Here is a 55,654-nt window from a genome sequence, read left to right on the forward strand (position 1 = left end):
CTCGGCAACGGCGAGGGATTCGAGGACCTGTCGTTCCGACTGAGGCGTCGCGAGGTGGTCGTTCGGGTGCTCCAGGCGATACTGTTCCCGTTCGGCGTCGGCGCCATCGCGTACGGTGCAGCCTGGGGAGTCGGTCTCGTCGAGTTTGCTGCTCCGGCAGGAACGTCGGACCCGCTGTCGGCATTCGCTGGTGACCTGCTCTTTGCCGCGACGATCGGAGCAGTCGTCGGTGTTATCTCGGCAGCAGGCGAGGAGATCGGATGGCGGGGATATATGACCTCTCGGCTGATTACTGCCGGGGTACCAGCCCCGATTTTGACGGGGGGCGTTCTGTGGGGCTGCTGGCACGTCCCCGCGATTCTGACTGGACAGTACGCTGCGGGACGCTCCCGGATCCTCTCGGCGGTACTGTTTGTCGTCGTGGCCGTGTCACTGACGGTGCTCTGGTCGGCGTGGACGCTGGAAACTGGAAGTATCTGGCCGGCGATACTGGGTCACTCCGCGTGGAATGCCGTCATTCAGGGGCCGTTCGACGCGTTTTCGAGCGGTGCGCTGGCGACGACTTGGGTCGGCGAGTCCGGACTGCTCGTCGTCGCTGCGACGATCATCGTCGTTGTCGTATTCACCTCCGATCGAGTTACCAATCGACTCGGATCCTTGTCGAGTCCCTCTCACTGAGCCCATCGATTCCGTGTAGCAGCACGTGGGGACTATGGTTCCGACTCTCGGGAGTGTACTCACGAGCGTCGAATCCGGGTCACAGTGAGACGCGTCCGTCGTGACCAGTTGCCGAGCGACCGAGGAGACCGGGGTCAGTCGATCGCGGGACCCGTCGTCTGTGGCCGAAAGTCCGTCGGCCGTGCGTCCCTGGCCCACCGCCGGTAGAGCAGAAGGGCGACGATGGCCAGCGGATAGACCAGCAGCGAGAGATCGGTCATCGGCTCCCCGGTCTCGCCGACCACGAAGACGGGATTGAGGTCAAACGTGCCGTGGAGGAGCCCGACGAACACGATATTTCGGCTGAGTTCGTAGAGCGTTCCGAGGACGACCGTATAAATCGTTATCGCCAGAAGTGACAGGAGTATCTCTGGACCCACGATTCCTCTGACGACAACCATCTGCGGGATGTGCCAGAGCGCGAAGAGCGCGGAGGCACCCAGGATACCGACCGCCATGCGGACGCGGTCGGTTCCGCCACCGAGCATGGCGACGACCTTGTTCTGGAGGTAGCCCCGGAAGGCGAACTCCTCGGCGATGCCGACGAATATCCACAGCGTGACTGCCATCCCGACGACTTGGCTGGCTGGAGCACCCACCGGGAGACCGTTCGTCGGACTCGCGGGCAACCCCAGCGCCACAGCATCGCCGCGGAACACCAGGAGCGCGTACGAAGCCACGTTGATGACGAGCCAGATGGCGACAACCAGGACGACGCCCGAAACCATGCGTTCACGATCGAGTCCGATGTCCGCTGCAGAAACCCCTTCCCAGCGGAGCACTCCCCATGCAAACACCGCGACACTCGTGATCGCCGTTGCGGTAAAGAGCCTGCTCCAGAACGGTGTCCGTGGCAACCGCGGATCGGCCAGGAGGAACATCACAGGCACGGCAAGTGTGGAAACGAGAAAGAAGACGAGAACGGGCTTGAGTGAGGGTGAAAACGACAGTTGTGTCGCCGTCGATGGCTCGTTCCAGGCGCTGTTCGGGGGCTCTGTCGGCGAGTTATCCAGGGAGGTCATGTCTGTAGATAGTGTAGCTTCGCTACTAAATCGCGGCTACAAGTCCCGACTTCTGAGAACACGATACGGAGCGGTACCATTCAGCAGGCCGCGTCTACATGAACATCGGGTCCGCACTCTCGGATAGTTCCTTTAGAGATCGGCAAGCAGTGGTATCGAGAAGTCGTTGTATGCCCGCAATTTCAGAGGAACGGTGCGATACCACTGTATACGCCGACCAAGATGATCGCGTCGTAGAGTCCGTGAATGAGTATCGGGATCAGCAGATTCTCTGTGTACTCGTAGACGGCCCCGATGATGGCTCCGATGACCACGATGAGCCCGAGATTGAACAGGACACCGGGCGCGAGGAGACTCACGTTTCCGAGGAGGTAGTTGGGTATGTGCACCGCGGCAAACAGGAGTGACGCGAGGGCGATTGCCCCTCTGGGCCCGAAAGCGCGACGCAATCGGCCCTGAATCGCACCACGGTAAAAGAGTTCTTCGCCCGGACCGACGAAGACGATCGCGACGACCGCCATCGCGAGGAACACCCACGGCTCTGCAGCCCCGGCTTGAGCGAGCGCGTCAGGTGGGTTCTCGAGTTCTGTCGCTGAATAGACGAGTGCCTGTAGTCCATATACGACAAACATCATGACGAGCCCGCCAGCCAGCCACTGGACGCCGTTCTTCGAGGGCTTACGGAACGGAATCCCGTCGAGCCGGCGAGTCAGATATACTGCTCCGATACCGATCAGTGCAAGTTGATTGAAGACCACGATTACGACGAGCGCCGTCGGATCAGCGAGCGTGAGTCCGACCGCAGACAGAATTGCTACCCCGATAACACCAGTAAGCAGCGATTGCCCTACGATGGCAACGAGCAGGAGTCCGAGTGCGACGAGCACAGCGAGAAGTCGCGGGTCGAACCGTTGGAATCGACTTCCTCTGTGTGATTCGGTGGTGCCTTCAGTTGACATATATGAATATACGTTATAATATCAATAAAATACCAGGAACATTCTCAGCGACTGGGAACGGGGTGCCTACACGGCCCCTTCGGATAGACACTGACTCGACTGGAGAACAAATCGCGGTCCCCCTTGTTCAGTGAGACTGCTGGTGCGCCTCGGACCGTGGCCAGCACGATGAAGACGAACGAGACTGCCAAGAAGACTGGAACGGAGTGTTACTCGCCGACGAGGTAGACGATGGCAGAGCTGCGGGGTGGTACACATAGCAGAACGGGAGATGGACATATTCGACCGTCGGCTTGATTGGTAGTCGATCGCGTAGCGCCGGAATCCCCTGTCCACAGCGGAACTGCAACGTCGATAGCACGACGTCGCCCTCACACGACGAAAACGAGAAACACTGCCAGTAAGACCGGCACGACGTGTCTCCTCCCGAGAACGTAGACAATACCCATCGCCAGCGGAAGGACCACCACTTCGAGCGTGGGATGCATCAGATAGTGGAGTGCGCCCCAGGTGAGCGCGAGGCCGATGCCTCCCCACGGCAGGTACGTTCGACCGAACCACTGGTCGCCAGCTCGCTGAAACAGCCCGATCATGAACACCACGATCGACGCCTCGAACAGGTAGTACAGACCCTGTAGCAGGAACACGACCGACCCATCGACCGGCCCATACAGCCCGACGAAGAAGGCGTGTTCCCCCAGCGCTTGCGGTCCGAGCGACTCGTTGGCGATCGTAGCCATCACGATATTGTCGACCACGTGGAGCGCGACGGCAGCGAGACTCGCGACGAGAACGCGCCCCTGCTTACGCCACGTGAACATCTGTCGGAAGAGTCCGCGCTCGCGACTCCAGTAGTACATCCCTCCGACAGCGAGCGCCCACACCCCGGCGACGAGCACCCGGTTGAGAGCCATCACCGTAGCGTCCACGGGGTATCCATTCGAATCGAGCGTTCCTCCGAGGAGTGCGTCTATGGAAACCAGTGCCACGACGTCCCACAGAAGCACGACCTGCAAGAGAATCCCGGCTCCGAGAAGCTTCCACCCGGCGATATCGGATACTCTCCGGAGGGTCTCGCCACTCGTGGATGACGGAGCCGTTGTCGAATCCATCGAGCCCATACGTAGATCCCGGTATCGCTGTATCATCGATGTGTCTCACGTTCCCGCCCAACGAGAACGGTGGGCCGAAGTAATGTCGATGTAGGTACCAATTGGGACTGTGAACGTCGATGGAAAACAGGTCGAGAGGTATTGATCAACCGGAAACCCCAATCACGGAGGGTCCCGGTCGTCGCTGGGAAGCCACACGGGTCGTGTTGAGCGTCATGTACCTGCTGGGGGCACTCGCGCACGTCGCACTCGGAGTTCTGGCCCCCGAGATATACGCTCGGTTCGCCGATCAAGCGTTCGTAGGTGTCTATACGGACGTCTGGACTGGACTCGTCGTACCGAACCTGTGGATCATGCAACCGCTGGTCACCGTCTTCGAATTCGGGCTCGCGGTTGCCCTTCTCTGGCGAGGGCGTGCTGTGCTGGCTGCTCATGCTGCCGGTGCCGTGTTTCAGGCGGGATTGGTCCTGTCCGGGCCGTGGGGTCCGGTCAACGCCGTCCTCACCCTGGTCCACGTGGCGGGACTCAGATCCTCGTATCCGGAGACGATCGTCACAGTCGCCAGTCGGCGCCTCCAGGAGGTGGCCTGATGCGCTCGCTTCGAGCCGCGGGTCGAACACTCGTCCTGCTCGGTGCACTCGGTGCCTCCGTCGCGGTCGGTCGGCACGCCCACCGACGATACGAGTCGGACATGCGACGAGCGTACGCCGCCATCGAGGCGTCGGCAACCGAGACAGTCGAGACGTCGATCGGGACGGTCGAATACTGTACGCGGGGTGACGGCGTCCCGGTACTGGTCTCGCACGGCATCGTCGGCGGGTTCGACCAGGCAATCCAGACGGGCGAGGGCCTGCTTGAGACAGACGCCCGACTCATCGGGGTCTCCCGGTTCGGGTATCTGGGCTCGGAGCTACCCGAGCAGGCCACGCCCGAGAATCAGGCACGGGCATACGTCGAGGTGCTCGACGACCTCGGTATCGACGACGTCGTCGTGATCGGGACGTCGGCTGGCGGCGCACCGGCGATCAGGTTCGCGCTGGACTACCCCGACCAGACCCGTGGGCTGGTGTTGATCGGGTCGACTGCGCCGAACGAACGTCCGCTGGTCGGACCGACCGGCCCACCGCACGCCATCCTGAATGATCCCGTGTTTTGGCTTCTCGTGAACCACGCACCGCGGGCCTTCCACGCGCTGTTCGGCATCGACAGGGACGACTACCGGTCCGCGTCGCCCGAGGGACGCCACCGAGTCGACGCATTACTCGACACGCTGGTCCCCGTCGAGCCGCGAAAACCGGGCATCGTCAACGACGCACGCGTGACCAACACCGCGATGGTCGAACACCACGACGAGTACACCCTCGAAACCCTCGACGTGCCGACACTGGTCATCCACGCCGAGGACGACCCGCTCGCATCGTTCGAGAACGTCGAGCGAATGGTCGACCGGATTCCAGACGCCGAGTTCCTGCCGTACAGAACCGGCGGTCACCTCGTCTTCGGCCACGGGGACGTGATCAGGCGAGCTGTCACCGACTTCGTGACATCAACATAGCAGCGACGGTCCTTGAACCAGATAGATCGGACGTCAGCTCGACGGGTGGTTCTTGGAAAGCGCGAAGCACAGATACCATTGTATTGTAGACAGTTCGAGACGAACGAGAGATGAGTGCGCCCGATGGTACTGGAGCGACTGAGGCGGCTGTCCCGACGTTACGTCGCGACCTCGGTCTGTTCGAGGTGGCCGTCTACGGCATCGGACTTATTCTCGGCGCCGGCATCTACGCGGTTCTCGGCGAAGCCGCGGGCGTGGCGGGCGAAGCGTTACCCCTCTCCTTTGTCGTCGCCGCCGTCGTCGCCTCGTTCACCGGGCTGAGCTATGCAGAACTCGCCTCGCGGTTCCCGAAGGGATAAGGCGACTACGTTTACGTCCGGGAAGCGTTCGAGAGCAAGCGGCTCGCGGAGCTGGCCGCGTTCCTGCGCGTGTTCGTGGGCGCCGTCTCGGCGGCCGCCGTGGCACTCGCCTTTGCCGGCTACCTCGGGACGTTCGTCCAGGGCCCGACCGTCCCGGTGGCCGTGGGACTGGTCGTCCTCGCCACCCTAGTCAATTTCTGGGGGATCGACGTCTCCGCGAAGCTCAACCTGCTGTTCACCGTCGCGGAGGTCGCGGGACTCGCGATCGTGATTTGGTTCGGCCGGACGACGTGGGGGACCGTGGCGGTCTTCGAGGCACCGTTCGGCGTCCCCGGCGTCGTCGAAGGTGCGTTTCTTGCCTTTTTCGCGTATCTCGGCTTCGGCTCCATCGTCAACGTGGCCGAGGAGACCGAGAATCCGACGCGGACCGTCCCGCGAGCGATCCTGCTCGCCATCGGGATCACGACGGTGTTCTATATCCTCGTAGCGCTATCCGCGGTCGGCGTGGTCGACTGGCAGGTGCTGGGTGACTCGGCCTCGCCACTGTCCCTGGTCGCACGGGCCGCCGGGGGAGATGCGGCAGCCGCGCTCGTCGGAGCGATCGCCCTCACCTCGACCGCCAACACGGTCCTGATACTGCTCGTGTCGACGTCACGGCTTGTGTACGGCGTCTCGAAATCGGAGTACAGATCCTTCCCCACGATCTTCGCACGGGTTCACACGGATCGCCGGACGCCGTACCTCGCTATCGCTCTCACCGGTGGCATCACGATACCGTTCGCGCTGCTCCGGGATCTCGGACAGGTGGCCGGCCTCGCGAACGGCGGCCTGCTCGTCGTGTTCGTGCTCATCAACGGCGCGCTCCTGAAACTGCGGTTCGACGCACCGGACACTCGCGGCGGGTTCACAGCCCCATTGACGGTTGGACGCCTCTCGATAACTGCTCTCGCCGGACTTTGCTCCTCGCTCGGACTGCTGGTATTCTACGTGTCCAGTTTCGTGTAACATCCCCAGTGACCGGCAGTACGAGTGCCAGGAGGAGCCGGGGGACAGACTATATATCGTTCCCACCGACCGAGAACGTTCGCTTTGATTAACGATTTCGGAGCGCGTACTATGATGCGTGAACAGCAATGTCTTCCGCCACCACTTCTCCGATCGGCCGCTGGCGAGTTGATCTCACGGGAATCAGGGAAACGTCGTGGCCCGTCATCGCCGCAATCATCCTCCTTGCAGCCGGGTATCCGGTTTTGATCTGGTCCAACCGCGAGTTCGTCCTCACTGTTTCCCAACCGATCGTAGACGCGACCGGCGGTCTTGTGCAGCCCACGTTACTCGTGTACCTACCGGTTTTACTGGTCGTGATCGGCGGAGTGATGCTCTGGGCCGGCCGTCTCCGGCTCCGTGACCTGAGCCTTCGCCGCGATGATCTCCGGACGGGCGTGGTCGTGACGGTCGGCGTGTGGCTACTCATGCAGGTGGTCGGCGTTGCCGTCCTCCTCTGGACTGGTGAGCCGGTCCAGCTCAACGAAACCTGGTTGGCGGGCGGCGCGCTGGCGGCGATCGGCGCACTCGTCGCCCAGCTGTTCGGCAACGCGCTCTACGAGGAAGTGGTCTTCCGGGCGTTCCTTCTGAACCAGTTTCGTCACACGATCCAACGTCGACTCACCACCGCCGCGCGGTGGTCGGTCCTCCTCGCGCTCGTCGCCTCACAGGTGGTGTTCGCGCTCATCCACGTGCCAAATCGGCTCGTGGGGGAGGGACTCGCGCTCGGGCAACTCGGCCCGACGCTCCTCCTGCTGTTCGTCTGGGGGACCCTGCTTGCAGTCGTCTACTACCGGACGGGGAACCTGTTCGTGGCGATCGGTGTCCACGCGTTTATGAACACGCCGACAATGCTCGTCGGGCCGCCCGACGTGGGCATCCTCACGGCGATTGTACTCGGAATCCTGATCGCCGCGCTCTGGCCACGACTCGAACGATTCACTGATGGAACCCGCTCGGACGATGTCGACGACTCGTACCAGCAACCAAGCAATTGAGGTCTGTCATTACGTTTGGCAGGAAGCGAGGAGCGGGCTGCCGATCGTATCCATGATTCCGGCCGCGAAGTTCGACTCCGGACTCGGTGCGCACCTGTTCTCGGCACCAATCGCGAAACCTATGTACGACACTTACTCGCGCACTTCGGATCGTTTCATCAGGGTTTTCGCCAGCCGCCCGGCTCACTGAGTCGGGGTATTGGCATCTTCGTTCGGCATCATTCGAAGTCGGTGCAATCGTGGCCAACCGAGCAGCAGGATCAGTACACAGAGCCCGACCACGACACGGGCGATCGGCTGTGTGAGGAACAGCGACGTGGGGTCGTTCGACAGGACGTGGACACCCATCGCAACGAAGAGATTCCCCGTTCGGAGGTACACGAGTGCGAAGATACTCCCGAGTACGAACGTGATCAAGAGGTCCTGCCACAGGGGGAGGCCCAGTTGGGTACCGGCGACGAGTCGAGCGGGTATGTGTACGAGTGCGAACAGGAGTTGTGAACCGACCACCGCAAGACCGAGGCTCGCCCGACGGTCGTCAATGAGTCGTCGGGCGAGAAGATACCCTTGGGTGAGAAAGAGCCCGCGATAGATTGTCTCTTCCATTGGTGCCGTCCCGAATACCTCTGCGAGCAGATTGCTCAGCATACCTCTCGATCCGATCGCTTGCCACAGCGGCGAGAAGGTAACCGGTCCGGTGATCCCGGAGACGACGACCCCGACGAGCTGGACGACGACCCAGAGGACGCCAGTCACGATGATACCCTCCCGGAGATCATCCCGGTCAAGCCCGACGTGAACTGGATGAAGACCACCGACCAGCCACACGAGACCGCCAATAATCACCCCCAACTGGAAGAGCCCCACGAGCAACTGGGACGTGACTAGCCCACCGGTCGCTCGCATGATCGGTCCAAAAACCGGCGTTTGATTCGGGGGGACTGAGAAGACGGTATAGTTGAAGAATGCAGTGAGCGAGACCTTGACGATGATGACCAGGACGAGAAGCCACAGTGCTATCCGTGGCGTCTCGTCAAGACGGAGTGCGACCCAGTTTATGCGGGGGGCTCTGTTCGTAGCGCTCGATGAATTCGAAGCGTCCTCATCGGAAGGGCTGTCTTCTCGTGCGGTCATTTCTGTAAATCTAGGGCCTACTTGGAATGGGGTGCGGTCGCCGGTGGTCGCTGCTTCCGGAACACGGATCGCACCAAGACGACCACGGCGAGTACTCCCAGTGTAGGATACATAACTGCTTGCGAAATTCGGCCAAACGTCGTCATCGTCTCGATATCGACGAGTCCGAAACGCATTCCCATGAAGAGAGGAGCGTGAACGAGCGCGGCGAGGGCCAGTAGACTCCCAGTCAGCGTTCTGTCAGTACTCATAAGTCGGAGTACTCCGAGGACGACCGTGCCAACTACCAATAGCGTCGCCACCCATGTGAGAAATGAATAGACAAGGGCAATATTGCTGTCCCAGGACGGGAGGCCGAAGTACCACCGCATTACGAGAATGGTCGCGACGAACAGGGCTGTGACTCCAGCAAGCGTCCGGTCAGTGTTGATTGTCGTTCGGAAATTCATAGTCATTCACAGGTGAACAGACGGTCACTAATCTAATATTTGTTAAGCGTGGTTCTCAGCCCGTGAGAAGCTCAAAACGGCAGTGCCCTCATGATAGAAATTCTCTGTACAATCGCTTAATGTCGAGTCTAACGGTTAAGCACCGGTTCTTTGTAACCTCGTGACACCAACAGACCTCAAAGCACGCGGATCTGTGATCCCCCATCGCGGCGGGATTGAAGGCCATCGCGTGGCTAACTAATCCGCCACGACCCACTCGTCAGAGAGAATTTATCACCTCTAATCAGGTAGAGGGCGGATCAGTCGGTCCGCTTCTCCACACAGGGTGCCTCAGAATCGCCGTGACCGACCTTGCGTTCGGCTTCGTGCTGGGCGGCACGCTGATGACGGCCATCTTCGTAGTTCAGGTGGCACTCGGCTAGATCACGATACGCGGCGTTTTCGTTGTCGGTGGCGTCCCGCAGTGGACGTTTCCGTACTGGTTCCTACTCTCGGTGGGCTCCTACCTTGTCGGATCCGTGATCGAGGAACTGCTTCACCGGGGCTTCCTGCTGACGAACTTCGCTGAGGGGTTCCAGGTCGGACCGGTTGACGCTCGCGGCGCCGTAGTGATAGGAATTGCACTGACGAGCGGCGTGTTCCTCGGCCTCGGGTACGTCCTGACGGGGGAACTCGCGCTCCCGATCGGTGTCCACGTCGCGTGGAACTTCTTCGAGGGGAACCTCTACGGATTCCCGATCAGCGGGTCGACGACGACGAGCATCCTCGCCATCGACCAGCACGGTCCGGACATCGTGACTGGCGGTGCGTTCGGCCCCGAGGCCGGTCTCCTCGGCGTGGGTGCTATTCTCCTCGGTATCCTCGCGACTGTCGCTTGGGTGCGATATCACCGGGGGAGCTCAGGAATTCATCCGGCGGTCACGAACCGTGACGCCCTGTGAAATAGTCCTCTGGAATCTGTGTATCTCTCTTCCTATTGATTGACCCCAAAGAGGTACGACTCACTTATTGGAGATGTCGTTCCCAGCAACTGATAATGCAATCAACTCCGGAATCTCGTCGAGATGTCTTTCGACGGATTGCCCAACGACCACACGCTAACTGGCCAGTGTATGATGCGACGCCATTGTATGAGCGAGATTCGCCTGACGGTCTGGCGTCAGATATTCGGACAGTCTCCCAGGCTTGGTTCAAACACGATGCTCATGACTCCGTTGAGGAATTCGCCTATGCACTCCCGCTGGCGTATTTCAGACTCGATGCGCACGACCGCTATGCACGCTCGACACGCTACGAGATGGACACCCTCTTTCGGATGTTCGTCCTGAAGGAACTCCACGGGTGGGAGCACGAGACAGCACTCCTCGAGTACCTCGAAAGCCATCCCGAACTGTGTGAGCGTCTTGGGCTGGACAGAGTACCTGACCAGTCGACGCTCTGGCGCAGTTGGCACATGCGCTTCACCGATGATCTTCGTAAGACGGCCCAGAAAGCGGCCCGAACAATTCTCATCAAAGCGCAGAACGCGGGTGTCACTGTCCCCCGCGAACCGGAACAATCCCTCCCACGTCGTGACGATGACACAGACGAATCAGACCCAGATAACGAACTTATCCTCGACAAAGCTGGCACGATCACCAATCACGTCAGTCGATTCGTCTTCCCAGCCTTCTCGCTGAATCGTGGAGAAGGCTGTGAGATTCACGAGAACGCTTTCTGGGGCTTACAGACCTATCTCGGGCTTCGTGAGAACTTGGCCGCCAACGAGGGTGCTCGCAGTTTCGTCCACGAGACGACACGGGAGCGGACACCACTCGGACACGCACATCGTGACCACATCCGCGAACTCTCCATCGAGCAGATTCGCGAGATGTACCGCCAGGCGGTTCAGCAACTCTTAGACGAAATTGCAGAGACAGCGGAATTCTTCCGGGCAGGTATCGTCGCCATCGATATCACTGAGGCCAACCCCTTCACAGGCAATAGGGCGGGCCACGAGGAGGAGATCATCGGAACAAAAGAAAACAGCGACGAGTACGCCTACCAGTGGGCGACAGTCCAGCTGGTCGGTAACGCCGTTCCACTTGTTCTCGATGCTCGTCCCGTACAGAAAGGCGAATCACGGAAGGAAATTGTCGAGGACTTGCTTGATTCGGCTGAGGACCTCGTTCACGTCGATAACGTGCTGATGGATCGGGAGTTCGATAGCCAGCACGTCTTGGAGATGATCAGCCAGCGTGGGCTCTCCTACGTCGTTCCGAAGCGGATGCAGACGAGTGAGAGAGCTCAGGCCAAGCGGTTGCTCCAGCGCGACCAAGACCGCTACGAGACCGACCGGAAGCTCCACCTCGGCAAGAACGAGTGGCACGAGACGACGCTAATCTACCGTCGGAGAGAGGACTCCGAGCATGACGATCACCGGCAGTATTCGGTGTTCATGACGAATTGCGGGAGTGGGCACCTTACTGAGTACGGGTATCGGTGGGAAATCGAGAGCGGGTACAAGTCGATTAAGCGGTTCATGGCTGCGACGACCTCAAAAGATTTCGGGCTCAGGTTCTTCTACTTCGCGTTCGCCTGTCTGTTGTACTCGATTTGGCGAGCTGTGGACCTGCTCGTGCAGGTCGAATTGACTGGTGAGTATGAACACTCGCCGATCGTGACGGCCGATAATACGCTGACGCTGCTGAAGAAGGAAACCGGAATTGGGTAGAGAGACACTCTGTCTGGGTTAGCGAGGCATCTGAGTGGCTACACTATCCGGGGCCTTGGAAATAGCCCGAATTAATTTCTATCTCAACAAGAATGCCCGTTTGGAGAGGGACCTGAAGCAATTTCTGTTCATTGATTCGGATGAAACCACGCATCACAGTCCCGCTATACCCGTCGTAGTCTCAACTTCACGGGACCGAGATTTTGTATAGCGATATACGATATACAATTTCCTGTAGTGCGGAATTCCGACGGTAAGAGACTCTAGACTCCCGAATTCTCCCGAAGGTTCGAATACAGAAAGTGGTCCTGATTATGCCAATAATCACGACCACTTTTAAGTACCCCGGCGCTGTCGGTGAAGCACGAATGCTGCAACCGCCTCACGACGGCGCTTCCCCCGGGGTAGAGGCACCGAGACCGGGCCCGCAGGACGGTGGAGGGCCGGTGAATGCCTGACCGAGCGCCTTCGACGCCGCTCGACGATAGCTTCGAGCGCTACCTCCAAGACAAGGGGAAAGGCCGCGGCGGCGACGGTGGGAACTATCGACGTAACGCTGCACGCGAGCTCGGACGGTTCGCCGAGTGGGCCGCCGGCGACCGCGGCGCCGACGACTGGACCGGGATCGTCCCCGACGACGTCGACCGCGAGCCGACCTTCGACGATCTCGACGAACGCGTGTTCCGGGAGTACGCCCGACATCTCGGTGGAGATCGGGGACTCAAGCAGAACACAGTACAAACCTATTACCGCTATATCTCTGCCTGGTGTGGCTGGTGCGTCAACGAGGGATATCTCGAGGCGCATTACGCGCAGCGGGCCAGTGCGATGGCGCCGCTGCCGGAGGACGACGGCCGCAAGCCCGGCGACCAGCAGGCCTGGACGTCTGAACAGCGCCACGCCCTCACCCGCCACGTCGACGAACGGGCCCGCGACGCCGTCGAGGCGTACACGATACTTCCGGAGGATACTGACCCCCTCGACAAGCAGCGAAGACGCTACGCGGCGCTGAAGGCGGCTCGTGACCGGGCGCTGGTGTTCGTCCTCGCGTACACCGCCGTCCGCGTCGGCGAACTCCTCCGGGACCCGAATGACCCGCGCCGACGCGGTGTTCGCTGGGAGGACATCTCCCTTGACGACGGGAGTATGGACGTCTACCGGAAGAAACAGCAGTGGGACGCCGCCAGTCTTCCCGACCCGGTGATCTCGCCGCTCCGGAGCTATCGCCAGCTGATGGATCCGCCGACGGAGCGCTGGCCGGTGTTTCCGACGTTCGACCAACGGACGCTCGCAGAGCTCGTCCGGGAAAACCTCGCCGAACGAGGGGAACGCCCAGAAGCAATCATTGAACGCCGTGCGGAGTACGCTCGCGACCTGCTGCTGGCGCTCGATGAGGATATTCGGCCGCCCTCGATTACGACGGACGGCACACGATCGATTCTCCAACGGCTCTCAGAAGCTGCAGAGATAGACATCGACCATCCGAAACACGATTACCTTGCTCCACACGGCGGCCGGCGTGGAATGGGTGAAGTTCTCGTTCGAGCATTCGGATACACGGTTGCCGCCCGATATCTCGATAATTCTGAGGAGATGGTTCGTGAGCGGTACTCGCATATCGAGGCTGGTGAGTTAGGTGATGTCGCTACTGAGGCCCTTGAGGAGATCGATAGTGTACCGCAGTAACTTATTTCGAGTGAGAGGGGTAGACCGTCGCGTTCACACCGCGTCGACGGTGAACAGCGAGTCGTCGCTGAGGACGACCTGTACCCGGCGGTGCCAGGCGTCAGCGAAAGCCTCTCGTTGCTGGTCAGTTGCCGATTCGTCGAGAATCCCTTGGAGGTTCCCGATTGCGGGTCCACCGTCAGGAACGTCGCTGACGTGGTAGGTCACTTCGACGGTCTCGTCCGTGTCGGTTCGCCGGAACCGGAACGTCGGGTCCGCCGTGTCCGGGTCGAACGCGTCGAAGCGCAGGAGGTCGCGGCGGCCGCCATAGCCGCCGGCGAGCCCGCTGAATCCGTCATCGCCGGTCGCGCCAGTCACGTACGAGATGATGCGGCTCATCACGCCGTACGCGGCATCGTCCTGCGGGCCGGCCGTCTGGACCTCGATTTCGCTCCGGACTGGATAGTCGTCGGGATACAGGGCGTCGAGCCCGAGCTGGACGATCCGATAGGCACCCGAGGCTGTCGGACAGGAGTGTCCGGCTTCTTTCACCGCGTCCCGGTAGGTGACGACGAACGGCTCGCCCGGTTCGAGGACGCCGAGGGCCTCCGCGACGGGGTCGCGGATTTCGATCGGGTCGGCGTCGTAGTCGACCTGCCAATTGGTTCTCGTCTGGGTCGTGTCAGTCGCAGTCGAATTCGATGTCATGAGTTGTGGTTGTGATCGTGTCTCGTGGTCAGTAGCGGAGCAGTCGCATCCCGTTGAGGATGACGAGGAGGACGCTGGCCTCGTGGACCAGCATTCCCGACGCGAGGGTGACGTAGCTGGTGAGCACGCCCGCGAGGAGGACGGTCACGGTCAGCACCGCGAGCCCGACGTTCTCGAGGACGTTCCAGCGCGTCGCCTTGCTGAGTTTGACCGCGTACGGGATGCGTTCGAGGTCGTCGGCCATCAACGCCATGTCAGCCGTTTCGATAGCGGTGTCCGTTCCCGCAGCACCCATCGCGATGCCGACATCGGCAGTGGCCAGCGATGGCGCGTCGTTGATGCCGTCGCCGACCATCGCGACGACGTGGCCGTCGGCCTGGTAGCCCTCGATGACGGACTGCTTGTCCTCGGGGAGGAGTTCGGCACGGTACTCGTCGATACCGACCTCCTCGGCAACGGCAGCGGCCGTCCGCTCGTTGTCGCCGGTGAGCATCACCGTCTCGATGCCAGCGTCTTGGAGCGCCGCGACGACCCCAGGAGCGGCCTCCCGGAGCTCGTCCCGCATCGCAATCGCGCCGATGATGTCCCCGTCCCGAACGACGTGGACGACTGTCTCGCCGCGCCCCTCACGCTCGCGGACGTAGTCGGCGACCCGATCGGGGACATCGACGTCGCGGTCGTCCAGCAGCGCGCGGTTGCCGACGACGACTTCCTGGCCATCGGCATGGGCGATGACGCCCTTGCCGGCGACCACGTCGAAGTCGTCGGGATCGGGGACCGACCTGCGCCCCACGTCCGTATCGTCCGCTTGGGCGACCGTCGCTCCACCGTCCGTCGCAGCCGTCTGGCGTTCGCGGGCCATGTCGACGATGGCGTCCGCGAGGTGGTGTTCGCTCTTCTTCTCGGCGGTCGCTGCGAGCGAGAGGACGTCGGCGGCGGCGACGCCGAACCCCTCGATACCGGAGACGGTGGTCTCGCCCTTCGTGAGCGTCCCCGTCTTGTCGAAGGCGACGAGATCGATCTTGCCGGCGCGTTCGAGGTGTTCGCCGCCCTTCATCAGCACGCCCGACCGGGCGGCGTTACCGATGGCCGAGACGATGCTGACCGGTGGCCCGATGACCAGCGCGCCCGGACAGCCGATGACCAGCAGCGTCAGCGACAGGATCGCGTTCTGCGTGACCGCGTACGCGCCGATAGCCAGGGCAATGACGGCCGGCGTGTAGTACTTCGCGAACCGGTCGATGAGACTCTCCGTGGGCGACTGAGCCTCCTGGGCCTCCTCGACGCGACGGATGATCCGTTCGAGAGTCGTATCCGATCCCGCTCCCGTCGTCCGGATTTCTAGCGCGCCCTCCTGGTTGACCGTCCCGGCGTACACCTCGTCGCTGTCGGCCTTGTGGACGGGCGCGCTCTCGCCGGTGACCGGCGCCTGGTTGACTGCGCTCTCGCCGTCGACGACGGTTCCGTCGACCGGGATCTTCCCGCCCGGCTTTACGACGACGACTTCGCCCTCTTCGACATCGCGGGCGGAGACCTTTTGGAGTGTCCCGTCGCGACGGACGGTCGCCGTGTCGGGCGTCATCTCCAGTAGCTCCTGAAGTGCCGTCCGGGTCTTCCGCATCGTCCGGCCTTCGAGGTAGCTGCCAAGGCTGAACAGGAAGACGACGGCGGCGGCTTCCCAGTACTCCCCGATGACGATAGCACCGATGGCGGCCAGCGTCACCAGCGTCTTGATGCCGAGCGTCCGGTTGGTGACCTCGTGGTAAGCGGTCTTGGCGATGTCGTAGCCACCCACGACCGTCGCGAGGACGAGGATGGCGGCGCTTGCCATCTCGAAACTCGTGAGGTAGCCGAGACTCCAGCCACCGCCGTACAGCAGGCCGCTTGTCGCCGTGACGATGGCCTTCCGGTGGTTCCGGTAGTACTGCGTGATCGATTGTTTGTTCATAGTGTTAGGCGGGCTGGGGAGTGTACCCCTGGTTTTCGATGGTCTCTGCGAAGGCGTCGGGGTCAGCGACGCTGTCGTCGTACTCGATCTCGACGCGGCCGGTCGCGTAGTGGACTTCGACGTGCTGGACGCCGTCGACGTTCGACAGGGCGCGTTCGACGGTACTCGCGCAGGTCGGGCAGTCGAAGTCGAGGACGCGGAATTGGGTTGTGTCGCTCATTACAGTTTGAGATAGTGCCCGTACCTCAATAAGTATTTTTTATATGATATGTTTGAATTCGGATACGAGTCGTTGGAACAGTCAAACGGGTCGTCTAGGGCTTTCGCTATCGCGGGTCCATCCTGTACTGGATACCTCGACAGACACCTACCCGACTCCTGCCCCGCTACCTTTTCCCGCGTGCTCGCGCTCAGTCCTCGTATGAGTGATTCCGATACCGACCACCGTCTCGACGACATCGCGGTGCGAGACACTCGGATTTCGGACGCCATCGACGAGCCGATGCGGGCGATGGTCCTCGACATTCTGTCCGAGGAAGCCCTAACTGCGACCGAGGTCCACGAACGCCTCGACGATCGCGGCATCGACCGGACGGAGAACACGGTCCGCCATCACATCAACGAGCTCCGGGATGCGGGCCTCGTCGACGTCGTTCGCTTCGAGGAGGGGCGTGGTGGGACGACGAAGTACTACCACGCGAACACGATCGTCCTCTCGTACTCACTACCAGATTCGGCCGACGCCGCCGTCGAGGAGATGATCGACGCTGCCCAGCCCCAGATCACGGACGCGCTCACTACGCTCACCGACGAGTACGACGACGCTATTGAGGAGATCGTCGAGGATATGCAGCCCTGCGAGCACTGCCAGACCCAGAAGTACGAGACGTACGTTCTTCTGACCGTCCTGCGACGTGCGTTCGTTCGCGCCCACAGAAATTCCTGAGGGGGAACCACCCCTACGCTGGCAGGGTCTTAGAAGGAGAACCGATCACGCGCGGATTGCATCGCGAGGCGAGTCAGGAGTCGCGCAGGGCCACGCTTTGGGAGGTCCCGTACAGTCTCGATGCTGGTCGGCGGTTCACTACCACCAATGTCTAACTCCCAGCCTGTCTCGTCCATGAAGCGTTCGACAGCCTGATTTACTCGCTGTCGCACGTCGTCCGAGTCCATTGTCTCGGGCACACCATTCCGGAGGACGACGTCGCCGTCAACGATCACTGTCTCGACGTCGGCCGGGACCGCGTTGTTCACGACGTGTGCGGGAACGTTGGTCAGTGGCGTGAACTTCGGTTTGTCGACGTCGAGGAGGATAATATCCGCGCGCTTTCCCGCTTCGATACTGCCGATCTCGTCGCCCATCCCCAGCGCGCGTGCGCCCTCGATAGTGAGCATTCGTATCAGTTCCATCGAGTCGAACTGCCCGGCTGAACGCTTGAGATTTGCCGCCAGCCGAGCTTGCCGCGCTTCACCGAACATGCTGTACGAGTCGTGCCAGTAGTGGTCGTCAATCCCTACTCCGACGTCGACGCCGGCGGCTCGAAGCTCGGGAACGGGCGTCCACTGCGTCTCCCCGTCCGGATTCCAGTAACAGAAGACGGACGGGCAGTGCGCAACAGCCGCGTCCGCCTCGGCGGTTCGCTGGATGTCCTCTTCGTCGCCGAGGCGGAAGTGAGCAGCGACCAGTCGGTCGTCCAGGAGTCCAACGTCGTCGAGCAATCCTACCGAGTCCTCGCCACCGTTCGCTCGTGCCATCGTGTTACTCTCCTCGAGTTCGAGCAAGTGCGTGTGGACGAGCAGGTCCGGATACTCTGCGGCGAGGGATGCGGTCCGTTCCCACAGCTGCCGGGTACACGACCAGTCGTCGTGCGGGCAGATCGTCGCCCTGATTCGGCCGTCGTACGTGTCGTGGTACGTTTCGACGAACTCGCGAGCACGGGAGAACTGCTGATCGACTGGTTGGTCCCAGAAGAGGTCCGAGATCGCCGGGCCGAAAAATCCGCGGAGCCCTGCTTCCCCGAACGCCTCTGCACCTGCGGCAGGCCGTGCGTCCATCGAGTTCACGGTTGTGACACCGCCCAAGAGGAAATTGAGCGCTGCGAGCTCGACGCCTGCCTCGACGAGGTACTCGAATTCGCCGTTCCCTAATCTGTTAAACAAGGCCGTCCCACTCCCAAGCATCTCCGTCAGCTCGAGTTCGCTAAACGCACCGATGAGCGGTGTCATCTCCAAGTGCGTGTGGGCGTTCACCAACCCCGGCATCACCAGTTTCCCGTTCCCGTCGATAACGGTGGACGCTTCTAATTCTCCGTCTCCTGCACGTGATGGTCGGACTTCTTCGATACAGCCATCGGTGATGCATACTGTGCCGCGCTCGTACAGGCGGTTCCGCTCGTCGGCTGTGAGAACGAGTGCATCATGGATTGCCAGATCGACAGCCATCGTAAATTAGGAAGTGGATGTGACAGTTACCGTACTGGACAACCGAGCAGGCCGGCGAAGGCTGTTCTTCCAGGTGGTGTTCCCCTCATTTGGGATATCATCGGTCTCTACTGGTCCCATTAGCCTCTAATACGTCGGCGTGATTTAATCAGATTCCCCTTTTGAATCTGAAGTCGGATTCCGTGGAGCTTGTGGAGGTTTGCAATGTTTTCCCCTCTTCACGATAGATCATCTATGGCCGACGGTTACGATGCCATAGTACTGATACCCTCATAGGCAGTATATTCTAATCAAAACCGCAATAGATGATCCCTACAATGATACACCTATGCAGGCGACGATAATCGACGGAGTTCTTGAATCCCTTCGTATCGGTGTCGGATTTCTCTGGACGGCGGCGTGGGCGATCATCATGGGCCTCACGATTACGAGTCTCGTCCAGGTCTACGTCTCGAAGGAGCGGATGGCACAGGTGCTGGGTGAGGGCGATCTAACTGGACTTACCAAGGCGACTGTGTTCGGAGCAGCAAGCAGTGGCTGTAGTTTCGGCGCCGTCGCCATCGGGAAGGGCCTGTTCAAGAAGGGGGCGCACGCGGTGAACTTCCTCGCGTTCATGTTCGCGTCGACGAACCTCATCGTCGAACTAGGGCTGATGATTCTCATCCTGCTTGGCTGGGAGTTCCTCGTCGCGGAACTGCTCGGCGGCCTGATTCTCATCGCCGTCATGGCCGCCATCGTCCACCTCACGCTTCCCGAAAACCTGTTTAACGAAGTCCGCGAGAAGCTCAACGAGCGCGACCACCAGGCGGGCGTCACGGAAGATCCCACCTGCGGGATGGAGGGGAAAGACGAGTACACGCTCACGACCGACGGCGGTGAGACGCTCAAATTCTGCTCGGAGGGCTGTATGGAGACCTATCGCCAGGAGACGTCGAGTAGCGGCGGGTGGCGTGACGAGTTGCTGTCGTGGGGTGGCTGGTACAAGGTCGGGAATCAGTACCGCAAGGAGTGGTCGATGATCTGGAAAGACATCGTCGCCGGCTTCCTTATTTCTGGGTTCGTCATCGTCTTCGTCCCGCAGTGGGTGTGGAACACGCTGTTCATTCAGGGCGACGGCCTGCTCGTGACTGCCGAGAACGCCGTCATGGGCGTCATCATCGCCGTCCTCAGTTTCGTCGGCAGTATGGGCAACGTCCCGTTCGCCGTCGCGCTCTGGGGTGGTGGCGTCAGCTTCGCCGGGATCATCGCGTTCGTCTACGCCGACCTCATCACCGTGCCCGTCCTGAACGTCTACCGGAAGTACTACGGCTGGAAGGTGATGCTGTACATCCTCGGCGTCTTCTTCGTCACGATGGCGTTCACCGGCTTCCTCATGGAGCTGCTGTTCGACGCGCTGGGTATCGTTCCAGATCTGGCGGGCGGCGAGACGGCGACTGAACAGACGTACTTCGAGCTCAACTACACGTTCTACCTCAATATTATCGCCTTTGCGCTCTCCGGGTTCCTTCTGTATGTCTACCGGCGGGGACTCGGCGCACCAGGTCAGTATCGAGATCCGGTGTGCGGGATGCGAACCGACGATGAGGGCCCGAGTGCGTCCCACGATGGGACGACGTACTATTTTTGCTCAAAGAAATGCAAGCGTACGTTCGAAGAAGAACCAACGGAATTTACTAATCAAAGCCCGCAAATATCGAGCCACGATCACGATCATGACCACTGATGATCGCACTGTGGTTCATCCGCTGTGATGGGGTTCATCATCACAGTTTCAATCCGCAATTGTCACACCTACTGCGCTCAAATAGACGGTATGAATAGTCAAATCCCGCAACTCGGGGCTGTCATATGAATCGCCGTCGAGCAGATACTGTCGTCGGTGTGCTTCTCGGGTTCGTTCTCCTGGCCGGCGGGGTACTCAGTTGGCGGGCCTATCAACAGCGTCGGGCTATCGAGCAATCGATGGGGTCAATGATGGGTTCATCTATGGGAACGATGCACGGCCCAGACCCCCTCTGGTACGTGGTTGGAACCCTGCTGGTTGCTGGCGTTATCGGTGGCGTCTATTACGTGGTCCGGGGAGAACTCACCGATCCAGAAGTGGCCGACACAACGGCGCCTGTCGATCCTGCACAGACATCGGCGGCAACAGCTACGTCGATGGATGATGACGCTGCACCGGCGACGTCTATCAATCCTGAATCGGACCCCCAAGCACGCGTTCTCGATCTCTTACCGGATGATGAACGACGCGTCCTCGAACCCGTCCTGAACTCCCCCGGAATCACGCAGATTGAACTTCGGGATCGATCTGAGTTCTCGAAGAGTAAAGTAAGCCAGACCGTGAGTTCACTCGAGGAGCGAGGTCTGCTGTATCGGGAACGACAGGGTCGGACCTATCGTGTGTATCCGAGTGATGACCTTCGGCAGCAACAACCGGGAAAATAGTCGCTATCTATCGGGCGCTCTCCCTCTCGAATTCCGTAGGTATGAACGGTCTCCCTCGAGCAAAACGGTTAGAAGATGTTATAGACGTTCTCGAACGTTCTCCTGTATGGATTCACACCCATGTCGATAACTCCCGAGCAGGCCTACGAGTAACCGAGGAGAGAGACAATGACCAACTTCAAACTCGGCCGGTGGCTGCTCGTGGCGCTCGCGATTGTCGGACTCGCGTTCGCCGCACCGGCAGTCAGCGCACACGACAACGCAACGACCGCTGACGACGCGCCTACGGACAATGCCACCGCAGATGAATGGGCCACTTGGATGGAGGCACAGATGACCGAACACATGGGCCCGGGTAGCGTCGAGTGGATGGAGTCGCACATGGGTGTGACCGTCGACGAGATGGCCCAGGACATGGCTGACGGGGAATACCACGACGGGGCTGACGACGGCTACAACGGCGGGATGTACGGGCAGGGCCACTGCTGACGGCTCTGGCCGTTTCGATCGCTCCAATCGAACACCACAACTCACCAACGCAAGATAATGACGCAACTCACCACTCACATCGGACGCACTGCTCGGCGACTCGCGATCCTCGCCGTCCCGCTGCTAGTTGCGGCGACTGGACCGGCTGTTGCCCACGGTAGTGGGAGCTACGGCGGCGGCATGATGGGGGGCGGCTGGGGCCTCTTCGGTGGAGCGATGGGGCTCTGGGGGTTCCTCTGGATGGGGCTCCTCATCGCCGTTCCGCTCTACATTGTCTATGCGCTCCTCAATCGAGGCTCCGGTGGGAACGAAGAGCAGTCGCTGTCGGTTCTCCGTGAGCGCTACGCCCGCGGAGAGCTCTCGGATGACGAATTCGATCGGCGGCGAGAACAGCTCGAACGCACCGGATGACTGGAGCAGCTGCTGTTCCAGCCGATACATCATATTCCCAACGGCCGCCGTTGCGGCACCCAACCGTTAACCCCGTAGACGGGGTATGATACTTCATGGAATACACAATACAGACTTCAGTCACCGGTGAGTTCGACGACGTCGTCGACACGACGATTGCGGCGCTCAAAGACGAAGGATTCGGCGTCCTCTGTGACATCGACGTCCAAGCGACGCTCGAGGAGAAACTCGGCGAGGAGTTTCGACAGTACTGCATCCTCGGTGCGTGCAACCCGGGGCTGGCACACGAGGGCCTGAACGAAGAGATCGAACTCGGCGCACTCCTCCCGTGTAACGTCATTGTCTACGAAACCGACGGCGGCGAGGTCATGGTGAGTGCCGTCGACCCACAACAGCTCGTCGGCATCGCCGACAACGAGGCACTCGACTCGATCGCGAACGAGGTCCACGACCGGTTCGAACGCGTTCTCGCCAGCGTCGCGGACGAACTCGAATCATCGACCGAGATCTGAACCATGACATCATCAAACCAACTCGACACCACAACCATCGTCCTCCTCATCCTCGGGGCGATCATCGTCCTCCCCTTGCTCACGATGGGGATGGGATTCGGCGGGATGATGGGATACGGTGGAATGATGGGTGGATACGGGACGACCAGCGGCTGGTGGCCACTCGTCGGGATGCTCGTCCAGCTGGTCTTCCTCCTCCTCCTGCTCGGTGGCGGATATCTCGTCTTCCGTCGCGTGACGGCATCGCAGTCGTCGCGGAATCCCGCAATGGAGGAGCTGCGTATGGCATACGCCCGCGGAGATCTCACCGAGGAAGAGTTCGAGGCGCGTCGGAACAAGCTCGAACGCTCGGAGTGACGGTCCGACCACCAACCTCCGGCGTTACTCACGTCCGGCCCCTTGGAATCCGAAATCTGTGACCCTCACAGCTTTCGGATGTGAATAGAAGTGTGCTAAAAGCATAAGACCATACTAGCTACTATGACGGAAGTTATCCTGTTCACACAGGAGACTTGTGGAGCGTGCGCAACGCAGCGAGAGAAAAACGAGGGTATCGAAGATGCGTATCCGGATGTCGAGTTCCGGGAGGTCGACATCCAGACCGATCTGGAGACGGCCGAGGAGTACGGTGTCCGAAAGACGCCAACGACGCTCGTGTATGCAAACGGGGAACAGACGGCCGAGTTCATCGGCATCGTCGACCGGGACGAATTGGAGGCTGCCATCGAGAGCGCCGGCCAGCAATCGCCCGGACTCACGAACCGGCTCGCCAGCATCATCCGTGGATAACAGAAGCCAACCAGCTACAATGACAGACTACAGTAGACGCCAGTTCCTGGGAGCGCTCGGTGCTGGCACAGTCGCGAGTGCGGGATTCACCCAACCAGTCGCCGCACAGGAGACGCCCGTCGTGAAGATGGGCAACAACTACTTCGACCCGATCGGGCTCCACGTCGAACCTGGCACGACCGTCCGCTTCGAGATAGCAGCCGGAGCTCACTCGGCGACGGCCTATCCGGACCGCGTTCCCGCCGACGCCACCGCCTTCGACAGCGGGACCATCTCGCAGGGGAGCTTCGAGCACACGTTCGAGGTGCCCGGAACGTACGACTACTACTGCATCCCTCACAAGACGGTCGGCATGGTCGGTCGCATCGTCGTTGGTAGCCCTGGCGGTCCAGCTGAAGACAGCCCGATCCCGGACGGCGAGGTCCCAGACAGCGAAACGATCGTCCAGAACGGCGCCGTTGCCGTCGGCTCGGACGTCGACGGCAGTGGGAGTACCGATGGCGGAATGATGGGTCCAGGGATGATGCACGGCCGGAACGGTGGATGGTTCGGTGGGCTGCCGTTCGTCGGCGGGGCACTCGGGATGCTGGGGCTGGTCGGCGGCTTCCTCTACTGGGCAATGGGTCGAGGCGATGCACCTCCAGAGAGTGACGATTCCGCTATGGAAACCCTCCAACGTCGTTACGCACGAGGCGAGATCGACGAAGAAGAGTTCCAGAAGCGTCGTGAACGGTTGGAGACTGGGAGTGAAGACCCATCTCGGTAAGGCGCGGTGTCGTCGCCATTTCTACACGCCTGAGGTCCCTCGCTCAGGAGTCCTTCGAAGACCTGTTCCTACGCCGCGGCACTTCTCCGCGGAACGTAAGCCGCACTCATCGGTGCCCAGAGAACGAGGGACACAGCAGCAACCAGAGTCCACCGAACCGTTTGCCCGATCAGACGGTCGTAGTGAAATCCGAGTCAAACTATCCAATTGAGCGAAGCTGGATATAGTGCTGTTTGGGTCTTCTCCCCTACAGTTACCGGAGTAAGTAGTCTACTGGCCTGATCTTACTTCTCCTGTGTAATTCGGTAGTAGACGCCGATTGTGAGGACAGCTACGAGGAGGAGGTATCCAGTAGCCCACACCAATGAGAGAGTCGTATCTACGTCCGTTGTGAGTCCGGTATCGACCATCACACGGACGGGCCAATAGCCGGGGAGTAGTTTCATCCACCATTCGGGCTCGGACTGGATGAACAGCGGATCCTGGAAGAGTCCGATATCGAGCATCGGGAGAATCAGCATTAGCCACATCCCGGCTAGGCGGTCGAAAACGGCCCCGACGAGCATCCCGATGAGACCATACGTGACCGAGACGACGAGCATCGCTGCGACGAACCACCAGAGATGCTCAGGCTGGAAATCGACGAGCATCACGCCGACTGAGACGCCGGTAACGATGAGAGTGATTGCTGCGAGGACCCCAAACCGGGCAGTGATTACCTGTCGTGCACGATAGCCGGCGACTGCCAGACGACCGTCTGTGTCTTTGGCTTCTCGCATCAGGAACAACCCGGCGAGTCCCGCGATGAGGGCGCTCGTAATCGGCGTCATAATCACGCCGTGGACCTCAGGCATCCCTCGCATGACCGTCACCGTCTCACCGTCGACGAGCGTCCGAACCGGCATCTCGACGTCCTGGGTGACTGCGAACGCCAACGTGATGAACGAGACCGGTAGGACGACCAGTAGAGCGACGAGGACGTAGTTTCGCGCCTGTTCTTTGATGCCGATTGTGAACGCCGTTGTCGTACGACTCATGCGGACCACCCACCACTGGTGCGCATCGTCACTCCGAACACTGCGGTGACGAGTACAAGCAGGACTAGCAGGTATCCGGCGACGAAGCCGAGATCACCCGTCGTATATGTGCCTTGGAACATCGCCTCCTGAAGGAGTTCCTTTGGATGATAGAGCGGGAAGTATTCCACGAACTCGGGAACGTCGGCGGCCAGCGGACTGTCGCCACTGAGGAACGCATCCATCATTGCAAGGAACACCACGACGAGCGAGCCTTCGAACAGTCGTGGAAGGAGCGCCCCGACGAGTGCGCCAAGAAACGCATAGACGAGGCCGGCAAGTACGAGGAATACGAACGTCAGGACAGGGGCTCCCGGTGAAATCGTCAGCCAGAGAACGCCGTAGTTTACGGCAGCCACGACAACGGTCACTCCTCCGAGCGCCGCTAATCGAGTCGCAAGCAGTGTTCGGGGTGGATAGCCTGTCTGAACGAGTCGCCGATCGGCTGCACGCGCACTAATCATCTGCGCGAGTCCCATCAGGCCGGCAATGATGGCGACCCCGAATATCGCTCCGAGAAGGCGACCTAGCTCGATCGGAATCGCCTCGACCGTCGGCATACTTGGTAACCCAGCCATTGCTTGTCCCCAGCCTTCGATAACGACAATCGGAAGGAGAAGTGCTAGGACAACATTCAGGGGGGTTCTGAGGAAGGTGGAGACGTTCGCCCGAATCCCCGTCCAAACCCTATTCATCGGTCTCTTCCCCCCGTTCACTGGCCGTTGCATCAGTCTCGCCTTCCTGGTCAGTCACGTCGTAGACCTGTCCGTCACGAACCTCATAGATGCGGTCGAGACGACTTTGCTCTTCGATCAGGTGTGAAATCATCGTGACAGCTGTTCCGTCGGCAGCGAGTTCCTCGGCGAGATCCCAGAACGTGAGATACGTTTCCCAGTCGAATCCAGTGTAGGGCTCGTCCAGCATGAGGACGTCCGGATCGTGCATCAGGGCGATACTGAGATTGATTTTCTGCCGGTTTCCACCACTGAGTTGGTCGATTCGGTAGTCAAGGTACTGCTCGAAATCGAGTTTCGACGCCAAGCGGTGTTTGGCCTCGTCGATTTCTTCGGCGGTCATTCCGTATCCGGAACCGAACAGTCGGAACGTCTCTCCGACCGTCAAGCGGTCGTAAAGCAGTGGTTCCTGTGGACACCAGCCAACGGTTCCCGTCCGTTCGACTGTTCCGGAATCCTGTTCGAGGACACCGACGAGGATGTTCATGAGCGTGGATTTGCCCGACCCGTTCGCGCCGACGATCCCGACGATTTCCCCCGTCCGAATTTCGAGATCGGCATCGGTGAGGACGGTCACTGACCGCGTAAATGGAAAACTCGATCCGTACGTTTTTTCAATCTCATTAGCACGGACGAGTACCTTGTTGCTTGTAGCTTCTCCTTTGGTGGTTGTGGACGCTTCCATAGGTGTATACACACGCTTCTAATTCACTGCGATTACTGTTTCAAATCAAAACTATTTGCAGCAAACTCGTAAGCAATCAGGAATTGAGTATACAGCTAATGCTAGACTCTAAGCATCAGATTTCTCTTGACTTTCTGTACCCTATACGTTGTTTCACAGTTCTCACTGCAAAACTGCTGGAGTGAACCACCGACACGGGTGGCTAGTCCGTCTTCACCGACAGTAGTTCCGCAATTTGCACATTTGAGTGCGGATTCAGTCCCCTCGGCATACGCTGATTGAGCAGCGTTCGACAGCAGTTGTACGTCGTATCGCCGCACGTCAGTCAGTGGTAGATATTGCTGCGCCCAGTTTCCGACTGTATTCCGCGGCGGCGTCGCAACAGCTACGATTTCGCCCTCCGCAGTTGTGAATACGTGTTCTACGGCTGGGGTCTCGAGGATCGATTCTCGAAGAGAATCCGTCTTTCCGAGCTCAGGCTGGAGGCGTACCATGACGTGTATCCGGTTTTCGTACTGTGTGAGGTCGAGATCAACGGTGAATCGACGAATGACATCTTCTTGCTCCAACTGACGGACGCGTGCTGAAACGGACGGGGGTGAAAGATTTACAGCCTCAGCAATAGTGCTGTAGGGTCGTCTCGCGTTCTCCGCTAAAAGACGGAGGATTTCGCGATCCGTGTCGTCAAGTTCTGGTTGGGTCATCGAAAGGCGGAATGGGGGTGGGTGTGGGGGAGCTACGACGCAGGTGTGGGGTGTGACGGTTAGACGTACTCCTCCGGTGTCGAGGTGAACGTCTCCTTGCAGCCCTCGGCACAGAAGTAGTACGTCTGACCGTCGTACTCAGCTGTGGCCGCCGGATCACTTTCATCGACGTCCATTCCACAGACTGGATCAGTTGCCATTCGGTTTCACCCCACATCAATGGTACGAGGGCCTGAATCAAGCAATTTGTTCTTAGCAATCCAAAGTCGGGATACATAGCGATTTGAGCCGTGCTGCACGGTTTGGCTTTTCTGACTCCACAATCAACGGTTAGTACCTCACAATCCCGAACTATCGTTCGAGTATACCAACGGATTCCTATCTGTGTCCTATATAAATACTGGAGTCTGAACCAATTCTAAACCTATGGGTCACGATCCACCACACGACAATCACGAGCAGTGAAGACCCCACAGGTCCATCCAAATTCGTGGATGCTCAAGCGTCGACGTGACGATCCGATTCTTTCTTGCGCCGTGCAAGTAGCAGTCAAGTAGTCTCTAGTTCCGCAACGAAGATAACGTGTCGCAGGAACGGCAGCGCGTGGTGAGCCTTCCGTACCTGCTCAGTAATCGCTGGGGGATCGAGATCATACGCTCCTAACAGTCGTTCAATGAGAGCCCGGAGCGGGCTCGTGAGTAGCTGGAGGTACAGCGTCGTCCACTTTCGGAAGCGTCCGACGCTGTGTTTCGTGATATCTTCGACCGCTTTGAGCTCAAAGCTCGTCTCGTCGAGAGCAGCTTTGTATCCTTCAACAGTACCCAAGGACGGCATATCCCACGCATCCGCAAATGAATCGACCAATCTCCGTTCCGTTTCAGTCACGTCTGACTGCATCACGAGATCGGAGACTACGAGAACCCCCTCGGGTTCGAGGGTATCTGCGACTGTAGCGAAAACGCGATTCCGCTCGGGGAGGTATACGAGTGCGTCGATGGCTGTACACGCGGTAAACGAGTCCCTGGTAAACGGGAGTTGTGTCGCGTCACCGATGATGAACTCGGAATCGAGGTGCTTACCCCGTGCGTTCTCGGTTGCCATCTGGATGTTGTACGGAACGAGGTCGACACCAGTGACGTTGAAGCCGAACTGATAGGCGAGGTGGAGGGCTGGACCCCCCCGACCGCAGCCGACATCGAGGAGGCGCACTCCGTCGGTTGTGGGTAGATGCGACGCGACCCTTGAGCCGACTTCCGTGACGAGGCGACGTTGACTCGAACCGGCTATATGTGGCTGGTACCACTCCGAGTAGCCGAGATTGAGGAACTCGTCAGTATCGAACAGGAGGTCGAACGCCCGCCAGATATCGGCTCGCTCGCCGCGGTAAGAAAACTGGTCGGTGATTCGGTGGCGGAGAGTACTCTGATCCATCGGCCACCTACTCGAGTTCGGAAACCTCCGAATAGCAGTACTCGGATTCGTCGCAGTACGCGAGGTCGGCACACCCGCGAGGACGCTGGTAGTCGATTCCCTTGTGCCGTCGGAGATACGTCACGTATCCGTCGTCGACGCGGTCCAGGATGTCGTGACAGATCCACTTCTCCCTAACCCACGTAGTGCCCAGATTTCGGTACGGACACAGGAAGATCGTCCGTTCGACCGAATCAACCTGTGGCGTCTCGACGATCCGGACACCGACAAGGCGATAGGCGATGCGAAGACGGGTAACGACCGATTCTGGCGTATTCGCGCCGAGGAAAAGGACGTATGCAAGCACGTATCCGAGATCGTGGAGGAGTCGTCGAATCATTGTTTAGGGTGTCGACTGCCGTCCCAAAGTATCTTGACCAGGTGTTTTCTGTTCAGATTTCGGTGTACACGTCACCTGTCTTTCCGCCGCCGAGTTTGTAGACGGTGAATGTGTCGGACTTCGTCCCGCCCATCCCCGGCGATCCAGCCGGCATCCCGGGCAACGCGATGCCGTCAATCGCCGGCTCTTCCTCGAGCATCGTCGCGATAACCTCGGCAGGAACATGTCCTTCGACGACGTACTCGTCGAGGACGAGTGTGTGACAGCTCTGTAGATCCGATGGAATACCGTGTTGGCGCTTGAGATCCGTCACGTCCTCGGTTTCGGTTTCCCCGAGCGTCGTGTCGAGCTGTTCCCGCAGGTACGACGCATATTTTCCACAACAGCTACAGCCTGGTGAACTGTATTGTTGGGCGTTCGTCACCGCTAGCGTTCCCTCGATATCCCACTCATCCCCACTCGATGACCCCAAACAACCGGCGGTTCCGAGTGCGACTGTCGTCGCACCGACCCGTAGTAGTTCGCGACGAGTTACGGCCCGTTCCATATGCTCGTCACTTGGCTCGGAAGTATTCAATTGTACGTCGACCTTTCCTGTGTATTGAGAACGGATTCAAGCACGACGGGGAAGGTGACTTTCAGTTCTGAGGAGGAAACCCCAAAGGTCAGAGTCCCGTATTCGTCTCTATGTGGCGACCCTCATCGGTCGAGGGTGCTGCCGTGACGGTTTTCCGTCAACGAGCATATCGGCCTTAAATTGCGCCCAACATGACCCAGAGCATGACTCGTCGCACCGACTCCGACACTTCACTCCTCGAAACTGTGGGAAATACGCTCTCGTCGAACTGATGCGACTCCAAACGACGTCTCCACTCTTTTCGAAATAGACGTGCTATAGCGAGTTACTTGCGATAAAAGCCTCAAGTCACCACCCCAGAGACTGTTCTCCCGGTTTCGATTCTTAACAGAAAGCACGGTAAATCGTCGTTACGTATAGATATGTATGAACTCCCCCAGCCATCTAGAAGTTCGAGAAGGTGCGGACATCAACCTGTACAACCAGATCCTCATTCCACTCTACGGAGCTGATATAAGGGACTCAGTGGTCCAATATGGCCTATCACTTGCAGAAACGTATGATGCGGCTCTCCACGTGTTATATATTCAAGATGAGGAACGCACGGAGGTGGAATCCGATCAAGTCACTAAACAAGAGGAATGGGACGCAGCAGCGGTAATTGAACCCGTGGTGGATCAGGCCCACTCGCTCGGACTCAATGTGATACCAGCAGTGGATAGTGGGCACTCTCCAGGTGTTATTCGGGAATACGCTGAGGAGAATGATATCGATTTGCTTGTCCACCAGAAACCTACACAGACTAGATTAGCACGAATTCTCCGGAGAGACGTCTCCAGCCACATCATTCAAAATATCTCTCTTCCTGTCTTGACGATACCTGATATGGATCCCTCTGATCCGGTAGGAGAGTTATCTACTAGTCAGTTCACAGATATTCTCGTGCCTACGGATGGATACGACGAGGCATCTGTGGCCTTCAAACATGGGCTACAAATTGCTAAACGGTATGATGCAACCCTACATGGACTTTTTATCATTTCCGAACAGTCCTATTCGAGTCGGCCTGGATTCACGTGGGAAGAGGTCACTGACTCTTGGGAACAGCGGGGAACTCGGCTCTTGGAGGACATTACGGAGAAGGCAGCGACCTTGGACGTTCCTGTCCGAACTACGTTGAGATTTGGTCAACCTCAGCAGGAGATTCTCAAATACACTGAGGTGACTGACATCGACCTTGTTACAATGGGGACACGAGGATTGACTGGCATTCGTCGGCTATTACAGGGAAGCGTCGCAGCTCAAGTGATCGAGGAAGCAGATTACCCCGTTCTAACGATTAACCGAAGGACAGCTGAATTGAAAAAACACCCGTACACCTTTCTTCGAAAGACAAACCAGAATCGGAAGTCAAGGCTATATTGAAATATTATTTGTAATATACTAATTTCAGTCTTAAATTCGGAAATTCTAATTGCGTATTAATCCCCGTTTCTTCTACCAAACCAAAGAGTGTTAAGTTCGTTCTGCTGAATAAAGCGCGCGTACTGACCAGAAGGAAAACCAAGAAACGACAGGGCTACTCCTAAAAATCGTGTTTGTCTTCACGTTTAGGTGCATCAGATGGACGTTAGTGCGAGCAACGCGAAAAGTTAACTGGCAAATGGCTCCACGGACTGAGTTGTTGAACTAGTCGTCCATGCCGGATGGGGTTTGGCCCGTAGTCGATCCCGACGGTGCCGACCCTGCGGCAAACTTGTAAACGGCGACGAGTCCCCAAATCACCAAGCCGAGCAGGATGATGCCCGCCCTAATGTCGATGGGGACCACTGCAGCGTGTTCGATTGCTCCCTCGCTATCGACTGGGTGCCCGGCTCCCAGTAGCATGTCGAGCAGGCCGATCACGACGACGCCCAAGACAACCAGGCCACCGCCGACGTACATGGCGATTTGGTCTGCCGTTGATAAGTCACTCATTGGTAGTCACCCGAGGAGTTTCCGTAATCGCGTGTTCTCGAACAGTTCCATCTCACGCAGGCGGTTATCGACTGCCAGGACGCCGCCCGCTCCAAGTGCCACAATGGTTCCGAAGACCATGATCCCAAGGAGTTCACCCGTGACCATACCGTTGGCCCAGCCGCCACCGTAGCCGTTGATGAAGTAGAAGAACAGCATCATGAAGGCACCAAAGAAGGCGGCGGTCCTCGTGAGGACACCGAGTATCAGCCCGAGACCGATGGCGGTTTGCCCAAGCGGTACCGCCACGTTGACGAACGCCAACAGGATGCCGTCGCTGAACGGCGTGACGAAGGGGGCGAGAATCGTGCCCTGAGCGGCTCCGCCGACGAACCAGCTGGCGTCGAAGGGCCACGCCCAGATTTTGTCAAGGCCAGCGTGGAGCATCCACCACCCGGCGGTCAGCCGGAGCAGCAGGATCCAATACGACAACCAGGCTCCCGAGACCGAGAACGACGTCTCGGTTCCGAGAAAATTCGTACGGATGGATTGAGTTGACATGGCATACTTCACCTCACGGCTGATTTTGTCAGATGTAGTAAAAAAGATTGATGGTGTTCGTGATTTCTAAGAGTCGGGGCTCATTTCAGGAACGCGGATATCCGAGGTGAGTTGGATGATTCTCAAGAAGGAATTCGGTCACCCTCTACGGACTGATTGTGTGCTGGGGCGTGTAAGCGGGAACACTGATGAAGCCGAGCCCACCGAATTCTGGATCTCGGAAAATTCGCTTGAGGGACTCCATTTGCTGATTTAATCCTCTGTACTTACCGATCCTCCCAGTAGCTAACAGATTCTGAGAATTTAACTCGAGCGGATGTCAATTAATCAACTCCCATTGGTTAGTCATTCCTCCATAGACACGGTTTAAAACTCGTCGTCTCGAGAAAATACGGGCAAACAAAACAGGGTGGCGGAGGAGACGCAGTAGAACTGTACTCGGAGACCGGTCAACGTCTTCAATATCGATCCCGGCAGCGGCACGAATTGCTGCTCCCAGAACCTTGGGATTACGAGTTTCAAGAAAGTATCTCACAACTGTGGCGAAAATGTACTCCGTTTTCATCCTCTGATATAAACTGTCAGGAAAATTGTGTAATTGGCCGCTGTTAGCCAACTCTGCGGCCAAGAATCCCGATTCAACGGCCTGTGAAATTCCTTTTCCAGTGAGTCGGTTTGCGATCCCCGCAGCATCACCAACCCGTACGACGGAATGCTCCGGTAGATAGGTTCTGTCGGGATCGAGACTGGGTCCCTCGGGAATGATTGCGACGTTCGTCCGTTCCTGCGACGGGACTGGCCACCCATTCCGCTTACAGGCTTCCCTCAATGCCTTCATATAATCACTAGGCCGGTCACTGACCGTCCAGCCGATACCAACGTTGGCTCGTTGCGATGTCTTCGGGAATGCCCACGAGTACCCTGTATAGTTCTCCAGAATTATCCGGCTGTTCGGGTACAACTCGGTGAAGTCCCCTTCGACATCACTGTTAAGCGCTACCATATATCCTGAATACTCGTTGGTTGTTCCGAGCGCTTTACTAGAGAGTGATGGCTGACCGGTTGCATCAACGACGAGATCATACTCATCGGTGAACTCGTGGAAATCTGTCCGTGTGATAGACTGGTTTTCGTGGATGTCAACACCCTTCTCTGAGAGTTGTTCTGCCCAGGACTGCTCAACGACATTTCGGTCCGTTATATATGTATCCGCAGCAGGAAAGGTGCCGGCTCCAGTGCGGTGGCGATCGGCGTCGATTCCGTCATACACCTCCACTTCCATCGCTGGCAGCGGATTGAGAAAGCCGTTCTCTACAGTCGGCTCGAGTGGGATCTTCGATACCGCTGTCATCGCTTCTCCGCAATTAACGCGTTTGCTATCGTAGGACTGCCGCTCATATAGTTCGACGACGAATCCAGCGTCGTCGAATCCAGCAGCTGCTGCAAGCCCGGCCATCCCTCCACCTATTACCGCAATTTTGGACGTTCGTGTCATCGGTTTTTGCCAATCTTTGAGGCCATCGTTAAGCTCCCAACAGCATCCGAAGTGACCCACGAACGCCCATCGGGAGTCCGATCGCTCCGATGAAGAACGTCATAAGCCACCACCACGTGTGATTCATCTCCTCTTTCGCATCGGCGAGATACCACACGATGCCGACAGTCACGACGAGTTTCAGCACGAACGTCGATCCGGAGAATCCAGTCGCCTGGTACACGAGATTCGTCACGACCAGCTTTGGGGAGTAGCCGAGGAACGTCACACCGATGAGATTCTGCGCAGCGTCCCACAACTGGCCGAAAACGGCCAGCAGAATTAGCGGGTGTCGAAGGTGTGTGATATTGACGAAACTCGCGCCCCAGTAGTAGAGTGCGGTTACGCCGAGCGCTATCCCCGTCGTCGCGACAGGAACCCATAGGCGGAGTGGGGTCGATGTCGAGAGGCCGTGCCAAACAGCCCACCAGACGGCCCCGACAGCCCACACCGACCCGACGAGCCCGACTGTTAGCGGGATAGATCCGATATTTTGGTCACGCAAGAGTGCACCGACACCGAGCGCGAGGATGGTGACAGCGGTGACGACGATGTAAATCGATGGCGTGATGAACCACACCGCGTAGTCCCCGAGCAGCCCGAGATCCTCGAGGGCGCGCATCGCCCCACCTGCGATGATGATCGGAGCGAACCCGTAGGCCAGTCGTGCGTCGAACGTGACGTCGAGTTGGTCGAGATACGCACGTAGTCCGGGGAGGCTGTATACGACTGCCGCGAGGTAGATTACCGTGTTCACCGCGTTGTAGCCCTGGACAGCACGAACCCCCTCGTGCGTGACTGGCTGACCGGCCGCATCGGCGACGACTGGTCCCCAGAGATACTGCCAGATGAACCGGTCGTAGACCAACGTCGGAAACACGAGGATGCCCCCACCGAGGAGGACGAGCGGGGCCAGCAGGTACAGCGCCCACCACTCGCGTGAGCCGGTCTCCGGAAGGACAGTCTCGACGCGGCGGGTGACAGTACTCACGACCCGTTCACCTCCAATCGCCACGTCGTGCTTTTCGAGCGCCCCCACTGTTCGAGTGAAACGATTGTGAGTTCGTCCTGGAGCTGGCTGAGATACTGCGCGACTGCCTTGGGAGATCCGTCGAGGTCGCTGGCAATCTCGCGAGCCCGGAGGTATGTCGGTTCGCTACTGGCTGTCTCGACGAGGTACCTTCGAACCGTGTGCCGGGAAATATTCGACATTGATCTAGAGGTGACGGTTAGCGAAGAAATCCGAAGAGCTTGTAGTCGTGATCGGGGGTGTACCGCCGGAACAGGAGACTGTTCGTCAGCACCGACACCGACGAGAACGCCATTGCTGCTGCAGCGAGCACGGGCTGGAGGAGGCCGAGCGACGCTAACGGAATCATCGCCGTGTTGTAACCGAGCGCCCACACGAGGTTCTGTTTGATCTTCTGGAGTGTCGCGTCTGAGATTCGGATCGCCTTTACCACGTCGAGCGGGTCGTCTCGCATCAGCGTGACGTCTGCAGCTTCGATGGCGACGTCGGTGCCGGAGCCGATTGCTGTCCCGACGTGTGCGACCGCGAGTGCCGGAGCGTCGTTGACGCCGTCACCGACCATCATCGCCTGCCGGCCCTCGTCTTGAATACTGTCGACCGCGTTGGACTTGTCCTCAGGAAGGACTCCTGCGCGGACGTTCTTCGGGTCGATACCCACCTGTTTAGCGACCGCACGGGCAGTTCGCTCGTTGTCGCCCGTAATCATCATCACGTCAACTCCCCGCTCTTGGAGTGCTGTGACAGCCTGCTTGGAGCTTTCCTTCACTGTGTCGGCGTCGGCGACCACACCCACGAGCTCCCCCTCGTAGGCGACCAGCATCGCCGTCTTCCCCTCGTTCTCGAGGCGTTCCATCGTCTCCTCAGCGGGAGAGGGGTCGATCCCGTTGTCCCGCAGCAGCTTGCGGTTGCCGACCAGCACCTCGCTGTCACCAATGACTGCTTTGATCCCGTGGCCCGGAACGTTCTCGAAGTCGTCAGGCTCAGTCACGTCCAGGCCGCGTTCTTCGGCCCCTTCGACGATTGCACGGGCGAGCGGGTGTTCGCTGCCGCTTTCAGCTATCGCCGCCAGTCGAAGCACATCATCCTCTGAGAGGCGCTCACGGGTGCTGAGCTGTCCACCATCTGGGGTCGGCTCGCCACCGTCAGTCACCACATTTCCATCGCTATCAAAGACGACCACGTCGGTGAGTTCCATTTCACCCTCCGTGAGGGTGCCCGTCTTGTCGAAGACGACCGTGTCGACGTCTTTTGCGCGTTCGAGGATGTCACCGCCCTTGAACAGGACGCCGTTCTGGGCACCAATCGTCGTCCCGACCATCGTCGCTGCGGGCGTCGCCAGCCCCAGCGCACAGGGACAGGCGATGAGGATCGAGGACGCGAAGACAATTATCGCGAACTCGAAGACTGAAACGGTCCCACCGACCGGGGCCGGGCCGCCAGCAACCTGACCCCACAGCGGGAGCCAGTCGACGAAGCCAGCGAGAGCCTCGGGGAACAGGAACCAGACGACACCCCAGAGAAGGGCGTTCGCGATGACCGCAGGCACGAAGTACGCGGAGATGCGGTCGGCGAGATTCTGGATGTCGGGCTGGCGCGACTGGGCCTCCTTGACTGTCTGGACGATCTGTTGGAGGGCCGTGTCTTCTCCAACCTTCGTCGCCTCCACGACAAGGACGCCGTTCTCGTTAATCGTCGAGCCGACGACCTCATCGCCCTCCTCTTTCTCGACAGGCACAGATTCGCCAGTGACCATTGACTCGTCGACGGCAGACTGACCGTCGACAACGACACCGTCTGTGGGAATCTTCTCACCTGGACGAATTTTCATCCGGTCACCAGTTGTGACCTCTTCGAGTGGAACTTCTTCTTCACTGCCGTCCTCGCGGACAATGGTCGCCGTTTCGGCTTCCATTTCGAGGAGCTTTCGGAGGGCCTCACCCGCTTGGCCCTTCGACCGAGCTTCGAGATAGTTACCCAACGTGATGAACACGAGGATGAGGGCTGCCGTGTCGAAATAAAGTCCACCTGCAATGAGTTCAGCAAGGACTGCCACAGAGTATAGATAGGCCGTTGTTGAACCGATCGCAATCAGCACGTCCATATTGGCGCGGCCGTTCTTCACGATCGCCTTGTACGAGTTCTTATAGAACGGCCAGCCGAGGATCGCCTGTACCGGCGTGGCGAGGAGGAACTCAACCCAGCCAAGTTCCACACCGAAGACGGCTTCAGGGACGATCGCGCCACCGAGCAGATAATTGTCGATGAGGAAGAAGAGCAACGGTGCCGATAACACTGCCCCAAAGAGGGTCAACCTGAGTTGTTTCCGAGTTTCGGCTTGACGGGCGGCATCTCGTGCGTCCTGGCCCGACTCTTCGTCGGCACCATCTTCGCGGACGGGCGAGTAGCCAGCCTCCTCGATAGCATCGTACAGCGCACCAATAGATACTTCCGCAGGATTGTAGGTGACCTGTGCTTCGTCGGTTGCGTAATTGACCTCCGCATTAACGACGCCCGGAATATTTTCAAGAGCGGTTTGGTTGGTCTCGGCGCAGTTGGCACAGGTCATATCGGAGATGGCAATCGTTACCGTCTCAGAGACTGCGCCGTACCCGGCCTCGTCGATCGCGTCGTAGATTTCTTTGAGCGATACCTCTTCAGGGTCGTAGGTGACGGAACCCTCGTCGGTGGCGAAGTTCGCATCCGCCTCCGATACCCCGTCGAGCGATTCGAGAGTGTCCTGGATCGTCGCCGAACAGTTGGCGCAGGACATTCCCGTGATATCAAGATGGATTGTTTGGCTTGTCATGCTTGTTCTACTATACGGGGTCTAGGTTTAGGCGATTTACTGCTTCGAGAGGCGGGGTTTCGACTGCAGGAAAATTTGGATTCCAAAGACAGCGTTACGCTCCCTCTTCGAGTCGCTGATACCGATCGTCGAACCGTGTGAGACAGGACGGACAACAGAAGTGATAGATCTCTCCGTCGATTCTCGTCGTTTCACCTTGATTATCAACGGTATTGTTACATTCAGCACAGGTGAGTGCAAATTCGACGCCATCAACGGACGGCGTCCATTCAAGCTCGTCAATTAGTGTGACGGTGTAATCTGCTACATCGATCTCGTTAAAGAGTCCATCTACCCACTGACGTACGTTCTGGGCTTCAACACGGGCATAGAACCAAAGATCTCCTTCGGAGGTCGTGAAGACGTGTTCAACGCCATCTGACTCTCGAGCCCGCTCGCGGGCGGCCTCCAACGACGCTGAGCCGATTTCGGCCTGAATAAATACCGGTACACCAGCTCGGAGATGAGCCCGGTTGACGTCAATCGTGAAGTTGTTAATGATGCCAGCTTCCTGTAATCGCTTTACCCGGTCAGAAACGGCTGGCCCCGACAAGTCGACCTCCTCGCCAATATCGCTGAACGGGCGGCGGGCGTCATCAGCGAGTAACGAGAGGATTTCTAAGTCGGTTTCATCCAAATCGCGCATACGACCGCTTCGTCTCGCAGGATACATTATTGTTGCCCACAACACACCTTCGAAATCGGTGATCTAGGGCTGCGACAACATTGGATTCTAAGCAGAAAACCACATAGAATACTCGCCCCTATCTACGAATGGATATGACTCAGACAATCACCGTCGAAGGAATGACCTGTGAACATTGCGAGCAGACCGTCGAAGAGGCACTCGAAGAAGTTGAGGGGGTTACGTCCGCTACTGCGGATCGTGACTCAGAATCCGCGACGGTCGAGGGGTCCGCTGAACGGGATGAGCTTGTGACTGTGGTCGAAGACGCTGGATACGATGCCTCTGCGTAACAAATCCCGATTCTCGTCGAATCGGATTCGGAGAGGGATTGATACGACTGCCAATCCCAGGTGTAGATACTATGACTGATACACTTCCGTTCGATGCCGTCCGCGAGCTCGACGTCGACGGGACGACGTACAAGATGGCCGATCTTCGAGCACTCGAAGAGCAGGGGCTCTGTGACCTCGACACGCTCCCTGTGAGCATCCGTATTCTGCTTGAGTCGGTGCTCCGGAACGCCGACGGCGAAACTGTTACTGCAGCGGATGTCAAGAATGCTGCTGGCTGGAAGCCAGACGTACCGGACGCAGAGGTTCCGTTCTCTCCATCACGAGTCGTCCTGCAAGATCTCACCGGTGTACCCGCAGTCGTCGACCTGGCGGCCCTTCGATCCGAGGTCGACCGCAAAGACCGAGATCCCACCCTGGTCGAACCGGAGATTCCTATTGATCTCGTGATCGACCACAGCGTCCAGGTCGACTACTTCGACTCCGAGGACGCCTACGAGAAGAACGTCGAACTGGAGTACGAGCGAAACGCCGAACGGTATCGCGCGATCAAGTGGGCGCAGAACGCCTTCGAGAACTTCAACGTCGTCCCGCCGGGGACCGGTATCGTCCACCAGGTGAATCTCGAACATCTGGGTCGGGTCGTCCACGCCCGCGAGCAAGACGGCGAGAACTGGCTCCTGCCGGACACGCTCGTCGGCACGGACAGCCACACCCCGATGATCGGTGGCATCGGTGTGGTCGGTTGGGGCGTCGGCGGCATCGAAGCGGAAGCGGCGATGCTCGGTCAACCGGTCACGATGAAACTCCCCGAGGTCGTCGGCGTCCGTCTCGAAGGCGAATTACCCGAGGGCGCGACGGCTACGGATCTCGTGCTCCACATCACCGAACGACTCCGCGAGGTCGGCGTCGTCGACCGGTTCGTGGAGTTCTTCGGTCCCGGTGTGGAGAATCTCACAGTCCCCGACCGGGCCACGATCGCCAATATGGCGCCCGAACAGGGCTCGACGATCAGTATGTTCCCGGTCGACGAGCAGACGCTCGAGTATCTCGAACTCACCGGGCGTGATCCCGACCACGTCGACCTCGTTCGCGAGTACCTCGAAGCCCAAGGGCTGTTCGGGGAACAGGAACCAGAATATACTGAGGTCGTCGAGTTCGACCTCTCGACAGTCGAACCGAGTCTGGCCGGACACAAGCGGCCACAGGACCGGATTCCGATGGGGGACGTGAAACAGAGCTTCCGGGGACTTCTCCACGGGGAGTTCGAGGACGACCTCGATGATGTCGACGAGGACGCCTTGCAGCGGTGGCTCGGTGAGGGTGGTGCAGCTGATGCGGAGACCGACGGTGGCGTTCAGGTCGAACCCGAATCGGAACTGCACCCGTTAACCAAACGTGTCGAGGTCGACCTCGACGGTGAGACGGTCGAAATCGGACACGGAGACGTCCTCGTCAGCGCCATCACGAGCTGTACGAACACGTCGAACCCGTCGGTGATGATCGCTGCTGGACTGCTCGCCCAGAACGCCGTCGAGAAAGGCCTAGACGTCCCGCCGTACGTCAAGACGAGTCTCGCACCGGGTAGCCGTGTCGTCACGCAGTATCTCGAAGAATCGGGGCTGCTTCCGTATCTCGAAGAGCTCGGGTACGCCGTCGTCGGCTACGGCTGTACCACCTGTATCGGTAACGCTGGGCCGCTTCCCGATCCCATCGAGCAGGCAATCGACGACCACGACCTCTGGACGACGAGCGTTCTCTCCGGGAACCGGAACTTCGAGGCGCGTATCCACCCGAAGATCCGCGCGAACTACCTCGCGAGCCCGCCGCTCGTCGTCGCCTACGGGCTCGCAGGGCGGATGGACATCGATCTCGAACACGAGCCGCTGGGCACTGACGATGAGGGTAACCCAGTCTATCTGGCGGACATCTGGCCGGACGCAGCGGACGTGCAGGCCGCAATCCACGAGAACGTCTCTCCGGAGATGTTCGAGGAGAAGTACGCCTCCGTGTTCGAGGGCGATGAGCGATGGGCTGCTCTCGACGCGCCCACGGGTGACGTCTACGAGTGGGATGAGGACTCGACATACATCCGTGAACCGCCGTTCTTCAAGGACTTCCCGGTAGAGAAACCCGGCGTCGCCGATATCGAGGACGCACGCTGTCTACTGACGCTCGGCGATACCGTTACGACCGACCACATCAGTCCAGCCGGCCCGTTCGGTCCCGACCTCCCCGCAGGTCAGTGGCTGCTCGATCACGGTGTCGAGCCACACGAGTTCAACACCTACGGCGCACGTCGGGGCAATCACGAGGTGATGATGCGGGGGACGTTCGCCAACGTCCGAATCGAGAACGAGATGCTCGACGACGTCGAGGGTGGCTACACGATCCACCACCCGACCGACGAACAAACCACGGTGTTCGAAGCCAGTCGCCGCTATCGGGACGAGGGGATACCGCTCGTCGTGATGGCTGGCGAGGAGTTCGGAACTGGGTCTAGCCGGGACTGGGCGGCGAAAGGAACGGACCTGCTCGGTGTCCGCGCAACCATCGCCGAGAGTTACGAGCGCATCTACCGCGACAACCTCGTCGGCATGGGTGTGCTTCCCCTGCAGTTCGATGATGGCGACTCGTGGGAATCTCTCGGTCTGGATGGGTCGGAGGTCTTCACGATCCACGGCCTCGATGACGGGCTCGACGTGATGGACGAACTGACCGTTATCGCCGAGCGTGCGGACGGGTCGACTGTCGAGTTCCCGGTCACAGCACAGGTCGGCACGCCGGCCGCCGTAACCTATATCGAACACGGCGGAATCCTCCACTACGTCCTCAGACGCCTCCTCAGACAGTAACACCAACGCGGTCAGAAACGATCGTCGTCGGACACCAGGCGGGCGCGACGGCGATCAAACTCCTCGTCGTCGATTTCGCCACGAGCGTACCGTTCTTGGAGAACAGCGAGTGCGCTGTCATCAGTATGGCCGTCCGTAGGGGACCGCGTTGTCAGCCAGTAAACGGCGTAGACTGGGAGGGCGATCAGAAGTGCCATCCACAGGAGCCCGAACAGCATCATCCCCCAGCCCCAGCTACCCCATCCGGCCATGTGGCCGTCGTTCCACATCCCGTCGTGCCACCCCCACATCATTGCATCTGGGACAGTCGCGTGTGTTAGCGCCATTCCGGCGACGACGGCCAGAGCCAGCGCTCCGACGACGATGAGTCCCAGAGAACGAATCCCGCGTGCTTGAATTGGATTTTGCATTGTTGTACTCCCAAAGGTCTCGGCGTGGTTAGCCGAGGATGTATTCGAGGGCGGGGTAGCGCTCGACGAGCGTCTCGCCGCCGACGTCGTAGTTCTCGATGTACTGGTCGAGGCCCAGGATGCGGCCCGCGGCGAACGCGGCGACCGCGAGGAACACGAGCATGTACGCGAAGTCCCCGTTGATGAAGCCGTGAGCCATGTCCCAGTTGCCGAAGTAGAACATCGCCATCATGAGCGCGCCGAAGAACGCCGCGAGGCGGACGAACGCGCCGACGAGCAGGCCGAGGCCGATGAACAGCTCGCCCCACGGCACGGCGACGTTCGCGAACTCAACGAACCACGGCGTCGAGCCCATCCACGCGAACATCCCTGCGAGCGGGTTGCCGTTCGTCGCGGCGACGTTCGACAGGTAGCCGCCGGCGGCGAACTCGCCGGTGATCTTCGTGAACCCGGAGTACGCGAACGCGTAGCCCATCATGAGCCGGAGCGCGAGCACGAACCACGCGCTGAGGCTGTGGACTTTCCCGCCGACGGTCAGGCCGCCGACTCTGCTCTCGAGCTGGTTCATGCCGGAGTCGAGTGTGGACATAATTATTGCACCTTCAACTATCAGTAGGTGGGTAGAGACGATATAATAGCGAGCCGGCGTTCTGAGTCAGAAAACCGGCGGGCTATATTACCCTCCTGTAGCGAGTACGGACGTGTGACTGAGGAGGCCGACCCGTCGGACATCTTCGCCACGCTCGACGACGAGTATGCCCGCGACATCCTCGTGGCGACGAAGACCGACCGACTCTCCGCGAAGGAGCTCAGCGAGGAATGCGATATGTCACGCCCGACCGTCTCGCGGCGTGTCACCCGCCTCGTCGAGCAGGGCCTCCTCGAGGAGTACACGCACGTCGACCCCGGCGGACGGCACTACAGCGAGTACGAGGCGCGACTCGAGCGTGTCGAAGTACTCCTCCAAGCAGAGGGCTTCGACGTGCAGATCGATGTTCGGCCGGACCCCGCCGACCGGATTACGTCCATCTTCGAGGAAATGCGGGGAGACTGACTCATGGAACACACGTTATTCGTCATCGGCAAGCTGTTCACGACCGCCCTGGCGCTGGTGATCGCCTACCAGGCCTATCGCGGATACCAACGGCATCACACGCAGTTACTCCTGTACGTCGCCGCCGGCTTCGCATTGGTCGGGCTTGGCGGCCTCCTTGAAGGCGTCCTCTTCGAACTCCTCCAGGTGTCGATCTTCGAAGCAGGATTCGTCGCAGCACTCGTCACCGCAGCCGGGATGCTGTCTATCCTCTACGCCCTGTATGCCCCGAATCCATAAGGATTCAGGACGCCCATTCGACAAGCGGCCTCTGCGCGTCGTGCCCGGTTCGAAGCCGCTACTGTTCGGACTCCCCTCGTTCTCGATAGTGTAGCGTCGCAGTGGGAGTTATATCCATATCGGTCGTACCATATCGTATGATTCGAACACTCGTCGGTGTCCTCGGCGCTATCTCAGCGCTGTTCCCGGACGAAATCGTCGAGCTCTTCGAGAAACTCGCGATTTCGAATCCAGACGAGGGAACAGTGAGAGGGTGGATACGTCCAGCAGTCCGGTCGGAGGGTGTTCTGATAGCTGCGCTTTCACTCTTTAACGGGCGAGCATACGCGTTGCTGATGAATCTTACCGGCGTGTTCGGCGCGATAGTCCTCTTATTTCCCGACCTGTATCAGAGATTTGCCACCGCGTTCCTGTACGAGCGTCCAGAGTCGATAGAATGGAACGAGCGATTCCGCTTGGGCATTCGGGCTATCGGCGCACTCTATGTCTTTTTAGCGGCGAAGACGTACAGGGAGCGTCACAACGATACTTGAGCCTTCTCGCTATTGACACCTGGCGCATCCGATGTCTAGTTCGTTACGGCCGCAGGTATCGCTTTGAATCTAAAGTTTGAGCCCCACGATATCAGTATGATCGAAGGGGAAATCCGCTAAAGAGAGGAGGCCGTGTGTATCCCTGTATGACGACGACGATCATCGTGGAAGGCATGACGTGCGGTCACTGTGAGCAGACGGTCGAAGAGGCCCTCGAAGAGGTATCCGGCGTGACTGACGTGACCGTCGACAGGGAGAGCGAACAGGCGAGCGTCGATGGTGAGGCAAATGTCACAGCTCTCGTGGAGGCCGTCGAAGACGCCGGGTACACCGCTTACGCCTGAGAATCGCGCGGACCACTCCGAGACAACGGCCAACCGTTGTCTTTGAAGCTTCGCTACGCTGGTCCTGCTGTACAGTTCAGTGGGGAAGATTCAGGGGGCCAGCGGATCCACCTCTACAGAGAATATGGGCTATGGACGACCACAAAGATACAAATGAGAATCTCCCTGGAGGGGAACACCAGCAGGACGACAGCAGTCACCAGCACGAACACGGCGAGCAGGATGAATCGGACGCCGAGTCGGACGAGCAGCGGGTAGAACAGGACCTACTGGAAGAAGAGGCACACCCTGCTGCGGAGAGTGAGACAGTGCTCGACGAGCAGCACGAGCACGCTGGACACGAGGGCGAAGGACACGACCACGGTTCCCATGAGGGCCACGGTGAGGGGCATGGCGGGATGCACAAGGGCCACGAGCAGATGTTCCGCCGGCGCTTCTTCGTCTCGACGCTCCTGTCGATCCCAGTCCTGCTATACAGCGAAATGCTGCAGGAGTGGCTCGGGTTCTCCGTCCCCGCGTTCCCGGGCAGCGAGTGGATCAACCCCGTCTTCGCGGTCATCGTCTTCGCGTACGGTGGGATGCCGTTCCTCCAGATGGCGGTACCGGAGCTGAAAGATCGGTCGCCGGGGATGATGACGCTCATCTCGATGGCGATCACCGTCGCGTTCGTCTACAGCCTCGCGAGCGTGGTCTTCCCGACGCAGTCGGCGTTCTTCTGGGAGCTCGTCACGCTGATCGACATCATGCTGCTGGGCCACTGGATCGAGATGCGGTCGGTCCGGCGGGCCTCCAGCGCGCTCGACGAACTGGCGAAACTGATGCCAGACACCGCCGAGCGTATCACCGACGACGGGGAGACCGAAGAAGTTCCCGTCAGTGAGCTCTCGGAAGGCGATCTCGTGCTCGTCCGGCCGGGCGCGAGTGTCCCTGCTGACGGCACCGTCGAGGAGGGTGACTCCGACGTCAACGAGTCGATGATCACCGGCGAGTCCAAGCCCGTCTCGAAAGAGCCTGGCGACGAGGTCATCGGCGGCACCATCAACGGCGACGGGAGTCTCCGTGTTCGCGTCGGTGCGACGGGCGAGGAGACAACACTCGCGGGCATCATGCGCCTCGTCGAGGAAGCTCAACAGAGCAAGTCCAAGACGCAAGTGTTGGCCGACCGGGCGGCCGGCTGGCTGTTCTACGTCGCGCTCGGGGCGGCAGTCGTGACCGCGATTGCGTGGACGGTCGCAGTCTCGTTCGACGCGACGGTCATCGAGCGAGTCGTGACGGTGCTCGTCATCGCCTGCCCACACGCCCTCGGGCTCGCCATCCCGCTGGTCGTCGCGATCAACACCTCACTTGCAGCGCGCAACGGGATGCTCGTCCGCGACCGAATTGCGATGGAGGACGCGCGGAACTTGGATGCCATCATCTTCGACAAGACAGGGACGCTTACTGAGGGTGAACACGGCGTCGTGGATATGGCGACCGTCGACGGCGTTGACGAGGACGACGCGCTCGGGCTGGCGGCAGCCGTCGAGAGTGACTCCGAACACATGATCGCCCGAGCGATCCGTGAGGCCGCCGACGAGCGAGATGTAACTACTCCTGACGCGACAGCCTTCGAGGCGATTAAAGGCAAGGGTGTCCGGGCGAATGTCGACGGAAACGAGGTGTACGTCGGTGGCCCGAACCTGTTGGCCCAACTCGATAGCGAAATTCCCGACCATCTCCAGCACTTCGCTGACGAGGCCGGTCAGAACGCCCAGACTGTGGTGTATCTCGTTCGTGACGGAGAGCTGATCGCCGCCTTCGCGATGGCCGACGTGATCCGCGAGGAGAGTTATCGAGTCGTCGACGCCCTCCACGATCTGGGCATCGAGGTGGCGATGCTGACTGGGGATTCCCAGGACGTCGCCAACGCTGTCGCCGACGAACTGGGCATCGACACGGTGTTCGCGGAGGTCCTACCCCAAGACAAGGACGAGAAAGTCCAGGAACTCCAGGACCAGGGCAAACTCGTGGGGATGGTCGGCGACGGCGTCAACGACGCGCCGGCGCTGACGCGAGCCGACGTCGGCATTGCGATCGGGAGTGGCACCGACGTCGCGGTCCAGTCGGCCGACGTTATTCTCGTGCAGAACAACCCGATGGACGTCGTTCGGCTGGTGAAGCTCAGTAAGGCGAGCTACCGGAAGATGCAGGAGAACATCGTCTGGGCCGCCGGCTACAACGTCTTCGCGATTCCGCTCGCAGCAGGCGTGTTGGCACCGATTGGGATTCTGCTGTCCCCCGCTGTGGGTGCACTTCTGATGTCGTTGAGTACAGTAATCGTCGCGATCAACGCTCAGCTGCTCCGCCGCGTGGACCTGTCCATCCCCGAGCTTCCAAGCGGGACACCAGCGACTGACGCACAACCTGCAGACTGAAACGCTCCCGATCGCTTCGGAGCTTCTTTCAATTGAGTTCGGTTAATGGACAGCAAATGGCGACACTGCGTGATTTCGGTGGGTATCGCTATGCGGTCACCGATTCCACAGTTATCCCGAGGGGTGCGAAGTTTGGTATACACAGACGCTTCCTCTGATGGGCGACATTGTTGCGCCAGCACTAGGTTTATACCGTTAGACGGACTTCATTCCGATATGAGCCTCGAAGAGACGGTTGACTACCTCGCCGAGGAACTCGACCTCGAGCGAAGTGAACACGTCCGTGAGGTTGGTCAGTCGGTCGCCGAGCTTCGCGACTGATCAAAACATTTCTCTGAAGTCTCGTTCGACCAGTCCGTTCTCCAGATACGTGATGAACTCTTGTTTCGTTGGTCCTTGACGGTCAAGTAGATCGTCCCGTCCTGCTCGTTCGAGAACTGCCTGCGCGAAGTCCGTACAGTGGGATTCGTGCTGCCCAGCATACTCTGTGAGGGCTTCTCGCCAGTGCATATCCAGCTCGAACTCGGCTAACCGGATTTGGATCCCATCTTTCCGTTCGACGAGGTCGACGTCCAGCTCTTCGAGTTGCTTGAAACGGAGGTTGTTCCGGCGGACCGTGATGAGACGCTTAGAATCAACAATATAGGGATTGACCCACTCTCGCCAGGTATCGTCGTCGACGTGCGTTCGTGGCATCTCAAAATCCGGGTCCACACTCTCAATACAGAACTGCAGCATCGCGATGCCAGTTCGGTGATTCGCATTTGGGAGGGAATGTCGGAGGATCAAATTCGACATCACCTCTCCAGCGACAATCGGAAGTGGATCTCCCCAGGAGACGTGATCGAGTGCCTGCTGGATCTTTTGCGGTTCGAACTCCTTGTAGAGCCGGAACTCATCCTCATCGCGAACATCGACCGCGGCTTCGAGCAACTCTACTAATCGGAATGCGACAACCTGCCCAGCACGGGGGAGGTCACGAATACGGTCGCTCAGCCATTCCTGATCGAAGTCGACCTCTTGGGCAGATTCGATCTCTGACTCGCCTTCGTAGAGCACATAGACCGGTGTGTCAAAGGGGTACCCGATGAGCTTTGTCGACTCGTCGGATTGCTCTCGCTGAGACAGGATTTCTGCCACCGATGCCGAGCTATATTTGAGTGAGAAATTCTCGGCCTGTGGGTGGTGATAGAAGACGAGCCGAGCCATCTTACTGTGGATTCGTGGGAAGTGGGTAAAGCAGTCCCGTTTTTATAATGATTCTACGACGGAGTGGGTGCGTTCACATCTTCTAAATACTGACTTTCCCACTCACGTCGCGCCTCGATTTCCCGTAATCCCCGTTGCGTGACCGTATACACGTTCGTCCGCTTGTCGAGTTCACCCTTCTCCAGCAGTCCTTTGTTGACGAGATCGTCGAGATTCGGATAGAGGCGGCCATGATTGATCTCCTGCTCGTAGTAGTCGTCGAGTTCGTCCTTGATTGCGAGCCCATGTGGTTCCTCGAGCCCGGTGGTTACGTACAAGATATCCCGCTGGAACCCAGTTAGATCGTGCATCTGCCTGTTCCCTATTTTTGAGGGGTGGCATATGTTCTCTCTGGTACTCAGAGGCGAATTCGGCGTGACTGGCCAGGAAGACTACGTGAGAACTTCGAACCTTTATATGGTGGACAAGAGAAGTCCGCGATGGAATGTCTGACCTCATCGTCAAAGCAGCCGTGAAGGACGAACTTTCGGAGCACAACGTCTCGGCAGATTTCTACGACGCCCTCAACGAAGAGGTCGCCGAACTGCTCGACGACGCCGCAGAGCGTGCTGAGGCCAACGACCGGAAGACGGTCCAGCCCCGCGACCTGTAGGCCTGCGTAACGCAGCCAACCCCGGCACTCGAACGTAGCTTTTTGAGGTTCCTGTTCAGAAGTTAGAAAACGGAGATGGCGGACGCACCGGATACCGAACGGCAGGCGGTCGAACCCGATGCGAGAGAGGTCCTTAGCGTGTCACAGCTGAACGACCGGATCGCGTCGGTCGTCCAGGACACGCCTGCCCTCAACGGTGTCCGCTGTATCGGCGAGGTCACTGACCTCCACAAGAACAGTACGGCGCTCTACTTCACGCTCACCGACGGCGAGGCCGAGCTCCCCTGCATGATCTGGGCGAACCGTTACCGGGAGATGGACGCTGACCTCGAGGACGGGACCGAAGTCATCCTCGAGGGCGATATCGACTACTGGGTCGAAGGTGGGAAAATCGACCTCAAACCGTGGGAAGTGATCGTCGTCGGCGACGGCGACCAGGCGGCTGCCGTCGAGCGACTGCGAAGCGAACTCGAAGAGCGTGGCTGGTTCGACGACGAGCAGAAACAGCAACCGCCGGCGTTCCCGGAGCGGGTCGGCGTCGTCACGTCCCTTCGAGGAGACGCCCGGTACGACATCCAGAACGCGATTCACGGACAGGACCCCACCGTCGACATCCTGGTGAAGGACGCAACCGTCCAGGGGTCGAACGCGCCGACGTCTATCGCGAACGGCATTCACCATCTCGACCGCTCGGAGGACGTCGACGCCATCATTGTCGGTCGGGGCGGTGGGAGCGATTCGAACCTCCAGGCGTTCAACACCGAGCGGGTCGCGGAAGCGATCTTCACGACGAACACGCCGATCGTGACTGCCATCGGTCATACTGACGACCGACTGATCGCGGATCGGGTTGCGGATATGGCCGCGATCACGCCGACTGCCGCCGGCGAGTACATCGCGAAGTCCCGAAATGACTTCCTCGCCAGTGAGATCGAGCCGCTGGAGCAACAACTGGAGGCCGCCTACGAGACCTTCGAGCAGGAGCACGAACACGAACAGGAACTGGCCGAGGCAGTCGAGGAGGCGACGGCCCCCGAGGGCCTTCCGCCGGTCTACTACAAGGCCGCAATCGCCGTCCTCCTCCTGCTGCTGTTGCTCATCACCGCTCTCTGGTTAGGAGTGATCTGAGATGGCGAAGGACCCCGACATCAAACGCCGGATGGACCGCGTCGAGGAGATCATCGACCAGCTCGATGCGGACGAGGTGTCGCTCGAGGACGGGCGTGAACTCTACGACGAGGGCCAGGAACTGCTAGCTGAAATCCGGGAACAGCTCCAAGACGGGGACGGCGAGGTCATCGAGATCGAGTGACCGCCGGTGGCGTCGACAAATCGCCAGAGCCTTAACCAACACTTCACCGGTAGCCTGCTGTGCTGTTGGTTAAGATTGTGTCCGCCCCGAGCCAGCCTGCAGGCTTAACTACGAGGTTCGTCCATTTCGAAACGTGCGGGTCTGAGCTACGATGCTACACGAGACGGTCTGGGTCTTCGGTGTCTATCTGGTGGCCTGTGGCGTCGCCTGGGTACTCCACGAGTCGGCTCACTACGCAGTCCACAGTCTCTATGCGGAGTCTGTCTCATTCGGCCTGAATCGACGAGGCCCATACGTCGACGCGGTCTACGAAGCGAGCGCCCCCACGCTCGCGATTCGGATCGGTTCAGTTGCTCCGACTCTTCTCTATACTCCCCTTGTCGTGGTTGGTATCGCCGGTTATCTCTCAGCGTATCCACTCCCCCAGCTGGATCCCGTTGGATGGTCGTTGGTGGCCGTTCCTCTCATCATCCTGATTTTCCCGACAGGTGGAGATATCCAGGCCTGTCTCGAAGCGGCGCACTAGCCGTTCTTGACACGTATTGGGATTGCGTCAGACACACTCTTCATTAGTTACATAACCTGAATTGAAGAAATACGTTGGCCGTCAATATTTAGTAGATATGGCGCAAGTATGTGCAAATGTATCATGGCACAAGCGAGTCCCCGCAGTAACCACTCTGAAGCTGACCCGGATGACCGGCCCTCCGTGTCAGTCGAAGCGTGGTTAGAGGCGGTCAGTAGAGAACTGGATCCCGCCGAGTGTGAGGGCCTCTCCGAACTCGGCATCTACTCGATCCACGAACACAGCAGCGCCCGCACGATCACCCTCCCCGAAGATGCGGACGAGTTCGAGGATGCGACGACGGTAAAGCAGTACTATTTCGAGGGCGAGGACTGCCCGCTCCTCATCGTTGCTCCACTGCAGGTCTAAGTCGCTCTGTCGGTCGTAGATCAGCAGTCGGCGTCATCCTCCTTGTGATCGGAGTAAAACTGGATGAGATACTGAAATCGAGCCGTATCGCTCGTGAAGGAGTCGAGTTCCTTCTGTAGCCACTCGTATTTCCCCTGAGGGATTCGCATATTGATTCGGGTCACATCGTCGTCGACGTCTGAGCCGGTGCTACCAGTGCTGGGCGCTGTATCGGCGTCTGACATTAGTTCGACTCAGGCTATGTGGTCGCATATATCCCCGTAGAATGGGAACTTCTCTAGAGAACTTGGAGAACTTTGAACCACTCCAAATTCATCCAAAATTTCTGACCTCTTTTGGTCGTGCTATCCTTTCCCACAAACGATGTGTGCCAAGGTCCCCTCCGGCGAGACGCCGGCCAGTACTGAGGAATCGACGTCCGTCATTCGGATCATCCACAGGTCCATCGGCCCGATTCTGCTGGCGCTCCTTCCGCTGATCCTGTTCGTGGGAACGGCGGCCGCGCAGTCGGATCCCGGCAGCGCCTTCTGTGATTCCAATATGGCCGACACCATCCAGAACATCTTCACCATCATCCAGTTCGGCGGCCCGCTCATCGGCGGTGTCCTCGCGCTCGGCGCGACGGTGGCGATCCCGTTCACCCGCCGGTCGGACTGGAAGAAGGAGATGAAGTCGGTCCGGAATCAGGGTCTGCTGTGGGGCGTGATCGTCGCGCCGCTCGGGACGGAGATTGTCCAGTTCATCCTGAACAACATCGTGGTCGGTGGCACGAGTTGTGGATTCTAACCACGCACCAGGATTCGCACTCGTCATGTCCGCCGTCCTCGTCGCATCGACAGCCGCCGTTCCAGCGGTCGCCCATCCCCCGAACAGTACCGACCACGGCGTCCCGGAGGAGACCTTTCACAAACTGTGGTCGGGGGATCAGGACGGCGCAACCGACGGCGCGAACCTGAGTAACGGGTCGGCAGTCAAGCAGCTCGGCGAGGGGACCGATGTCCCGTTTGATTCGCCCCCGCGGGCGGTCGAGCAATGGAACCGGGGTGACCACCAGGAGTTCCCGGCGACGAACAGCTCCGTGTCGATCCATCCGCCCGATGCCGACCTCTCCAGCGGCCAGTTCATCAAGGAAGCCTATACCGAGGTGTTCGCCGTCCAGCCGTCCACACGAGCACGCCTGTCGCCGTCGCGACAGCCGCTCTACGTCGCCCCAGATGGAACGCTCCGCGGGACCGTCGACTACCGGGTTGCGGTGCCGCCAGACGACACTTCCGGCGACCGGCGCGTCTACTGGAGTCTCGAGAGCCACCAGATCGAGGAGACGAAACTCCTCGTCGACGGTGACGAAGAGACGACGGCTGGTGGGTCTCACACGCCGGCGCTATCGTACTCCTTGGATGGGTACGCCGGTGAGGAGCACCAACTCACGCTCCAGGCGAACATCTCGGTTCGGCTTCGGAAGGAGGTTGAGACCTGTACTGCCCACAACGACGAGGGCGACTGCACCAACTGGGAGAGTTCCGTATCATACCCGACCGAGAACGTCACGGTGACCGATTCCATCGAGGTCACGAAGTACGACCTCGCGGTCGCCGGCTTCATCGCCGAGTATCCGAACGGCGACCTCGGCCTCGTCGTCTACAAGAACCAGCCGTGGCTCGGCTACCAGTTGCCAAACGGTGACGTCCGGGGTGTCTGGCGGTTCTACTCGGCCCGAGACAAGGACTGGGATACGCTGGTCTACAGCTCGGACGATGGACAGCGGACTGCTCACTCGCCGCTCCATCCACTCCAAGTGAACGCGTATCCCATTGAGACGGGGCCGACGCCGTCGCCCCGTCAGAACGTGACGATACTGGACGTGTACGGAACGTCGACGTCGCCGCCGACGCTCCCGTCGAACGTTCACTTGGATGTCCTCACGGAGCCGTACACGGCCAGCTACGGCATCGCGACGCGGGCCACGGCTGACGAACAGCCCGAGACCGTCCGTGCGTGGGGCCTCGTCAGAGGTGTCGAGGCGGAACGGCCCGCCGATGAGTTCGCTCGAATCCAAATCTACGAGAGCAACCTCACCCTGGAGGTGGTGAACCAGACCGAAGACACCGTCACCGTCCGGGTTATCCTCCAGAACGCGAATACCGGCGCACCAATCAATACCAACGAACGGGACGGCTACGTCGTCGTCAACGGACAGCGGTTGAACACAACCGGCAACGGAACCGTTACGACGACGATTGAACGGCCCCTAGGCGGTGTGTCGGCCCGATACGAACCGGGTCACTGGTGGCTCAATCCCCCGGCTATACCGGTGACTCGGACACCGTGCTGCTGCAAGGCTCAGTGCTCCAGATAGTGTCGACGCTGTTCCGGATTGGCGTGCCGGTCTCGCTGTTCCTCCTTGCGGTGTTCTTCGTCGACCGAATCACCGGGTGGCGGATTTGGCCCCCATGGAGGTCCCTATGATGACCAGAGACAATCCTGCATCCAACGGTCGAGAGGTTGAGCGGTCCATTAGCCGACGCCGTCTCTTAGCCTGGTCAGGTACTGCTCTCCTCGCCGGCGTCGCCGGGTGTTCGGGGACAAACAACCCCGGTAATGGGACGGAATCGCCGACAGGAACGTCGTCCCCACCCGCTGATTCCGTCTTCGAGGAGGTCGAATTCACGGGCCCCAACCTCGTCGTGACGCTGGCTGAGGATCACGATGTCGACCGTCTCAATCTGATCGCCCCGGACGGAAGCACGTTTGAACAGACCACCGTCGCGGAAGGGGCGACGACTGCAGATCTCCAGATCCTCTACAAATCCGGCGGCTCCTACGATACCGGTGAATACGAACTGGTCGCTGTTAGGGGCGAATCTTCGGATACGATGTCGATTGAGCTTCGTCCGGAGCTTAGCGTCGTAGATGTTGAGCCGGAGGTCGACGAAAGTGACCAGAACAGTACTGGTCGGCTCTTCATCACGGTGGAAAACACCGGTTCCGGGCCGACGTGGGTCTACAATATTGGGTTCCGAAACGCCCCGTACTCGAATGCGCCGGAGGTTATCGAAGGAGATGGGATCGCCGATACGAGGTTTGAACGTCCACAGGATCCACAAGAGGAGTTCCTTCAGCCCAACACCGAGCAGAGATTCCTGAAGGGACGTGGAGTGCTGATCATCAGTGACGACGATTCGGTTTCGTGCGAGGGGGGTTCTGTCGAGTTGACCGTAGTCGTCCAAACCCCGCACGGTGATGTTGAACAGCCGATTCGCGCTGATCTAACCGGCGGCTACCATATCGATGACCAGGCCGCCGTCCAGCATCCCTGCAAGAACGTCGACATCGAACTACTACCTGGTGGTGGTGACGATGCGTAGGGTTCGTCGACGAGTGGTCTCGGCTGTCGCGGGTCTCGTCGGATTACTTCTTCTCGGACCAGCTCCAGTGGCTGCACAAAGCGACGGGGGCGGCGACGGTGGTGCCCTCGGTGATATCATCATTGGGGCGATTCAGGAACTACTCCGGATTCTGTTCAGCCCTATTCGGACGGTTATCGAGAATCACGGCGATGCTGTTCTGCGAACTGTCGTGGGAACCCCACATCCCGATTCTGTCTTCAGTGCTCCCTCGAACGGTGCCTGGCCTCGAATCTACGACTTCTATTGGGAGACGATGATCCCGCTGACCCTCACGCTGTATGGACTCTCTCTCGGGATTGTGATTTTCCTCGAGTCGACGAGCCACCTGTTCAATGGCTACCATCGTTCGAAGCTGAAGAAACGAGCCTTCTCGGGGCTGCTCGGCATCCTGTCGTGGTGGTGGATCGCAGCCCTCTCGCTCCGGTTTATGGACGCTTTGGCGGGGTTCCTTGTGCCCTCCGTCTCCGATATTACCCTCTTCCAGACCCTGTCGTTCTCGACGATGGGAGTCCTCGGCACAGTCGTCGCCCTGTCGACGAACTTCATCCTGTTCGTTCTCATCGGTCTGATTTACCTGGCTCGTCACCTCGCGCTCTACCTGTTCGTCTTCCTGATGCCGTTGCTCATCGTCTTCTGGATTCCGGGAGTCGGTCCCTTCGCCTTGGCTTCGAAGTTTATGAAGAAGCTCGCGGGCTTCTACGTGCCGTTCCTGTTTATGACGGTTCCAGTCGCCCTTCTGTTCCGGCTTGGCGATATCCTCGGGACCAGCATTGGCCCATCTGCCGGCGAGTTCGGAGCGTGGCTGACTGCGCTCATCATCCCGCTGGTTGCCGTGGCGTCGCCGTTCATCCTCTTCTGGCAGGCGGGGGCTCTGTTCTTCATCGCCGATCGGGCCGCCCGGCACGTCTCGGCGCAGAAGGCTCGTGGGCGACTGTCCAGAGGCCGGGAACGGCTACAGTCGGCGAAGCAGGGCGGGAAGAACTTCGTCCGTGGAGTGCGCGACGAGCCGGCGGTCAAGAGCGGAGGGCAGTACGTGCTGAACTCCGGTGACTCCAGAGCGCACGCGACCGGCCAGCGCCTCAACACGACCGGCTCCCGTCTTCGCGAGGCGATTACGGACGGCGGCGGAGACGGCGGGCAAGGCGGCTCCGGTGGCGGCGGCGGTGGCTCGACCGCCAGTACCGGCTCTGGCGGGGATGGCGGTGACAACGACGGGAGCGGAGAGTTCGAGCGGGACGAGGCTCTCCGCGACCCGCAGCCGCGGAACCGGAATCGCGAGTCGAGAGACGACCCGCCCCGATACATCCAGTAAACCATGAGCTCCGCAACTGACCCCGCAAAACGAATTCCGAAGTCGCTCGGTACCGACACCCAGTTCCTCGGGAAGTACTCCCTGACGGACCTCGCCGTTGCGGGCCTTCCCGGTGTCCTGGTAGTCCTGGTGACGCAGGTCGTTATCCCACCGTCGCTCACGGTCCGCGGCATCCCGGTGTCTGCCCTCACAATCCCCCTCGCAGCGAT

General features: G+C 59.4%; 65 protein-coding genes (2 of these 65 only partly in view). 36 read left to right on the forward strand and 29 right to left on the reverse strand.

What is annotated here, in order from left to right; all coding sequences use genetic code 11:
• A protein-coding gene (locus tag DV707_RS17715; RefSeq protein WP_103992993.1) for a CPBP family intramembrane glutamic endopeptidase crosses the window boundary here: on the forward strand, positions 1–678 show its 3' portion. Its footprint begins 288 nt before the window's first position; the window shows 678 of its 966 coding nt (coding positions 289–966); its start codon lies off the left edge, out of view; the stop codon is at positions 676–678.
• A 134-nt stretch (positions 679–812) separates the two neighbouring features.
• On the opposite strand, the gene DV707_RS17720 is transcribed toward DV707_RS17715, so the two are convergent.
• From DV707_RS17720 to DV707_RS17730, 3 genes are all read right to left on the reverse strand, one after another.
• Positions 813–1,739, reverse strand: coding sequence for a CPBP family intramembrane glutamic endopeptidase (locus DV707_RS17720; protein ID WP_136361943.1), 927 nt, complete (start codon positions 1,737–1,739; stop codon positions 813–815).
• 182 nt (positions 1,740–1,921) lie between these two features.
• Positions 1,922–2,698 carry a CPBP family intramembrane glutamic endopeptidase gene (locus DV707_RS17725; RefSeq protein ID WP_103992994.1) on the reverse strand — a complete coding sequence of 259 codons (777 nt, stop codon included), beginning with the start codon at positions 2,696–2,698 and terminating at the stop codon, positions 1,922–1,924.
• Between the two features lie 371 nt (positions 2,699–3,069).
• Positions 3,070–3,612 (reverse strand): hypothetical protein, encoded by a 543-nt coding sequence (locus DV707_RS17730; RefSeq protein ID WP_146063908.1) that lies wholly within the window; start codon positions 3,610–3,612, stop codon positions 3,070–3,072.
• 413 nt (positions 3,613–4,025) lie between these two features.
• Here DV707_RS17730 and DV707_RS17735 point away from each other — a divergent pair, with 413 nt between their 5' ends.
• The 5 genes from DV707_RS17735 to DV707_RS17755 all read left to right on the forward strand — a co-directional run bounded on the left by DV707_RS17735 (position 4,026) and on the right by DV707_RS17755 (position 7,766).
• Positions 4,026–4,400: a hypothetical protein gene (locus DV707_RS17735; RefSeq protein ID WP_136361944.1), complete on the forward strand. Its 375-nt coding sequence runs from the start codon at positions 4,026–4,028 to the stop codon at positions 4,398–4,400.
• A complete protein-coding gene (locus tag DV707_RS17740; protein ID WP_103992997.1) occupies positions 4,400–5,365 on the forward strand; it encodes an alpha/beta fold hydrolase in 966 nt (321 codons plus the stop codon). Before DV707_RS17735 ends, DV707_RS17740 begins: the two co-directional genes overlap by 1 nt.
• A 110-nt stretch (positions 5,366–5,475) precedes the next feature.
• On the forward strand, positions 5,476–5,724 hold the full coding sequence (locus tag DV707_RS17745) for an amino acid permease (protein WP_103992998.1): 249 nt from the start codon (positions 5,476–5,478) through the stop codon (positions 5,722–5,724).
• Between the two features lie 51 nt (positions 5,725–5,775).
• Positions 5,776–6,729, forward strand: a complete 954-nt coding sequence (locus DV707_RS17750; RefSeq protein ID WP_338072206.1) for an APC family permease — start codon at positions 5,776–5,778, stop codon at positions 6,727–6,729.
• Positions 6,730–7,100: 371 nt separating this feature from the next.
• Positions 7,101–7,766, forward strand: a complete 666-nt coding sequence (locus DV707_RS17755) for a CPBP family intramembrane glutamic endopeptidase (protein ID WP_160113975.1) — start codon at positions 7,101–7,103, stop codon at positions 7,764–7,766.
• Between the two features lie 183 nt (positions 7,767–7,949).
• On the opposite strand, the gene DV707_RS17760 is transcribed toward DV707_RS17755, so the two are convergent.
• Together DV707_RS17760 and DV707_RS17765 are read right to left on the reverse strand one after the other, a co-directional pair.
• The gene (locus tag DV707_RS17760; RefSeq protein ID WP_103993001.1) at positions 7,950–8,900 is read right to left on the reverse strand and encodes a CPBP family intramembrane glutamic endopeptidase; all 951 of its coding nucleotides are present in this window, start codon (positions 8,898–8,900) and stop codon (positions 7,950–7,952) included.
• Positions 8,901–8,917: 17 nt separating this feature from the next.
• Positions 8,918–9,355 (reverse strand): hypothetical protein, encoded by a 438-nt coding sequence (locus DV707_RS17765; RefSeq protein ID WP_103993002.1) that lies wholly within the window; start codon positions 9,353–9,355, stop codon positions 8,918–8,920.
• A 512-nt stretch (positions 9,356–9,867) separates the two neighbouring features.
• Between DV707_RS17765 and DV707_RS17770 the strand changes: the two genes are divergently transcribed.
• The 3 genes from DV707_RS17770 (at position 9,868) to DV707_RS17780 (ending at position 13,748) form a co-directional block, all read left to right on the forward strand.
• Positions 9,868–10,290, forward strand: coding sequence for a hypothetical protein (locus DV707_RS17770; RefSeq protein ID WP_136361947.1), 423 nt, complete (start codon positions 9,868–9,870; stop codon positions 10,288–10,290).
• A gap of 95 nt (positions 10,291–10,385) precedes the next feature.
• A complete protein-coding gene (locus DV707_RS17775; RefSeq protein WP_103993004.1) occupies positions 10,386–12,062 on the forward strand; it encodes a transposase in 1,677 nt (558 codons plus the stop codon).
• Positions 12,063–12,512: 450 nt separating this feature from the next.
• Positions 12,513–13,748, forward strand: a complete 1,236-nt coding sequence (locus tag DV707_RS17780) for a phage integrase SAM-like domain-containing protein (RefSeq protein ID WP_136361948.1) — start codon at positions 12,513–12,515, stop codon at positions 13,746–13,748.
• A 33-nt stretch (positions 13,749–13,781) separates the two neighbouring features.
• Here the strand turns inward: DV707_RS17780 and DV707_RS17785 are convergent, their stop codons facing one another.
• From DV707_RS17785 to DV707_RS17795, 3 genes are read right to left on the reverse strand one after another with little or no spacing between them, the layout of a single operon-like run.
• Positions 13,782–14,435, reverse strand: coding sequence for a hypothetical protein (locus tag DV707_RS17785; RefSeq protein ID WP_004594625.1), 654 nt, complete (start codon positions 14,433–14,435; stop codon positions 13,782–13,784).
• Positions 14,436–14,463: 28 nt separating this feature from the next.
• The gene (locus DV707_RS17790) at positions 14,464–16,383 is read right to left on the reverse strand and encodes a heavy metal translocating P-type ATPase (RefSeq protein ID WP_004594624.1); all 1,920 of its coding nucleotides are present in this window, start codon (positions 16,381–16,383) and stop codon (positions 14,464–14,466) included.
• A 4-nt stretch (positions 16,384–16,387) separates the two neighbouring features.
• Positions 16,388–16,603 (reverse strand): heavy-metal-associated domain-containing protein, encoded by a 216-nt coding sequence (locus DV707_RS17795; RefSeq protein WP_004594622.1) that lies wholly within the window; start codon positions 16,601–16,603, stop codon positions 16,388–16,390.
• Between the two features lie 201 nt (positions 16,604–16,804).
• Here DV707_RS17795 and DV707_RS17800 point away from each other — a divergent pair, with 201 nt between their 5' ends.
• Positions 16,805–17,329 (forward strand): ArsR/SmtB family transcription factor, encoded by a 525-nt coding sequence (locus DV707_RS17800; RefSeq protein WP_004048660.1) that lies wholly within the window; start codon positions 16,805–16,807, stop codon positions 17,327–17,329.
• Between the two features lie 29 nt (positions 17,330–17,358).
• Here the strand turns inward: DV707_RS17800 and DV707_RS17805 are convergent, their stop codons facing one another.
• On the reverse strand, positions 17,359–18,825 hold the full coding sequence (locus DV707_RS17805) for an amidohydrolase family protein (RefSeq protein WP_011222406.1): 1,467 nt from the start codon (positions 18,823–18,825) through the stop codon (positions 17,359–17,361).
• 328 nt (positions 18,826–19,153) lie between these two features.
• Here DV707_RS17805 and DV707_RS17810 point away from each other — a divergent pair, with 328 nt between their 5' ends.
• The 8 genes from DV707_RS17810 to DV707_RS17845 all read left to right on the forward strand — a co-directional run bounded on the left by DV707_RS17810 (position 19,154) and on the right by DV707_RS17845 (position 24,240).
• Positions 19,154–20,548, forward strand: coding sequence for a permease (locus DV707_RS17810; RefSeq protein WP_011222407.1), 1,395 nt, complete (start codon positions 19,154–19,156; stop codon positions 20,546–20,548).
• A gap of 125 nt (positions 20,549–20,673) precedes the next feature.
• Entirely contained in the window at positions 20,674–21,273 is a 600-nt protein-coding gene (locus DV707_RS17815; RefSeq protein WP_011222408.1) for a helix-turn-helix transcriptional regulator, read from the forward strand.
• A 168-nt stretch (positions 21,274–21,441) separates the two neighbouring features.
• Positions 21,442–21,762: a hypothetical protein gene (locus DV707_RS17820; RefSeq protein ID WP_004594618.1), complete on the forward strand. Its 321-nt coding sequence runs from the start codon at positions 21,442–21,444 to the stop codon at positions 21,760–21,762.
• A gap of 57 nt (positions 21,763–21,819) precedes the next feature.
• Positions 21,820–22,173, forward strand: a complete 354-nt coding sequence (locus DV707_RS17825; protein ID WP_004594617.1) for an SHOCT domain-containing protein — start codon at positions 21,820–21,822, stop codon at positions 22,171–22,173.
• 95 nt (positions 22,174–22,268) lie between these two features.
• Positions 22,269–22,685 carry a DUF302 domain-containing protein gene (locus DV707_RS17830; protein ID WP_004594616.1) on the forward strand — a complete coding sequence of 139 codons (417 nt, stop codon included), beginning with the start codon at positions 22,269–22,271 and terminating at the stop codon, positions 22,683–22,685.
• Between the two features lie 3 nt (positions 22,686–22,688).
• Positions 22,689–23,042: an SHOCT domain-containing protein gene (locus tag DV707_RS17835; protein WP_004594615.1), complete on the forward strand. Its 354-nt coding sequence runs from the start codon at positions 22,689–22,691 to the stop codon at positions 23,040–23,042.
• 123 nt (positions 23,043–23,165) lie between these two features.
• Complete coding sequence (locus DV707_RS17840) at positions 23,166–23,474, forward strand: thioredoxin family protein (protein WP_004594614.1); 309 nt, start codon at positions 23,166–23,168, stop codon at positions 23,472–23,474.
• Positions 23,475–23,493: 19 nt separating this feature from the next.
• On the forward strand, positions 23,494–24,240 hold the full coding sequence (locus DV707_RS17845) for a plastocyanin/azurin family copper-binding protein (protein ID WP_004594613.1): 747 nt from the start codon (positions 23,494–23,496) through the stop codon (positions 24,238–24,240).
• Between the two features lie 284 nt (positions 24,241–24,524).
• Here DV707_RS17845 and DV707_RS17850 read toward each other — a convergent pair whose 3' ends face one another.
• The 8 genes from DV707_RS17850 to DV707_RS17885 form a co-directional block, all read right to left on the reverse strand.
• Positions 24,525–25,277: an ABC transporter permease gene (locus tag DV707_RS17850; protein ID WP_004594612.1), complete on the reverse strand. Its 753-nt coding sequence runs from the start codon at positions 25,275–25,277 to the stop codon at positions 24,525–24,527.
• Entirely contained in the window at positions 25,274–25,876 is a 603-nt protein-coding gene (locus DV707_RS17855; protein ID WP_004594611.1) for an ABC transporter permease, read from the reverse strand. The genes DV707_RS17850 and DV707_RS17855 overlap by 4 nt, the downstream gene beginning before the upstream one ends.
• A 127-nt stretch (positions 25,877–26,003) precedes the next feature.
• A complete protein-coding gene (locus DV707_RS17860) occupies positions 26,004–26,735 on the reverse strand; it encodes an ABC transporter ATP-binding protein (protein ID WP_011222410.1) in 732 nt (243 codons plus the stop codon).
• Between the two features lie 101 nt (positions 26,736–26,836).
• Complete coding sequence (locus DV707_RS17865; RefSeq protein ID WP_200820953.1) at positions 26,837–27,439, reverse strand: AsnC family transcriptional regulator; 603 nt, start codon at positions 27,437–27,439, stop codon at positions 26,837–26,839.
• A 59-nt stretch (positions 27,440–27,498) separates the two neighbouring features.
• Positions 27,499–27,639 (reverse strand): YHS domain-containing protein, encoded by a 141-nt coding sequence (locus DV707_RS17870; protein ID WP_011222411.1) that lies wholly within the window; start codon positions 27,637–27,639, stop codon positions 27,499–27,501.
• 349 nt (positions 27,640–27,988) lie between these two features.
• On the reverse strand, positions 27,989–28,870 hold the full coding sequence (locus DV707_RS17875; RefSeq protein ID WP_004594607.1) for a class I SAM-dependent methyltransferase: 882 nt from the start codon (positions 28,868–28,870) through the stop codon (positions 27,989–27,991).
• Between the two features lie 7 nt (positions 28,871–28,877).
• Complete coding sequence (locus tag DV707_RS17880) at positions 28,878–29,249, reverse strand: hypothetical protein (RefSeq protein WP_004594606.1); 372 nt, start codon at positions 29,247–29,249, stop codon at positions 28,878–28,880.
• A gap of 52 nt (positions 29,250–29,301) precedes the next feature.
• The gene (locus DV707_RS17885) at positions 29,302–29,796 is read right to left on the reverse strand and encodes a DUF411 domain-containing protein (RefSeq protein WP_004594605.1); all 495 of its coding nucleotides are present in this window, start codon (positions 29,794–29,796) and stop codon (positions 29,302–29,304) included.
• Between the two features lie 456 nt (positions 29,797–30,252).
• Here DV707_RS17885 and DV707_RS17890 point away from each other — a divergent pair, with 456 nt between their 5' ends.
• A complete protein-coding gene (locus tag DV707_RS17890; RefSeq protein WP_011222412.1) occupies positions 30,253–31,251 on the forward strand; it encodes a universal stress protein in 999 nt (332 codons plus the stop codon).
• A 264-nt stretch (positions 31,252–31,515) separates the two neighbouring features.
• Here DV707_RS17890 and DV707_RS17895 read toward each other — a convergent pair whose 3' ends face one another.
• From DV707_RS17895 to DV707_RS17925, 7 genes are all read right to left on the reverse strand, one after another.
• On the reverse strand, positions 31,516–31,803 hold the full coding sequence (locus DV707_RS17895) for a hypothetical protein (RefSeq protein WP_004594603.1): 288 nt from the start codon (positions 31,801–31,803) through the stop codon (positions 31,516–31,518).
• Positions 31,804–31,809: 6 nt separating this feature from the next.
• Complete coding sequence (locus tag DV707_RS17900; RefSeq protein ID WP_229772977.1) at positions 31,810–32,355, reverse strand: DoxX family protein; 546 nt, start codon at positions 32,353–32,355, stop codon at positions 31,810–31,812.
• A 307-nt stretch (positions 32,356–32,662) separates the two neighbouring features.
• Complete coding sequence (locus tag DV707_RS17905; protein WP_011222414.1) at positions 32,663–33,838, reverse strand: NAD(P)/FAD-dependent oxidoreductase; 1,176 nt, start codon at positions 33,836–33,838, stop codon at positions 32,663–32,665.
• Positions 33,839–33,866: 28 nt separating this feature from the next.
• Positions 33,867–34,868, reverse strand: a complete 1,002-nt coding sequence (locus tag DV707_RS17910; protein ID WP_004594600.1) for a DUF63 family protein — start codon at positions 34,866–34,868, stop codon at positions 33,867–33,869.
• Positions 34,865–35,089 (reverse strand): DUF7123 family protein, encoded by a 225-nt coding sequence (locus DV707_RS19410; RefSeq protein WP_004594599.1) that lies wholly within the window; start codon positions 35,087–35,089, stop codon positions 34,865–34,867. Before DV707_RS19410 ends, DV707_RS17910 begins: the two co-directional genes overlap by 4 nt.
• 17 nt (positions 35,090–35,106) lie before the next feature.
• Complete coding sequence (locus DV707_RS17920; RefSeq protein WP_004594598.1) at positions 35,107–37,713, reverse strand: heavy metal translocating P-type ATPase; 2,607 nt, start codon at positions 37,711–37,713, stop codon at positions 35,107–35,109.
• Between the two features lie 94 nt (positions 37,714–37,807).
• Entirely contained in the window at positions 37,808–38,398 is a 591-nt protein-coding gene (locus DV707_RS17925; protein ID WP_049938493.1) for an AsnC family transcriptional regulator, read from the reverse strand.
• A 134-nt stretch (positions 38,399–38,532) separates the two neighbouring features.
• Here DV707_RS17925 and DV707_RS17930 point away from each other — a divergent pair, with 134 nt between their 5' ends.
• A complete protein-coding gene (locus DV707_RS17930) occupies positions 38,533–38,730 on the forward strand; it encodes a heavy-metal-associated domain-containing protein (RefSeq protein ID WP_049938510.1) in 198 nt (65 codons plus the stop codon).
• Between the two features lie 71 nt (positions 38,731–38,801).
• Complete coding sequence (gene acnA, locus DV707_RS17935; RefSeq protein WP_011222418.1) at positions 38,802–41,585, forward strand: aconitate hydratase AcnA; 2,784 nt, start codon at positions 38,802–38,804, stop codon at positions 41,583–41,585.
• An 11-nt stretch (positions 41,586–41,596) separates the two neighbouring features.
• On the opposite strand, the gene DV707_RS17940 is transcribed toward acnA, so the two are convergent.
• Both DV707_RS17940 and DV707_RS17945 read right to left on the reverse strand, forming a co-directional pair.
• Positions 41,597–41,995, reverse strand: a complete 399-nt coding sequence (locus tag DV707_RS17940; protein ID WP_103992911.1) for an SHOCT domain-containing protein — start codon at positions 41,993–41,995, stop codon at positions 41,597–41,599.
• Positions 41,996–42,023: 28 nt separating this feature from the next.
• Positions 42,024–42,584 (reverse strand): DoxX family protein, encoded by a 561-nt coding sequence (locus DV707_RS17945; protein WP_103992912.1) that lies wholly within the window; start codon positions 42,582–42,584, stop codon positions 42,024–42,026.
• 114 nt (positions 42,585–42,698) lie between these two features.
• Between DV707_RS17945 and DV707_RS17950 the strand changes: the two genes are divergently transcribed.
• From DV707_RS17950 to DV707_RS17970, 5 genes are all read left to right on the forward strand, one after another.
• The gene (locus DV707_RS17950) at positions 42,699–43,049 is read left to right on the forward strand and encodes an ArsR/SmtB family transcription factor (RefSeq protein ID WP_066419127.1); all 351 of its coding nucleotides are present in this window, start codon (positions 42,699–42,701) and stop codon (positions 43,047–43,049) included.
• 3 nt (positions 43,050–43,052) lie between these two features.
• Positions 43,053–43,328: a DUF7521 family protein gene (locus DV707_RS17955; protein ID WP_004515576.1), complete on the forward strand. Its 276-nt coding sequence runs from the start codon at positions 43,053–43,055 to the stop codon at positions 43,326–43,328.
• A gap of 137 nt (positions 43,329–43,465) precedes the next feature.
• A complete protein-coding gene (locus DV707_RS17960; RefSeq protein ID WP_004594583.1) occupies positions 43,466–43,861 on the forward strand; it encodes a hypothetical protein in 396 nt (131 codons plus the stop codon).
• A gap of 146 nt (positions 43,862–44,007) precedes the next feature.
• Positions 44,008–44,205, forward strand: a complete 198-nt coding sequence (locus DV707_RS17965) for a heavy-metal-associated domain-containing protein (RefSeq protein WP_004594582.1) — start codon at positions 44,008–44,010, stop codon at positions 44,203–44,205.
• A 131-nt stretch (positions 44,206–44,336) separates the two neighbouring features.
• Positions 44,337–46,619: a copper-translocating P-type ATPase gene (locus DV707_RS17970; protein ID WP_103992913.1), complete on the forward strand. Its 2,283-nt coding sequence runs from the start codon at positions 44,337–44,339 to the stop codon at positions 46,617–46,619.
• Between the two features lie 321 nt (positions 46,620–46,940).
• Here DV707_RS17970 and DV707_RS17975 read toward each other — a convergent pair whose 3' ends face one another.
• Positions 46,941–47,828 (reverse strand): hypothetical protein, encoded by an 888-nt coding sequence (locus DV707_RS17975; RefSeq protein ID WP_103992914.1) that lies wholly within the window; start codon positions 47,826–47,828, stop codon positions 46,941–46,943.
• Between the two features lie 53 nt (positions 47,829–47,881).
• Positions 47,882–48,178 (reverse strand): PadR family transcriptional regulator, encoded by a 297-nt coding sequence (locus DV707_RS17980; RefSeq protein ID WP_006183479.1) that lies wholly within the window; start codon positions 48,176–48,178, stop codon positions 47,882–47,884.
• Positions 48,179–48,312: 134 nt separating this feature from the next.
• On the opposite strand from DV707_RS17980, the gene DV707_RS17985 reads away from it, so the two are divergent.
• The 5 genes from DV707_RS17985 (at position 48,313) to DV707_RS18005 (ending at position 50,726) form a co-directional block, all read left to right on the forward strand.
• The gene (locus DV707_RS17985; RefSeq protein ID WP_103992915.1) at positions 48,313–48,480 is read left to right on the forward strand and encodes a DUF1931 domain-containing protein; all 168 of its coding nucleotides are present in this window, start codon (positions 48,313–48,315) and stop codon (positions 48,478–48,480) included.
• Positions 48,481–48,555: 75 nt separating this feature from the next.
• Positions 48,556–49,608, forward strand: coding sequence for an exodeoxyribonuclease VII large subunit (gene xseA, locus DV707_RS17990; RefSeq protein ID WP_103992916.1), 1,053 nt, complete (start codon positions 48,556–48,558; stop codon positions 49,606–49,608).
• A gap of 1 nt (position 49,609) precedes the next feature.
• Positions 49,610–49,792 (forward strand): exodeoxyribonuclease VII small subunit, encoded by a 183-nt coding sequence (gene xseB / locus DV707_RS17995; protein WP_089649913.1) that lies wholly within the window; start codon positions 49,610–49,612, stop codon positions 49,790–49,792.
• Between the two features lie 151 nt (positions 49,793–49,943).
• On the forward strand, positions 49,944–50,318 hold the full coding sequence (locus DV707_RS18000; protein ID WP_089649914.1) for a hypothetical protein: 375 nt from the start codon (positions 49,944–49,946) through the stop codon (positions 50,316–50,318).
• Between the two features lie 183 nt (positions 50,319–50,501).
• The gene (locus tag DV707_RS18005; protein WP_200820954.1) at positions 50,502–50,726 is read left to right on the forward strand and encodes a hypothetical protein; all 225 of its coding nucleotides are present in this window, start codon (positions 50,502–50,504) and stop codon (positions 50,724–50,726) included.
• Positions 50,727–50,746: 20 nt separating this feature from the next.
• Here DV707_RS18005 and DV707_RS18010 read toward each other — a convergent pair whose 3' ends face one another.
• Positions 50,747–50,950, reverse strand: coding sequence for a hypothetical protein (locus DV707_RS18010; protein ID WP_089649916.1), 204 nt, complete (start codon positions 50,948–50,950; stop codon positions 50,747–50,749).
• Positions 50,951–51,089: 139 nt separating this feature from the next.
• Here DV707_RS18010 and DV707_RS18015 point away from each other — a divergent pair, with 139 nt between their 5' ends.
• From DV707_RS18015 to DV707_RS18035, 5 genes are all read left to right on the forward strand, one after another.
• Positions 51,090–51,512: a hypothetical protein gene (locus tag DV707_RS18015; protein WP_004594540.1), complete on the forward strand. Its 423-nt coding sequence runs from the start codon at positions 51,090–51,092 to the stop codon at positions 51,510–51,512.
• A gap of 25 nt (positions 51,513–51,537) precedes the next feature.
• Positions 51,538–53,082, forward strand: coding sequence for a hypothetical protein (locus DV707_RS18020; protein WP_240728575.1), 1,545 nt, complete (start codon positions 51,538–51,540; stop codon positions 53,080–53,082).
• Between the two features lie 106 nt (positions 53,083–53,188).
• On the forward strand, positions 53,189–54,091 hold the full coding sequence (locus DV707_RS18025; protein ID WP_200820956.1) for a hypothetical protein: 903 nt from the start codon (positions 53,189–53,191) through the stop codon (positions 54,089–54,091).
• Between the two features lie 67 nt (positions 54,092–54,158).
• Positions 54,159–55,445 (forward strand): hypothetical protein, encoded by a 1,287-nt coding sequence (locus DV707_RS18030; protein WP_179204619.1) that lies wholly within the window; start codon positions 54,159–54,161, stop codon positions 55,443–55,445.
• 3 nt (positions 55,446–55,448) lie between these two features.
• Positions 55,449–55,654 carry the 5' portion of a hypothetical protein gene (locus tag DV707_RS18035; RefSeq protein ID WP_089649920.1) on the forward strand. It continues 808 nt past the right edge of the window, so only the first 206 of its 1,014 coding nucleotides appear in the window; the start codon lies at positions 55,449–55,451; its stop codon lies off the right edge, out of view.

The organism is Halobellus limi, assembly GCF_004799685.1.
Classification (GTDB): domain Archaea; phylum Halobacteriota; class Halobacteria; order Halobacteriales; family Haloferacaceae; genus Haloquadratum; species Haloquadratum limi.

Bases quoted from the DNA above. Each gene is read 5' to 3' on its own strand.
- DV707_RS17890 (WP_011222412.1), top strand. From the start codon at position 30,253: ATGAACTCCCCCAGCCATCTAGAAGTTCGAGAAGGTGCGGACATCAAC.
- xseB (WP_089649913.1), top strand. From the start codon at position 49,610: ATGGCGAAGGACCCCGACATCAAACGCCGGATGGACCGCGTCGAGGAG.
- DV707_RS17850 (WP_004594612.1), bottom strand. From the start codon at position 25,277: ATGAGTCGTACGACAACGGCGTTCACAATCGGCATCAAAGAACAGGCG.
- DV707_RS18000 (WP_089649914.1), top strand. From the start codon at position 49,944: ATGCTACACGAGACGGTCTGGGTCTTCGGTGTCTATCTGGTGGCCTGT.
- DV707_RS19410 (WP_004594599.1), bottom strand. From the start codon at position 35,089: ATGTCGAATATTTCCCGGCACACGGTTCGAAGGTACCTCGTCGAGACA.
- DV707_RS17840 (WP_004594614.1), top strand. From the start codon at position 23,166: ATGACGGAAGTTATCCTGTTCACACAGGAGACTTGTGGAGCGTGCGCA.
- DV707_RS17970 (WP_103992913.1), top strand. From the start codon at position 44,337: ATGGACGACCACAAAGATACAAATGAGAATCTCCCTGGAGGGGAACAC.
- DV707_RS17885 (WP_004594605.1), bottom strand. From the start codon at position 29,796: ATGGAACGGGCCGTAACTCGTCGCGAACTACTACGGGTCGGTGCGACG.
- DV707_RS17720 (WP_136361943.1), bottom strand. From the start codon at position 1,739: ATGACCTCCCTGGATAACTCGCCGACAGAGCCCCCGAACAGCGCCTGG.
- DV707_RS17940 (WP_103992911.1), bottom strand. From the start codon at position 41,995: ATGCAAAATCCAATTCAAGCACGCGGGATTCGTTCTCTGGGACTCATC.
- DV707_RS17820 (WP_004594618.1), top strand. From the start codon at position 21,442: ATGACCAACTTCAAACTCGGCCGGTGGCTGCTCGTGGCGCTCGCGATT.
- DV707_RS17945 (WP_103992912.1), bottom strand. From the start codon at position 42,584: ATGTCCACACTCGACTCCGGCATGAACCAGCTCGAGAGCAGAGTCGGC.
- DV707_RS17830 (WP_004594616.1), top strand. From the start codon at position 22,269: ATGGAATACACAATACAGACTTCAGTCACCGGTGAGTTCGACGACGTC.
- DV707_RS17740 (WP_103992997.1), top strand. From the start codon at position 4,400: ATGCGCTCGCTTCGAGCCGCGGGTCGAACACTCGTCCTGCTCGGTGCA.
- DV707_RS17765 (WP_103993002.1), bottom strand. From the start codon at position 9,355: ATGACTATGAATTTCCGAACGACAATCAACACTGACCGGACGCTTGCT.
- DV707_RS18010 (WP_089649916.1), bottom strand. From the start codon at position 50,950: ATGTCAGACGCCGATACAGCGCCCAGCACTGGTAGCACCGGCTCAGAC.
- DV707_RS17810 (WP_011222407.1), top strand. From the start codon at position 19,154: ATGCAGGCGACGATAATCGACGGAGTTCTTGAATCCCTTCGTATCGGT.
- DV707_RS17785 (WP_004594625.1), bottom strand. From the start codon at position 14,435: ATGACATCGAATTCGACTGCGACTGACACGACCCAGACGAGAACCAAT.
- DV707_RS18025 (WP_200820956.1), top strand. From the start codon at position 53,189: ATGATGACCAGAGACAATCCTGCATCCAACGGTCGAGAGGTTGAGCGG.
- DV707_RS17835 (WP_004594615.1), top strand. From the start codon at position 22,689: ATGACATCATCAAACCAACTCGACACCACAACCATCGTCCTCCTCATC.
- DV707_RS17930 (WP_049938510.1), top strand. From the start codon at position 38,533: ATGACTCAGACAATCACCGTCGAAGGAATGACCTGTGAACATTGCGAG.
- DV707_RS17790 (WP_004594624.1), bottom strand. From the start codon at position 16,383: ATGAACAAACAATCGATCACGCAGTACTACCGGAACCACCGGAAGGCC.
- DV707_RS17805 (WP_011222406.1), bottom strand. From the start codon at position 18,825: ATGGCTGTCGATCTGGCAATCCATGATGCACTCGTTCTCACAGCCGAC.
- DV707_RS17865 (WP_200820953.1), bottom strand. From the start codon at position 27,439: ATGACCCAACCAGAACTTGACGACACGGATCGCGAAATCCTCCGTCTT.
- DV707_RS17845 (WP_004594613.1), top strand. From the start codon at position 23,494: ATGACAGACTACAGTAGACGCCAGTTCCTGGGAGCGCTCGGTGCTGGC.
- DV707_RS17745 (WP_103992998.1), top strand. From the start codon at position 5,476: ATGAGTGCGCCCGATGGTACTGGAGCGACTGAGGCGGCTGTCCCGACG.
- DV707_RS17730 (WP_146063908.1), bottom strand. From the start codon at position 3,612: ATGGCTCTCAACCGGGTGCTCGTCGCCGGGGTGTGGGCGCTCGCTGTC.
- DV707_RS17760 (WP_103993001.1), bottom strand. From the start codon at position 8,900: ATGACCGCACGAGAAGACAGCCCTTCCGATGAGGACGCTTCGAATTCA.
- DV707_RS18020 (WP_240728575.1), top strand. From the start codon at position 51,538: ATGTCCGCCGTCCTCGTCGCATCGACAGCCGCCGTTCCAGCGGTCGCC.
- DV707_RS18015 (WP_004594540.1), top strand. From the start codon at position 51,090: ATGTGTGCCAAGGTCCCCTCCGGCGAGACGCCGGCCAGTACTGAGGAA.
- DV707_RS17895 (WP_004594603.1), bottom strand. From the start codon at position 31,803: ATGAGTGACTTATCAACGGCAGACCAAATCGCCATGTACGTCGGCGGT.
- DV707_RS17875 (WP_004594607.1), bottom strand. From the start codon at position 28,870: ATGGATCAGAGTACTCTCCGCCACCGAATCACCGACCAGTTTTCTTAC.
- DV707_RS17775 (WP_103993004.1), top strand. From the start codon at position 10,386: ATGCAATCAACTCCGGAATCTCGTCGAGATGTCTTTCGACGGATTGCC.
- DV707_RS17980 (WP_006183479.1), bottom strand. From the start codon at position 48,178: ATGCACGATCTAACTGGGTTCCAGCGGGATATCTTGTACGTAACCACC.
- DV707_RS17870 (WP_011222411.1), bottom strand. From the start codon at position 27,639: ATGGCAACTGATCCAGTCTGTGGAATGGACGTCGATGAAAGTGATCCG.
- DV707_RS17815 (WP_011222408.1), top strand. From the start codon at position 20,674: ATGAATCGCCGTCGAGCAGATACTGTCGTCGGTGTGCTTCTCGGGTTC.
- xseA (WP_103992916.1), top strand. From the start codon at position 48,556: ATGGCGGACGCACCGGATACCGAACGGCAGGCGGTCGAACCCGATGCG.
- DV707_RS17920 (WP_004594598.1), bottom strand. From the start codon at position 37,713: ATGACAAGCCAAACAATCCATCTTGATATCACGGGAATGTCCTGCGCC.
- DV707_RS17825 (WP_004594617.1), top strand. From the start codon at position 21,820: ATGACGCAACTCACCACTCACATCGGACGCACTGCTCGGCGACTCGCG.
- DV707_RS17735 (WP_136361944.1), top strand. From the start codon at position 4,026: ATGTACCTGCTGGGGGCACTCGCGCACGTCGCACTCGGAGTTCTGGCC.
- DV707_RS17960 (WP_004594583.1), top strand. From the start codon at position 43,466: ATGATTCGAACACTCGTCGGTGTCCTCGGCGCTATCTCAGCGCTGTTC.
- acnA (WP_011222418.1), top strand. From the start codon at position 38,802: ATGACTGATACACTTCCGTTCGATGCCGTCCGCGAGCTCGACGTCGAC.
- DV707_RS17800 (WP_004048660.1), top strand. From the start codon at position 16,805: ATGAGTGATTCCGATACCGACCACCGTCTCGACGACATCGCGGTGCGA.
- DV707_RS17925 (WP_049938493.1), bottom strand. From the start codon at position 38,398: ATGCGCGATTTGGATGAAACCGACTTAGAAATCCTCTCGTTACTCGCT.
- DV707_RS17755 (WP_160113975.1), top strand. From the start codon at position 7,101: ATGCTCTGGGCCGGCCGTCTCCGGCTCCGTGACCTGAGCCTTCGCCGC.
- DV707_RS17965 (WP_004594582.1), top strand. From the start codon at position 44,008: ATGACGACGACGATCATCGTGGAAGGCATGACGTGCGGTCACTGTGAG.
- DV707_RS17780 (WP_136361948.1), top strand. From the start codon at position 12,513: ATGCCTGACCGAGCGCCTTCGACGCCGCTCGACGATAGCTTCGAGCGC.
- DV707_RS17855 (WP_004594611.1), bottom strand. From the start codon at position 25,876: ATGCCGACGGTCGAGGCGATTCCGATCGAGCTAGGTCGCCTTCTCGGA.
- DV707_RS17985 (WP_103992915.1), top strand. From the start codon at position 48,313: ATGTCTGACCTCATCGTCAAAGCAGCCGTGAAGGACGAACTTTCGGAG.
- DV707_RS17725 (WP_103992994.1), bottom strand. From the start codon at position 2,698: ATGTCAACTGAAGGCACCACCGAATCACACAGAGGAAGTCGATTCCAA.
- DV707_RS17905 (WP_011222414.1), bottom strand. From the start codon at position 33,838: ATGACACGAACGTCCAAAATTGCGGTAATAGGTGGAGGGATGGCCGGG.
- DV707_RS17880 (WP_004594606.1), bottom strand. From the start codon at position 29,249: ATGATTCGACGACTCCTCCACGATCTCGGATACGTGCTTGCATACGTC.
- DV707_RS17860 (WP_011222410.1), bottom strand. From the start codon at position 26,735: ATGGAAGCGTCCACAACCACCAAAGGAGAAGCTACAAGCAACAAGGTA.
- DV707_RS17795 (WP_004594622.1), bottom strand. From the start codon at position 16,603: ATGAGCGACACAACCCAATTCCGCGTCCTCGACTTCGACTGCCCGACC.
- DV707_RS17955 (WP_004515576.1), top strand. From the start codon at position 43,053: ATGGAACACACGTTATTCGTCATCGGCAAGCTGTTCACGACCGCCCTG.
- DV707_RS17975 (WP_103992914.1), bottom strand. From the start codon at position 47,828: ATGGCTCGGCTCGTCTTCTATCACCACCCACAGGCCGAGAATTTCTCA.